Source organism: Gracilimonas qinghaiensis (assembly GCF_046602855.1).
Taxonomy (GTDB): Bacteria; Bacteroidota; Rhodothermia; order Balneolales; family Balneolaceae; genus Gracilimonas.
The window spans coordinates 1,898,375-1,956,045 of record NZ_JBKINJ010000001.1 but is presented as its reverse complement, the minus strand read 5'-3'; the positions used below and the strand labels follow the sequence as shown (position 1 = coordinate 1,956,045).

51 protein-coding genes (2 of these 51 running past the window's edge) are annotated in these 57,671 nt (G+C 41.1%); 17 read left to right on the top strand and 34 right to left on the bottom strand.

Annotation, left to right across the window (positions count from 1 at the left end; genetic code table 11):
* Nucleotides 1–632, bottom strand: the 5' portion of a protein-coding gene (locus tag ACKGJO_RS08710; protein WP_411323032.1) for an aminopeptidase. 469 nt of this gene lie to the left of the window's left edge; 632 of the gene's 1,101 nt are visible here — the first part of the coding sequence; its start codon is at nucleotides 630–632; the stop codon falls past the left edge of the window.
* 160 nt (nucleotides 633–792) lie between these two features.
* Entirely contained in the window at nucleotides 793–1,419 is a 627-nt protein-coding gene (locus ACKGJO_RS08705) for an ABC transporter ATP-binding protein (protein WP_411323031.1), read from the bottom strand.
* Nucleotides 1,420–1,560: 141 nt separating this feature from the next.
* Here ACKGJO_RS08705 and ACKGJO_RS08700 point away from each other — a divergent pair, with 141 nt between their 5' ends.
* Nucleotides 1,561–3,234 carry a hypothetical protein gene (locus ACKGJO_RS08700; protein ID WP_411323030.1) on the top strand — a complete coding sequence of 558 codons (1,674 nt, stop codon included), beginning with the start codon at nucleotides 1,561–1,563 and terminating at the stop codon, nucleotides 3,232–3,234.
* 6 nt (nucleotides 3,235–3,240) lie between these two features.
* The gene (locus ACKGJO_RS08695; protein WP_411323029.1) at nucleotides 3,241–4,791 is read left to right on the top strand and encodes an acyl-CoA carboxylase subunit beta; all 1,551 of its coding nucleotides are present in this window, start codon (nucleotides 3,241–3,243) and stop codon (nucleotides 4,789–4,791) included.
* A gap of 91 nt (nucleotides 4,792–4,882) precedes the next feature.
* Here ACKGJO_RS08695 and ACKGJO_RS08690 read toward each other — a convergent pair whose 3' ends face one another.
* The 11 genes from ACKGJO_RS08690 to ACKGJO_RS08640 all read right to left on the bottom strand — a co-directional run bounded on the left by ACKGJO_RS08690 (nucleotide 4,883) and on the right by ACKGJO_RS08640 (nucleotide 17,751).
* Nucleotides 4,883–5,716, bottom strand: coding sequence for a purine-nucleoside phosphorylase (locus ACKGJO_RS08690; RefSeq protein ID WP_411323028.1), 834 nt, complete (start codon nucleotides 5,714–5,716; stop codon nucleotides 4,883–4,885).
* A complete protein-coding gene (locus tag ACKGJO_RS08685; RefSeq protein ID WP_411323027.1) occupies nucleotides 5,661–6,461 on the bottom strand; it encodes an MBL fold metallo-hydrolase in 801 nt (266 codons plus the stop codon). The genes ACKGJO_RS08690 and ACKGJO_RS08685 overlap by 56 nt, the downstream gene beginning before the upstream one ends.
* Before the next feature lie 121 nt (nucleotides 6,462–6,582).
* Nucleotides 6,583–7,518: a PhoH family protein gene (locus tag ACKGJO_RS08680; RefSeq protein WP_411323026.1), complete on the bottom strand. Its 936-nt coding sequence runs from the start codon at nucleotides 7,516–7,518 to the stop codon at nucleotides 6,583–6,585.
* 156 nt (nucleotides 7,519–7,674) lie between these two features.
* Entirely contained in the window at nucleotides 7,675–8,343 is a 669-nt protein-coding gene (gene rpe, locus ACKGJO_RS08675; RefSeq protein WP_411323025.1) for a ribulose-phosphate 3-epimerase, read from the bottom strand.
* A 6-nt stretch (nucleotides 8,344–8,349) separates the two neighbouring features.
* On the bottom strand, nucleotides 8,350–9,192 hold the full coding sequence (locus ACKGJO_RS08670) for a PASTA domain-containing protein (protein ID WP_411323024.1): 843 nt from the start codon (nucleotides 9,190–9,192) through the stop codon (nucleotides 8,350–8,352).
* Nucleotides 9,193–9,221: 29 nt separating this feature from the next.
* Nucleotides 9,222–10,178 carry a DUF5683 domain-containing protein gene (locus ACKGJO_RS08665; RefSeq protein WP_411323023.1) on the bottom strand — a complete coding sequence of 319 codons (957 nt, stop codon included), beginning with the start codon at nucleotides 10,176–10,178 and terminating at the stop codon, nucleotides 9,222–9,224.
* A 755-nt stretch (nucleotides 10,179–10,933) separates the two neighbouring features.
* Nucleotides 10,934–12,070 (bottom strand): type IX secretion system outer membrane channel protein PorV, encoded by a 1,137-nt coding sequence (gene porV, locus ACKGJO_RS08660; RefSeq protein ID WP_411323022.1) that lies wholly within the window; start codon nucleotides 12,068–12,070, stop codon nucleotides 10,934–10,936.
* A gap of 749 nt (nucleotides 12,071–12,819) precedes the next feature.
* Nucleotides 12,820–13,998, bottom strand: a complete 1,179-nt coding sequence (locus tag ACKGJO_RS08655) for an acetyl-CoA C-acyltransferase (protein WP_411323021.1) — start codon at nucleotides 13,996–13,998, stop codon at nucleotides 12,820–12,822.
* 81 nt (nucleotides 13,999–14,079) lie between these two features.
* Nucleotides 14,080–15,216, bottom strand: a complete 1,137-nt coding sequence (locus ACKGJO_RS08650; RefSeq protein ID WP_411323020.1) for a cystathionine gamma-synthase — start codon at nucleotides 15,214–15,216, stop codon at nucleotides 14,080–14,082.
* 24 nt (nucleotides 15,217–15,240) lie between these two features.
* A complete protein-coding gene (locus ACKGJO_RS08645; RefSeq protein ID WP_411323019.1) occupies nucleotides 15,241–16,410 on the bottom strand; it encodes a tetratricopeptide repeat protein in 1,170 nt (389 codons plus the stop codon).
* A 24-nt stretch (nucleotides 16,411–16,434) separates the two neighbouring features.
* Complete coding sequence (locus ACKGJO_RS08640) at nucleotides 16,435–17,751, bottom strand: tetratricopeptide repeat protein (RefSeq protein WP_411323018.1); 1,317 nt, start codon at nucleotides 17,749–17,751, stop codon at nucleotides 16,435–16,437.
* A gap of 138 nt (nucleotides 17,752–17,889) precedes the next feature.
* On the opposite strand from ACKGJO_RS08640, the gene ACKGJO_RS08635 reads away from it, so the two are divergent.
* Nucleotides 17,890–18,267 (top strand): RidA family protein, encoded by a 378-nt coding sequence (locus tag ACKGJO_RS08635; RefSeq protein ID WP_411323017.1) that lies wholly within the window; start codon nucleotides 17,890–17,892, stop codon nucleotides 18,265–18,267.
* A gap of 9 nt (nucleotides 18,268–18,276) precedes the next feature.
* Here ACKGJO_RS08635 and ACKGJO_RS08630 read toward each other — a convergent pair whose 3' ends face one another.
* From ACKGJO_RS08630 to lexA, 5 genes are all read right to left on the bottom strand, one after another.
* Entirely contained in the window at nucleotides 18,277–20,109 is a 1,833-nt protein-coding gene (locus ACKGJO_RS08630) for a M23 family metallopeptidase (RefSeq protein ID WP_411323016.1), read from the bottom strand.
* A gap of 2 nt (nucleotides 20,110–20,111) precedes the next feature.
* On the bottom strand, nucleotides 20,112–20,765 hold the full coding sequence (locus tag ACKGJO_RS08625) for a fumarylacetoacetate hydrolase family protein (protein ID WP_411323015.1): 654 nt from the start codon (nucleotides 20,763–20,765) through the stop codon (nucleotides 20,112–20,114).
* 68 nt (nucleotides 20,766–20,833) lie between these two features.
* Nucleotides 20,834–21,091, bottom strand: coding sequence for a 50S ribosomal protein L27 (rpmA, locus tag ACKGJO_RS08620; protein WP_411323014.1), 258 nt, complete (start codon nucleotides 21,089–21,091; stop codon nucleotides 20,834–20,836).
* Between the two features lie 26 nt (nucleotides 21,092–21,117).
* Nucleotides 21,118–21,630: a 50S ribosomal protein L21 gene (gene rplU, locus ACKGJO_RS08615; protein ID WP_411323013.1), complete on the bottom strand. Its 513-nt coding sequence runs from the start codon at nucleotides 21,628–21,630 to the stop codon at nucleotides 21,118–21,120.
* A 198-nt stretch (nucleotides 21,631–21,828) separates the two neighbouring features.
* Nucleotides 21,829–22,485: a transcriptional repressor LexA gene (gene lexA / locus ACKGJO_RS08610; protein ID WP_411323012.1), complete on the bottom strand. Its 657-nt coding sequence runs from the start codon at nucleotides 22,483–22,485 to the stop codon at nucleotides 21,829–21,831.
* Between the two features lie 50 nt (nucleotides 22,486–22,535).
* Here lexA and ACKGJO_RS08605 point away from each other — a divergent pair, with 50 nt between their 5' ends.
* From ACKGJO_RS08605 to ACKGJO_RS08570, 8 genes are all read left to right on the top strand, one after another.
* Nucleotides 22,536–24,578, top strand: a complete 2,043-nt coding sequence (locus tag ACKGJO_RS08605) for a peptidylprolyl isomerase (RefSeq protein WP_411323011.1) — start codon at nucleotides 22,536–22,538, stop codon at nucleotides 24,576–24,578.
* A gap of 158 nt (nucleotides 24,579–24,736) precedes the next feature.
* A complete protein-coding gene (locus ACKGJO_RS08600; RefSeq protein ID WP_411323010.1) occupies nucleotides 24,737–25,909 on the top strand; it encodes an acyl-CoA dehydrogenase family protein in 1,173 nt (390 codons plus the stop codon).
* A gap of 180 nt (nucleotides 25,910–26,089) precedes the next feature.
* Nucleotides 26,090–27,298, top strand: a complete 1,209-nt coding sequence (locus ACKGJO_RS08595; RefSeq protein WP_411323009.1) for an acyl-CoA dehydrogenase — start codon at nucleotides 26,090–26,092, stop codon at nucleotides 27,296–27,298.
* Nucleotides 27,299–27,343: 45 nt separating this feature from the next.
* Nucleotides 27,344–27,841, top strand: a complete 498-nt coding sequence (locus ACKGJO_RS08590) for a DinB family protein (protein ID WP_411323008.1) — start codon at nucleotides 27,344–27,346, stop codon at nucleotides 27,839–27,841.
* A 47-nt stretch (nucleotides 27,842–27,888) separates the two neighbouring features.
* Nucleotides 27,889–28,848, top strand: coding sequence for an alpha/beta hydrolase family protein (locus tag ACKGJO_RS08585; protein WP_411323007.1), 960 nt, complete (start codon nucleotides 27,889–27,891; stop codon nucleotides 28,846–28,848).
* A 112-nt stretch (nucleotides 28,849–28,960) separates the two neighbouring features.
* The gene (locus tag ACKGJO_RS08580; RefSeq protein WP_411323006.1) at nucleotides 28,961–29,980 is read left to right on the top strand and encodes a VWA domain-containing protein; all 1,020 of its coding nucleotides are present in this window, start codon (nucleotides 28,961–28,963) and stop codon (nucleotides 29,978–29,980) included.
* 35 nt (nucleotides 29,981–30,015) lie between these two features.
* A complete protein-coding gene (locus ACKGJO_RS08575) occupies nucleotides 30,016–30,510 on the top strand; it encodes a cupin domain-containing protein (RefSeq protein WP_411323005.1) in 495 nt (164 codons plus the stop codon).
* A gap of 46 nt (nucleotides 30,511–30,556) precedes the next feature.
* Nucleotides 30,557–31,306 carry an HAD family hydrolase gene (locus ACKGJO_RS08570; protein ID WP_411323004.1) on the top strand — a complete coding sequence of 250 codons (750 nt, stop codon included), beginning with the start codon at nucleotides 30,557–30,559 and terminating at the stop codon, nucleotides 31,304–31,306.
* A gap of 11 nt (nucleotides 31,307–31,317) precedes the next feature.
* Here the strand turns inward: ACKGJO_RS08570 and ACKGJO_RS08565 are convergent, their stop codons facing one another.
* The 14 genes from ACKGJO_RS08565 to ACKGJO_RS08500 form a co-directional block, all read right to left on the bottom strand.
* Entirely contained in the window at nucleotides 31,318–34,680 is a 3,363-nt protein-coding gene (locus tag ACKGJO_RS08565) for a coiled-coil domain-containing protein (protein ID WP_411323003.1), read from the bottom strand.
* A 41-nt stretch (nucleotides 34,681–34,721) separates the two neighbouring features.
* Nucleotides 34,722–35,597: an MBL fold metallo-hydrolase gene (locus ACKGJO_RS08560; protein WP_411323002.1), complete on the bottom strand. Its 876-nt coding sequence runs from the start codon at nucleotides 35,595–35,597 to the stop codon at nucleotides 34,722–34,724.
* A gap of 145 nt (nucleotides 35,598–35,742) precedes the next feature.
* Nucleotides 35,743–36,060, bottom strand: a complete 318-nt coding sequence (locus tag ACKGJO_RS08555) for a cytochrome C oxidase subunit IV family protein (RefSeq protein ID WP_411323001.1) — start codon at nucleotides 36,058–36,060, stop codon at nucleotides 35,743–35,745.
* 26 nt (nucleotides 36,061–36,086) lie between these two features.
* Nucleotides 36,087–36,737: a cytochrome c oxidase subunit 3 family protein gene (locus tag ACKGJO_RS08550; RefSeq protein WP_411323000.1), complete on the bottom strand. Its 651-nt coding sequence runs from the start codon at nucleotides 36,735–36,737 to the stop codon at nucleotides 36,087–36,089.
* 62 nt (nucleotides 36,738–36,799) lie between these two features.
* Nucleotides 36,800–38,506, bottom strand: a complete 1,707-nt coding sequence (gene ctaD, locus ACKGJO_RS08545) for a cytochrome c oxidase subunit I (protein ID WP_411322999.1) — start codon at nucleotides 38,504–38,506, stop codon at nucleotides 36,800–36,802.
* 1 nt (nucleotide 38,507) lies between these two features.
* On the bottom strand, nucleotides 38,508–39,449 hold the full coding sequence (coxB, locus tag ACKGJO_RS08540) for a cytochrome c oxidase subunit II (protein ID WP_411322998.1): 942 nt from the start codon (nucleotides 39,447–39,449) through the stop codon (nucleotides 38,508–38,510).
* A gap of 9 nt (nucleotides 39,450–39,458) precedes the next feature.
* Nucleotides 39,459–40,283 (bottom strand): SCO family protein, encoded by an 825-nt coding sequence (locus ACKGJO_RS08535; protein ID WP_411322997.1) that lies wholly within the window; start codon nucleotides 40,281–40,283, stop codon nucleotides 39,459–39,461.
* A 10-nt stretch (nucleotides 40,284–40,293) separates the two neighbouring features.
* Nucleotides 40,294–40,827, bottom strand: a complete 534-nt coding sequence (locus tag ACKGJO_RS08530) for a hypothetical protein (protein ID WP_411322996.1) — start codon at nucleotides 40,825–40,827, stop codon at nucleotides 40,294–40,296.
* Between the two features lie 12 nt (nucleotides 40,828–40,839).
* Nucleotides 40,840–42,051, bottom strand: coding sequence for a hypothetical protein (locus ACKGJO_RS08525; RefSeq protein WP_411322995.1), 1,212 nt, complete (start codon nucleotides 42,049–42,051; stop codon nucleotides 40,840–40,842).
* Nucleotides 42,052–42,076: 25 nt separating this feature from the next.
* The gene (locus tag ACKGJO_RS08520; RefSeq protein WP_411322994.1) at nucleotides 42,077–43,111 is read right to left on the bottom strand and encodes a c-type cytochrome; all 1,035 of its coding nucleotides are present in this window, start codon (nucleotides 43,109–43,111) and stop codon (nucleotides 42,077–42,079) included.
* A complete protein-coding gene (locus ACKGJO_RS08515; protein ID WP_411322993.1) occupies nucleotides 43,104–43,649 on the bottom strand; it encodes a DUF3341 domain-containing protein in 546 nt (181 codons plus the stop codon). The genes ACKGJO_RS08520 and ACKGJO_RS08515 overlap by 8 nt, the downstream gene beginning before the upstream one ends.
* A 4-nt stretch (nucleotides 43,650–43,653) precedes the next feature.
* A complete protein-coding gene (nrfD, locus tag ACKGJO_RS08510; RefSeq protein WP_411322992.1) occupies nucleotides 43,654–45,081 on the bottom strand; it encodes an NrfD/PsrC family molybdoenzyme membrane anchor subunit in 1,428 nt (475 codons plus the stop codon).
* A 27-nt stretch (nucleotides 45,082–45,108) separates the two neighbouring features.
* On the bottom strand, nucleotides 45,109–48,231 hold the full coding sequence (locus ACKGJO_RS08505) for a TAT-variant-translocated molybdopterin oxidoreductase (RefSeq protein ID WP_411322991.1): 3,123 nt from the start codon (nucleotides 48,229–48,231) through the stop codon (nucleotides 45,109–45,111).
* Nucleotides 48,197–48,841, bottom strand: coding sequence for a cytochrome c3 family protein (locus ACKGJO_RS08500; protein ID WP_411322990.1), 645 nt, complete (start codon nucleotides 48,839–48,841; stop codon nucleotides 48,197–48,199). Before ACKGJO_RS08500 ends, ACKGJO_RS08505 begins: the two co-directional genes overlap by 35 nt.
* Before the next feature lie 284 nt (nucleotides 48,842–49,125).
* Between ACKGJO_RS08500 and ACKGJO_RS08495 the strand changes: the two genes are divergently transcribed.
* Nucleotides 49,126–49,695, top strand: a complete 570-nt coding sequence (locus ACKGJO_RS08495; RefSeq protein ID WP_411322989.1) for a DUF420 domain-containing protein — start codon at nucleotides 49,126–49,128, stop codon at nucleotides 49,693–49,695.
* A 47-nt stretch (nucleotides 49,696–49,742) separates the two neighbouring features.
* Here ACKGJO_RS08495 and ACKGJO_RS08490 read toward each other — a convergent pair whose 3' ends face one another.
* Both ACKGJO_RS08490 and ACKGJO_RS08485 read right to left on the bottom strand, forming a co-directional pair.
* On the bottom strand, nucleotides 49,743–50,531 hold the full coding sequence (locus ACKGJO_RS08490; RefSeq protein WP_411322988.1) for a sulfite exporter TauE/SafE family protein: 789 nt from the start codon (nucleotides 50,529–50,531) through the stop codon (nucleotides 49,743–49,745).
* A 159-nt stretch (nucleotides 50,532–50,690) separates the two neighbouring features.
* Nucleotides 50,691–51,938, bottom strand: a complete 1,248-nt coding sequence (locus tag ACKGJO_RS08485; RefSeq protein WP_411322987.1) for an Nramp family divalent metal transporter — start codon at nucleotides 51,936–51,938, stop codon at nucleotides 50,691–50,693.
* Between the two features lie 267 nt (nucleotides 51,939–52,205).
* Between ACKGJO_RS08485 and hemN the strand changes: the two genes are divergently transcribed.
* The 5 genes from hemN to ACKGJO_RS08460 all read left to right on the top strand — a co-directional run.
* Nucleotides 52,206–53,558, top strand: coding sequence for an oxygen-independent coproporphyrinogen III oxidase (gene hemN / locus ACKGJO_RS08480; protein WP_411322986.1), 1,353 nt, complete (start codon nucleotides 52,206–52,208; stop codon nucleotides 53,556–53,558).
* An 88-nt stretch (nucleotides 53,559–53,646) separates the two neighbouring features.
* Nucleotides 53,647–54,099 carry an RrF2 family transcriptional regulator gene (locus ACKGJO_RS08475; RefSeq protein WP_411322985.1) on the top strand — a complete coding sequence of 151 codons (453 nt, stop codon included), beginning with the start codon at nucleotides 53,647–53,649 and terminating at the stop codon, nucleotides 54,097–54,099.
* 61 nt (nucleotides 54,100–54,160) lie between these two features.
* A complete protein-coding gene (gene ric, locus ACKGJO_RS08470; protein ID WP_411322984.1) occupies nucleotides 54,161–54,853 on the top strand; it encodes an iron-sulfur cluster repair di-iron protein in 693 nt (230 codons plus the stop codon).
* 168 nt (nucleotides 54,854–55,021) lie between these two features.
* Nucleotides 55,022–56,839 (top strand): hypothetical protein, encoded by a 1,818-nt coding sequence (locus tag ACKGJO_RS08465; protein WP_411322983.1) that lies wholly within the window; start codon nucleotides 55,022–55,024, stop codon nucleotides 56,837–56,839.
* 68 nt (nucleotides 56,840–56,907) lie between these two features.
* A protein-coding gene (locus ACKGJO_RS08460) for a hypothetical protein (protein WP_411322982.1) crosses the window boundary here: on the top strand, nucleotides 56,908–57,671 show its 5' portion. The gene runs 457 nt beyond the window's last position; the window shows 764 of its 1,221 coding nt (coding positions 1–764); its start codon is at nucleotides 56,908–56,910; its stop codon lies beyond the right edge, outside the window.

Here is a 57,671-nt window from a genome sequence, read left to right as displayed (position 1 = left end):
CCAAAACAGGGAACCCAATTCTGATCCTTAACGGAAAAAGTGATATCGGTGCCTTCGCCCTTCAAGTGAATTTCATCAGTAGCTCTGAGTTTTTTCTCTAAAGGTTTCATAGCTTCTTCGAGAGCCGCGTAATCTACCAAACAAGCATCGTAATAAAACTCTGCAAATTTTCGGGTTGGCATTTTAGCATTCATAGCAAAAGCCGGTGAGGGGTATCTCATAATACACCAATTGGTATTGTTAACCCGCTCATCAAAATGGACAGGTTTCAGAAAATGCTCAGAATAGGCTTTGTTAGCCTCTTTACTGGTCAGGGCATTTTCATAAATATTTTGGGAAGCACGAATGCCAATAAAAGCATCCATTTGCTTCATAAGGGGTAACTGATCCACGTCTGCTTGATTTTTCCAGAAACTTTTATTGCCGTTCTCTATAAGAATGCGTCGAGTATCGGAATCTTCGATATTTATGAAAGGGTTGGCATCTTTAGCTCTGATCTGTTCAACCAAAGCCCGAAGCAGGTCAATACCATTCAGTCCGATAAGTTGGACCATAACATTTTGTCCTTTTTGAACCTCGGTACTGTGCTCAAGAATAAGTTGAGCTAGTTTTTGGTCTTGTTCTGAAATCATTAGTTAGTGTGTTTAAGATTAAATTTTGAGCTTTGTTCGAACATAATATAAGATACTGAAATGATGAGTAATAAAGTGGCCAGCAGCTTTTAAGAGTGATTACCGTAATTTTCAGCTACGGTATAGTTTAAATTCGAAATTTAAAAAAACTGTGAATGGCTCACTTTATCACCTTACCTACTGTCAACACATGATGGCAAAGTGAAATTTCATCAGGATCGTTGGACGCAATAATGACCAGCGTACCTTTACTTACCTCATTTTCAATTATTGAAGAAACCAAGGCATGTCCATCTTTATCGAGGTTAGAACCAGGCTCATCCAACATCAATGTGTCAGGGTCGTTAACAAGAGCAGCTGCAAGTTTAGTTCGCTGTTGCTGTCCGGTTGAAAGACTCCCGAATAGCTGATCCTTTAAATGCAGTATTTGACATCGTTTTAGAAGATTGAAGAGGTCTTTTTCGCTGGAAACATTACCGCGTGCTTCTTTCAGGAATTGTAGATTTTCAGCAACGGTCAGTTCTGCGTATAAATTTATGTAAGGTGCAGCATAACCTAATTGGGATTTCATTTCTTTCTGGGATAATAACTTTTCAGATTTTTTCCATTCAATGTTTCCTGAATTTGGACGAAGCAGGTAGGCCAGACATTTTAACAAGGTAGACTTACCGCTTCCATTATCCCCGGCAATCCCAAACACTCCGTTTCTGTGCTCAAAACTGAGCCCTTGAAAGATGATTTTGTTGTTAAATTTCTTAGTAAGGTCCGTAGCTTTAACAGATATCATGCACCAAAGGTAGTAAGATTATCATTAAGAAGAATGTTCAGCATATTTATAAAGTTTTATAACAAAGCCAGATTTACTAAATCCTTAATTGTATTGCGACTCGGTAGGCTTTATTTTCAATTTTAAGTTATATTTTAGGATATGCACGAATCGGTAGAACATATTATTGATAAGCTGATGGGGGCGGTTAAAGCCGATAAACCCTATTACGTGCTTAAAGACCTGCTTTCAGCCGGGTTTCCGTCGTTTATTGTTGAAAGAATCCGTATAGAGATCAATGAAAAGATAAAAAAAGAATATGAACTGAAAGATTCGGAATGGGTAAGTACCGATGAGGTCTTGGTTGAAGATGCCTGGGGTGACTTTCAGCATGCTTTGTTTGCCAATTCAAGAATTCCTAAAGACAAATTATATAAGATCACCGGAGAGGTGATCACAGATATTGTTAAGGTATATCTGGAGCCCCGTCACCATATGGCTGATTATATCTACAAGGGTGATGAGGAGCTTTCATTCCAGGAATTGGTGGACAGAACTGAGAAGCTCACGATCTATAAACACTTTGGTCGCGCTATTCCGCTATATATGCGCAAACGCGGACTCCAGACTCTTGAGAAAAAAAGATGTAAGCTTTTAATCCATAATCTGGATGCAAATCTTGTTGCTTCATACACAGCTAAGGAATGGGCTCAGGTGTTGGAGCTTTTGTTTACACTGTTTGGAGGAAAGATCGACGCGAAACTCATTCAGCTTTTCTTTGAAGACAAAGGTTTGTACTTGACTGCTAAAGCTTTCAATGAACTGGACGAACAGATTACCAAAGATCGTTTTATTGAGATACTTTCTTATCCCGACCTGTTGGATGTTAAGCTTCAGGAGAAATTCAGAGAGCAATTCCGGGAAGAATTGATCGCTCAGAAGAATCGATTCGATCAACCTGATGAAGAAGAAATGGAACAGATCGATGAAAAAGAACAACGATTACTGGATAGTTTTTTCGGTGATTACAACAGTGATGACCGACAACTCACGGATCAGGAATCATTCAACGAGCTTTTCAAAACAGAACAAACGGATAAATCGATCTTTGAGGAGTTCGAAGAAACACCCGACGCTGAAAAGATATCAAAATCTATTAAAGACAGTAAGTCGTCCGATGAGATCCAGAAATTTCGTAAGAACCTGGTGACCGTATTGGATCAGGCCGCTCATTCCTTTAAAAACCTTTCCAGAGAAGAAAGCGACCATGAAGATGATGAAAGTGAATTGATCGAAGACATAAATGAAGAAGAAACAGATCAGAATACAGAGCCTGAGACCAAAGATGAAGAAGAAAAAGAAAATGAATTTGATATTCTGAAACAGCTGTCTGACGCCGATCATGACAATGACAAAGATGAATCTACTGATGAGGGTGAGGAAGCGGATTCAGAGGAAGATCCAATGTGGAGGCAGTTTCTTCGTCCGGATCAAATGGATGTTCTCATGGGAGGGAGCCGGCAAGAATCAGATGAAGATCTTTTGATGGACGAGGATACGCTTTTTGAGGAAGAGGATGATGTTATAACACCGGAACTTTCAGAGTTTCTGGTTGGACAGGAAAAACTATTTATCAAAAAAATATTTGGGGGCAAAAAGAAGAAATATGCCTCAGCTATGAAATCAATTGAACAATTTAATAGCTGGGATGAAGTAGGAGACTATCTTCAGGAAGAGGTGTTTAGAAAGAATGATGTGGATATGCTTTCTGACCCGGCCGTTGACTTTACAGATAAACTGCAATCTTATTTTGACGAATATAAAACCAACAATTAAGTATTTATGGAATCCAACCCAAAAGTAGAACGACTCCAGAAATTAAGAGAAGAAGCATTAAAAGGTGGTGGTGAAGCCCGGATAAAAAAGCAACATGATAAGGGTAAACTCACTGCACGTGAGCGCATTGACCTGCTGGTTGATAAAGGCTCATTCGAAGAGATCGATAAGTTTGTAACTCACAGAAGTTCAGCTTTTGGGCTCGACAAACAACAGTTTTTAGGTGACGGTGTTGTGACCGGAATGGGTAAGATCCATGGCCGACCTGTTTATGTATTCAGTCAGGATTTTACGGTCTTTGGTGGCTCTCTTTCAGAAACTCATGCTGAAAAGATCTGCAAGATCATGGACCTCGCATTGAAGAATGGGGTGCCGATAATAGGGCTCAATGATTCCGGAGGGGCTCGTATTCAGGAAGGTGTATCATCTTTGGGGGGATATGCTGAAGTATTCTGGAGAAACAGTATGGCATCAGGCGTGATTCCTCAGATCTCTGCCGTGATGGGGCCTTGTGCAGGTGGCGCCGTTTACAGCCCGGCCCTTACCGACTTTATTTTTATGGTAGAAAATACCAGTTATATGTTTGTTACCGGTCCGAATGTGGTAAAAACGGTAACACATGAAGAAGTGACATCAGAAGAGCTTGGAGGTGCGTCTACACACAGCTCTAAATCCGGTGTTTCTCATTTTTCAAGTCCCAATGATGCTGTATGTATTAATGATATCCGTGATCTCATGAAGTACGTTCCTCAGAACTGTGAGGAAAAAGTGCCAATGATCGATCCAAAAGATCCTGATTCTGCTAAAGCCAAAGCTCTTGATGATCTGGTACCGCTGAATCCTAACAAACCGTATGATATTCACGATGTGATAAATGGTATCATGGATAAGGATACTTTCTACGAGGTTCACAAAGACTATGCGGACAATATTGTGGTTGGTTTCGCACGCCTGGGTGGGCGGAGTGTTGGTGTTGTAGCAAATCAACCGCTATCATTGGCCGGCGTATTGGATATTGATGCCTCTCTGAAAGGTGCTCGTTTTGTACGCTTTTGTGATGCGTTCAACATTCCATTGGTTGTGTTTGAAGATGTACCCGGCTTCTTGCCCGGAACGGATCAGGAATGGAACGGGATCATCAAACATGGTGCCAAGCTTCTATATTCGTTCTGCGAGGCTACCGTTCCTAAGATGACCGTTATCACCCGTAAAGCTTACGGAGGCGCTTACGATGTTATGAACTCTAAGCATATTCGTGCTGATTATAACGTGGCCTGGCCAACGTCTGAGATCGCTGTAATGGGGACGAAAGGAGCGGTTGAAATTATCTTCCGTCGAGAAATAGCCAAAGCTGATGATCCGGAAGCGAAACAAAAGGAATTGGAAGATGAGTATAGTGAGAACTTTGCCCATCCTTACCTTGCAGCAGGACGTGGCTTCATAGATGATGTCATCATGCCGTCTGAAACTCGCCAAAAGCTGATTAAGCAGCTTGAAGTGTGCGAGAACAAGGTAGATACCGTGCCTAAGAAAAAGCACGACAACCTACCTTTGTAACTAAGCGAAAGACATTTTAAAATCGTACACGTAGGGGTAATTCATAAAGTGCCCCTACGTATTTTGAAATGATAGTTCAATTAAATGAGCACTAAAATTCCCTGATCAATCCCTTTACGAGTTTTGCAAAAACCTCTTTTTTCTGATCGGCGGCTTCTTTCACTTCAGCATGATCGAGCTTTTGATCTACAACTCCTGCAGCGGCATTTGTGATAAGTGATACGGCTGCAGCTCTAAGCCCAAGTCTGCCCGCTTCAGCAAGCTCAGGTGCTGTACTCATACCAACGGCATCACCACCCATATATCTGAATGCCCTGATCTCTGCTTTGGATTCGTAGCTTGGCCCTTTGGCAAATAAGTAAGTTCCCATCTGTGTAACAATACCTAAATCCGAAGCTATCTCTTTGACTTTTGCTGCACTTTCTTCCATATCGTAACTCCAGTTTTTATCAGCCGGCTCAGAGATCATAAAAAATTGTTTGATGATGCTATCAATGATCATCAGGTCCCCAACCTTGTAGCGTAAATTGATACCACCGGCGGCATTGGAGATAATAAGTTTGTCAACCTCAAAAGCTTTTGAAAGCTGTATCGGTAGTACGGTTTTGGAAATAGGATGCCCTTCATAATGATGGAACCGGCCTGAAAAAGCTAGTACGGAACTTCTATCAACCGACCCAAAGATCAGTGATCCCGAATGTCCAATAACAGTAGAATCCGGAAAAGAAGGAATATCAGTATATGGAATACTGATCGGATCTTCGATGTGATCACCAAAACTTCCCAGTCCTGACCCCAGAATTACAGCAGAGTCTATTATATCAGGTAACCCCGCGTTCGTTAAAAAATCTTTGATCTCAGTAATGTGTTCAGGAAGGGACATGCGACTCGATGTTTTCTGTTGAGTATCCGGTTTTATCGTCATAGGATGTCAGTTTGTATAAAGGATGCTTGTCTTCATGATAGGACATTATCACATAACCTTCATCCAGGGCTAACTTTGACAATTCTTCCCGGCGCTGCTGACTGACTTTGGGTTCAAAGTCATATTTGGCAGCATACTTTCGGTTTACGGCTCCTTTGGTTCCAATCACATCTCCGGCTTGCAAATACTTTTGTTCGCCATCGTCAAAAAGCAGAACCTGATGAAATTCAGTGTGCCCGCCGATCTTTCGGACCGTGATGTCAGGATAAGGTTGATCTTCATCTTTCAGGAAGTGCAGGTCGGCCTTTGCATCCAGAAAGGAAATGAATTCCGTTTTTTCTTCATCATAGTATTCCTCTTTGTCCGTTACTTTTCTCCACCCCTTTTCTGAGACCCAGATCTTTGCTTTTGGAAAGGTCAGTTCCCAAAATCCATTTTCACGATGAGCCAATCCGCCAATATGGTCGTAATGGAGGTGACTCAAAAATATATCAGTGATGTCAAATTCGGTGAGGTTATGCTCCTCAAGGTTTTCTCTGAGGGTATCGGGACCGGTATCTTCTCCAAACTCACCTATACCGCAATCAAACATGTAGTTTCGATCGGGGGTATGAATCAGAAAGGGATTCAATGAAAGTTTAAGGGCTCCCTTAGCAGGAGGATCATTCCTGTCAATGCGTACAAATTTTTTATCGAGACCAACAGAAAAAGTGCCTTCGGGTAGTACTGCAGCGTATGTGTTCATGTTCGATTAAATATGTGTATTGAAATGAGTCAATATCTAAGCTGTCCGCGTTCAGTAAACAGCTCTCAGTTTTATTCAATTAAAACCTGTGAGCTGTAGCCTGATAGCTGAAGAGTGACAGCTATTTTTCCTTATCCTCAAATTTCTCATAAGCTTTAATGATATCACGAACAAGTTTATGGCGAACCACATCTTCCTCTCCCAGATACACAAAATCGATGCCTTCAATATCCTGAAGAATTTTTTGAATGGAGATCAGACCGGAGTGCTGCCTGCGTGGAAGATCAGTTTGGGTGATGTCGCCTGTAATAATAGCCCGGCTGTTAAATCCGATCCGTGTCAGGAACATCTTCATCTGAGTGTTTGTCGCATTCTGAGCTTCATCAAGGATCACAAATGCATTGTTCAGAGTTCTACCCCTCATATAGGCTAGTGGAGCTATCTCTATGACATTTTTAGTAAGATTCAGATCCAGTCTGTCGCGATCGATCATATCTTCAAGGGCATCGTACAAAGGACGTAAATACGGATCGATCTTTTCTTTGAGATCACCGGGAAGAAAACCAAGATTTTCACCGGCTTCAACGGCAGGGCGGGCAAGGATGATCTTTCTAACCTTTCGGTTCTTCAGTGCCCGAACAGCGAGAGCGACAGAAGTATAGGTTTTACCCGTACCGGCAGGACCTATAGCAAAGACGATATCATTTTTGATGGAGGATTGCACGATCTCTCTTTGACCGGGTGTCTTAGCAGATATTGCCTCTCCATTGTGGGTATGAATGATCGTATCACCGGTTTCGTCAAGGTCGCGATACTTTGGTCGGCTAGCGGTGCTTTCACCAGATTTTAAATTGACCAAGGTATTTACATCTCCCTCAGCTACTTTACTTTTACGATCAAGTAGTTCAAGCATACCTTCAATGACCAATGAAGCTGTTTCAACTTCTTCAGCGGGGCCAGTTAACTTAAGTCGGTTTCCGCGTGCATTGAATTTGGTTTCTGGAAATGCCTTGTCTAAAGCAATGAGATTATGATCGTGTAATCCAAAGAGAGCCATTGTGTCGGCTCCCTGAAGTTCTATAACTTTGTCGATAAGCGTTCTGTCGTCTTTTATAGCTGCAAAATTAAATTAATTATTAATCCTAAATATAAGGATTTAACAGAAGAAATGGGATGAGTACATCAATAACTAATCGATGCTTTTAGGGTAGATTTACTGAAATTTTTCTGTCAGTTCCTGAACCCGAGCACTAATGTTTTCAGCACTGAAAACGCTGCTGCCTGCTACAAGTACATCGGCTCCGGCTTTAGCTACTTTACTGATATTTTTTAAATTAACTCCGCCATCAACTTGGATTAGAAAGCTAAGTTCCCTGCTGTCCCTGATAGCAGCAAGTTCAGATAATCTCTCATAGCTGGATTCGATAAAACTTTGCCCGCCAAAGCCCGGGTTTACACTCATAATTAGCACCAAGTCTACATCCTGAAGGATCGGTTCAATAATGCTGACAGGGGTTGAGGGATTAATTACCACACCGGCCATTATACCGTACTTCTTTATATTCTGAATAGATCGGTGAAGATGTGGGCAGGTTTCGTAATGAACTGAGATAAGATCTGCACCTGCTTCCACAAAATTTTCAACGTACTTATCGGGTTCCTCGATCATTAAATGAACATCCAAAAAAGCTTCTGGAGCTGCTTTTTTTGCCGCTTTCACGATACTGGGACCGTAGCTTATGTTGGGTACAAAATGTCCATCCATGATATCACAGTGTATCCAGGAAGTGCCACCATTTAATGCATCCTGAATTTCTTCTCCCAATTTGGTAAAGTCTGCTGCAAGGATAGAAGGCGCAAGAATAGGTAGCTCGAAATTCATTTAATTTTACTTATTTAGATCTGATTGATTATTTAAAGAGTCGGGCGGTGTATTTGATGAAGTTCCGGTTGAATCGATGATAACCGCTCCGCCTTCACTTTCTTCTTTAACTTCAAAGCGTTCAGAGATGGTAAGATCAAGGGTTTCACCCTCTCTGAGTTCTGCCTGTTTAGGTTTGAAATCGAGAACTGTATTTGGTAGTATATCACGTGTTGGGCGAAATTGAACTTCACCAACATTCAAGCCCGCTTCTCTTAATTTTACCTGGGCTTCTGAAAGCCTGAGTCCCACAATTTCCGGTACAGTCACCATCCGGTCACCAAGTCCGTCACTGATCACGAGATCTACAACGGCACCTTTTTCGACCGTTGTTCCTGCCGGGATTGATTGTCTTAGCACTACATTTTTAAAACGATTTGACTCATAACTGCGGCTCCCCACTTTCAACCCATAATTTTGAAGCTGTATCTCAGCATTTCTAAGGGAAAAGTCTACCACTTTTGGTACCTCAACCTGAGGTTTTACTTCAGTATTTACTGTTAAATATATTTTTCGATTCGGTTTAACGATAATAGAAGCTGTAGGATTCTGATCGATCACATAATCGGCAGGGTAGGCTGCGTTTGCACGGCGTTCTGCGACTTCAAATCGAAGGCCATAATCCGTTAATAGCGTTTCGGCTTCTTCAAGAGAAACCTTGGTTACATCAGGTACTGTAATACCCTCGTTGTAATTTGTGTAGGACGGTAAGATCCATTTATCTGCAATAAATATCGAGGCGGCAATAAAAACTACCAAGCCTGCCAAGATAATATAGAAATATTTATTGGTGAAAATATATTTGAGCATATCCATAAAATACGGGAACTTTTGGCGGGTTAAAAGTGCCAGGTTACTGAAAATTGTTCAAGTCGCATCAAATTGGTTTGTGTTTCGATTCGACTGTTTTTCAACTGAACGGCAAAGAATGCATCGAATGCCGATACAATATGATTTACCACGATCAGTTTCAGTATGTTCCCTGCAACGCGGTAGTTGTCATTAAATTCTTCTGCCTGGTCACGACCTTCATAAAAAAGCGAGAACGGTTCGTCAGTTCCATTCCAGAAATAACGATACATGCTTTCATTTTGAGTAGGAGATGTGGTGACGCTATTATACCAGTCACGCCAGCCGGGTTGAAACTGATAATATTTACTGATGAGTTCGTAATATTGCTGGGAACCGTAATTAGGTAACAAATGAGAGAAGTTACTGCCCACCCGGTCTTTAAAATAAAATGGCGTGGATGCCTCCACGTTGTGCAAGATGTTTAGTGGAATTTGATCCCAGTCGTTCCGTGTGTCGCTCCAATCGGGAGCTCCTGAAAGCTGAGCTTCCAGTGACTGCCAGTTGTTATCGAGTCCATGGACCTGTGAATAATTGACAAGCCACTCTGCGTAAGCAACTACACTCCAGTTTTGATGAGTGAAGCGTTCATAAGCTTGTTCCTGCTTACGGGCTTTTGCATTTTTGTCCAAGTGATAGATCAGGCCGATTACCTCTGCTGTGAAATATAGTCCGGCTCGGCCCCATTTTTCATTTGCAGCCTGACCAACACCAGGAATGATAGCGGAAGCCAAAAAAGCAGCTCCGGGATTTTTTTTAGGGAGATCAAATACGGAAACCGATTTGATAAATGAATTTTTTGAAATAAAAGATGAACATTCAAATTTGGATTCTGTATTCGGTTCAACGAATATATCACTCGAAAAATCTGAAACATACTGCGCCTGACTGATTGAGGTCAGTAATAGAGAAAGAGCCAATAAAATAAATATTTTTACTGTTCTCACAGCAACTCAAAATCAAAAATTAGGCCAAAATGTAATAGTAGATTCTGACCATAGGTTACCTGATTTAATCTCGAATTGGTAATGAAATCATCGGGAAGTGTAAGACTGAATTGGTCGAGACTATAAGATCCACTAATAAAAAGTTTCATAGGGAATAAGTAATATCCATTCAAAAATATTCCGAGCTTGGCTTCCAAACCTGATATCAGCTTTCAAAAGAAATCTTCCATCCATTGCCGGTCTCAAAAAAGAATCTGGTGAAAATCTTTTCGATGGTAAAAAGGTCTTTATGGGCATGAATTCCAAATCTCCCCGACAGGCGAATATTCAAACATAAGATTTGGAAGGCGGTAAATATGAGGCAGCGCTTAATAGCTGATGGTAAGCCGTCCGTTTGAAGCTTTCTTAAAGTAATTTTTTGTGTGTTCAAGATGAGCTTCAAAATAAGATCGATCATGCGGCAAGGGTTCGATTCATATGTATTTAGCTCGTGGTAAAAAGGGTAGGCCTTACAAACCATTGGGTCCAAAGATGCCAGCACCTGGGTAAGGCGGTCTTAATCGGGTTGAAATTCAATTATGAAAGCAGTCACATTGAGAGTGCACAGGGCTTCAAATGAGTGAAGACCAAGAGAATAAGTAGAAACAGAAATCACATGGTTGCGAATTGCAGGTATAGTCTGTAATTGTGCAGGTGTAACCTGTTTATAAAACAAATAGCATACTCTTTATCAAAAACCTCAATTTACATATGGATTAAAAATCGATGAGTAAACTAAATCGCAAGGTGTTTGCCAGCGGATGATCTGTTTCAAGAGTTTTGATATAACTGAAATCAACTCCTATAATATTATACCGGATACCGGCACCGAATGTAATGTATTCACGATCCCCATTTTGCGGATCTTCAAAGTAATAACCTCCACGCAGTGCAAACTGATCAGCATACCAGTACTCAAGTCCCGCACCGATCATGAATTGTTGCATTAGTCCGACTTCAACAAGATTGTTCCCATCAAGTCGGTTATAGCTACCCCATGAGTTGAACAAAGCTTTAATTGGACCTGAAGCTACACTTGTAGTATCTCCACCACCGGTTTCCAGTTCGGTTCTTGCCATAACCTTGGAAATATCGTTTGCAAAAGTAATACGGTTTACGCCTTGATCATCCAGATTAAGATCGAAAGCCCATCCAAATCTCAGTAAAGTTGGTAGCGGATCTTTTTGTGCATTGTCAGTATACTGAATACCTGGACCAATGTTGGAGAGATTGGTACCAAAACTGAATCTGGCATCACGACCGCCAACCAGGAATGGATCTGTTTTATAAAGCAAGGCAAGGTCTAAAGCCACGCTGCTACCGGGATTTACTTTTTGAGCACTTATGGAAGTACCGCTGGCCAAACTGGAATAGATCAGTCTGAGGCTGGTCCCTCCGGCAAGTTTATCTGTAAATTTATAACCGTATGAAGCACCAAAAGCGACCTCGTAACTATTGAATCTGGAGATGGGCTCGGGACCGGTCTCATCCGTAACAACCTGTTCACCCATATTTAAATAAGTAAGATGAGTTCCGATATTACCAATACCGGGTATGTGAAATCTCCCAACAACATTGTCGTAAAACAGATCACTTACATTAAAGTTGGCAAGCCAGTTAGAGTGGGTGATACTTGCTTGATTATAATCTTCCTGAAAAGCCAATCCAGCAGGATTCCAAAAATAAGCGGCTGCATTGTCAGCAATAGCAACACCTGTATTGCCCATACCTGCTGCTCTGGAATCTGGCTCTATTTGCAGAAACGGTACAGCGGTAATGGCTACCTGCGCATTAACAACGGCTGGAACGGATAAAAATAACCCAACTAAAAATGATGATACTAGTTTTTTCATAACGCTAAATTTTTAGAGAAATATAAGTGTTTTAAAGCAAAATTATGGAATGCTCGCTCTTTTAATTCTGAGCATGGTATAATAGATTTAGTAATAGCTGAATCTCTCTTATGTTCTCTCAGCTTTAAATACTCATTTATAAGTAGTTCACAGTCATTACAACGTGTGACATCCATGCTGTTATATAAAAGGGTTATATCAGGCTCAACATCTCTTTTAGATCTTTCGGACAGGCAGGTATGAGTTCGCTTTAGGTTTGAAAGCAAAGTGTTCTTCATATAAATGAATATTTTAGCAGAAACAGCATTCTTGTCAAGGTTTTGATATCGTGAAAAGAGGGCGTAAAAAAATATTATGATTCTAATAGTGAGAATTATTTAATAACCCTTCTTTATAAAATTATGTCTGTAAAAGAATTTAATTTTGCTACTATTTTAAGTTGACGACACTGTATGGTTCCGACAAAAAAAGCAAACCACTTTAAAATAGCAGCTTGTTAAGCATATAAAATATTTATTATTGGGTGCGTTTAATAACATTTAAAGTTTTGTAGCTGTTTACCTATAAGAGCGTAGAACTTGGGATTATGATTACTTGGGGATGTGATGCAGATATGTGTCTGATAGAATTATATACCGTAACTGAATGATGTTAACGTTACGTGTTCTTTAATACTCTTGTATTATATATCTGTGTAATAATAATGTCAATAAAAAAGAGCCCGTTTTAAGCGGGCTCTGGGTCAAATATCAAAGCATTTCGATGACCATCGAGGAAGCGCCACCACCACCGTTGCAAATACCTGCACAACCGTATTTTCCTTTGGTTCTGCGCAATGCATGGATCAGTGTTACAAGAATTCGAGCGCCTGAGCAACCAAGCGGATGACCAATACTTACGGCGCCGCCGTGAATGTTAACTTTTTCAGGGTCAAGCTCAAGGATCTGATTATTAGCAAGAGCCACGACTGAAAATGCCTCGTTGATCTCGAAGAGATCAATATCATTTTTGGTCAATCCTGCTTTTTTCAGGGCAATAGGAATTGCGTCAGCTGGTGCAGTGGTAAACCATTCGGGTGCTTTTGCAGCACTGGCACTGCTTAAGATCTTAGCCAGAGGTTTAAGACCAAGTTTTTTTGCTTTATCGGCACTCATGACAAGTAGTGCTGCTGCTCCGTCATTGATTGAGGAGGCATTTGCGGCAGTTACCGTTCCCTCTTTGTCAAATACAGGGCGCAACTGAGGTATTTTGTCGAACCTTACTTTGCCAAGTTCCTCATCTTTTTCTACTTCGGTCACATTACCTTTGCGGTCCTTGACTTTCATTTTAATGATCTCATCCTTGAAGTAGCCTTTTTCAGTCGCCTCAATAGCTCGTTTATAGGAAGTAATAGCATATTCATCCTGATCTTCACGACTGATATTACACTCTCTTCCGCAAAGATCACCTGCATTACCCATCAAGTAATCGTTATAAACATCCCATAGACCGTCTTTAACAATACCGTCTTCAACTTTTGAATGGCCGTATTTGGCTCCAAAACGTTCTTTCGGAAGATAGTAGGGAACGTTACTCATGCTTTCCATGCCACCCGCAACAATAATATCAGCCTCGCCAAGACGAATCTGATCGGCAGCGATCATTACTGATTTCATTCCGGATGCGCAAACCTTATTAACTGTGGTTGATGGTGTGCGTTCAGATAAACCGGCCTTTAAGGCAGCTTGTCTTGCCGGAGCCTGACCAACGCCTGCTGATAGAACATTGCCCATTAATACTTCCTGAACGTCATCGGGCTTGATACCTCCTTCATTAACTGCTTCAAGGATAGCAGAAGCTCCTAATTCAGGGGCTGAAAATGAAGAAAGGCTTCCTCCAAATCCACCTAATGGTGTTCGTTTTGCTGATACTATTACTACTTCTCGCATAATCTAATAATTTTAATTGATTGTTCTGAAAGCGCTTTTTTAAGCAGTTATTATGTTATCTGCCTTACTGAATATTGTTGTTTAAAATGCCTGATCTAAATCAGCAATCAGGTCTTCCTCATCCTCAATTCCGACTGATATTCTGATCAGTGAGTCTTGTAGTCCGGCTTTTTCCCTGACATCTTTAGGAATGGAACCGTGTGTCATGGATGCCGGGTGACTAATAAGTGATTCAACTCCGCCCAAGCTTTCAGCCAATGTAAAAATTTTAGTGTTACTCATAAAGTTAACCGCAGCTTCAATAGAGTCATCTTTTAGCGTAAAAGAAAGCATGGCTCCAAAATCATCCATTTGTTTGGAAGCTAGTTCGTGCTGAGGATGTGATTTCAAACCGGGGTAATTTACGGATCCGACTTCAGCATGAGATTCAAGATACTCGGCGATCTGTTTCGCATTCTCAACGGACCGCTGAACCCGAACACTGAGTGTTTTAATACCTCTCAGAGTCAGATAACAGTCCATGGGACCGGGAACGGCTCCTGATGTTTTTGTCTGGAATCTTAAATTTTCCATGATCTCTTTATTGGAACTTGCAACTGCTCCGTGGATCACATCGGAGTGACCGGCTAAATATTTTGTAGCTGAATGCAGTGCAGCATCTGCTCCCAGTTCCAGCGGTCTCTGAAGATATGGGGAAGCAAAAGTGTTATCTACCACGGTCAGAATGTTATTTTCCTTTGCCAGATTTGAAAGGGCCTTAATATCAACAACACGAAGCAGTGGATTTGTGGGAGTCTCTATCCACATCAGCTTTGTCTTATCCGTGATGGCAGACTTTACCCTATCAATGTCAGTCATGTCTACAAAGGTGAAATCAATACCGTACGGTTCAAACACTTTGGTAAACAACCGATATGAACCGCCATAGAGATCATTTGTAGTTATCACATGATCTCCCGGTCGTAACATTTTCATAAGAGCATCCATAGCGGCTACGCCACTTGAAAAACAAGCGGCTTCATCGGCGCCTTCAAGACCTGCGATCATTTTTTCGAGGGCAGTTCTGGTTGGATTTCCTACCCTTGCATAATCATACCCTTTGTGATCGTTAGGCGCCTTCTGAGCATATGTAGACGTCTGAAAGATCGGAGGCATAACTGCTCCGGATGTTTCTTCAGGTTTTTGGCCTGCGTGAATGGTCTTGGTATTAAATTTCATAGTTTAGATTAAAGCTACAGTAATTTAATTATTCTTCAGTTTGTTCAGAGTTGTCAGTTTGCTGTTATAGCCACTGTTATTCGGGTGAATTTCATTCAGTCGACCATAATAATCAGTTGCAAAATTTATAAGTTTGTCAGCCCTGTTTCTCAATTCAGACTTATGATCTTCAAAAGCCACTTTAGCTATAGATAGATAATTGGCAGCAAGATTATTGTAAAAAACAGCAAGACTTTCGAGATATTCAATATTTGTAGTATCACGTTTGAATGCTTCGATTAACTGAGTTTCAGCCTCTTCACCCATTCCAACAGCTTCCATTTTTATCTGTTCGGCCAAAGAAGTATCATTTTCTTCATAGGCATCTTTTAGATCATCCATAATATTAGAGGTGATCTCGTATAGCTGAGTTCCGTATACATTTCTCAAGTTAGCGTTATCAGGATACTCTTCTACAAGTATTTCTAACATAGAAGCTGCAGCTTCATGATTTGAATTCGATATGTAGGCATTAATTAACCCATAAGCGAGATTAATATCTTCGGTCATATCCGTATTAGCCATCTCATAATAGTCTGCAGCCATTGCCGGATTCCCTTTTTCCAGATACAGATAACCTAGATTTTCATAAAGCTCAGCAGAAGGTTCATTGCTATGATCAAGTGCACTTTCAAGACTGCTTATTGCAGCATCGATGTTCCCCAGGTTGAATTCTGCCACAGCAAGGTTTTTGTATGAACTTACAGCATCAGGTCGAATGATGAGGGCATTTAAGAAATGGCTTTTTGCGGTTTCGTAAACATTAATTCCATCATTATTCTCAAAGATGCGCAATCCGGAGTTGTGTTCGGTTTTCCAATATTGCTGTTTCAGACTGTCAATTGTTGCCAAATGTGATTCATTAGCTCCCATTTCAGCAGATAGCTCAAAATCAGTAACAATTCGATTATAGTGGTCTTTTCTGAGTTCAGGATTTATATCCTGAGCCATTTCAGCTGTGATCTCAGCTCTTTTGATATAAAGACCAGGTTGCCCCGGATCTTCAGTAAGCCGGTTATTGATTTCTGTCAGAGCCTGATCATATTTATTGTCAGCCACTAATTGGTCGACGTTTACTTTTGATGATCCGCAAGAAATAAAAAACCCGGCCACAAGTAGTAAGCCTGTTAGCCGGGTAAAATTTGAAATTTTCATAAGGGTTTTTTTAGGTGTATGCAATTACATACCTGCTTTATCCATGGCTTCCTGAGCCTTTTCCTGCATATCTAAGGTAATGTAAACATTAGAAAGGCTTCTCCAGGCGGCTACGTTATCAGGATTGATCTCTACAGTTTTTTCGTAAGCTTCCATAGCTTTGGTAAGTTCTTCCTTAGCAGCGGTGTCGAATTTATCAACTTGGTCCAGATCGTCAGCATAGTTACGCTGACTAAATAGTACAGCTGCTTTATTTTGGTAAAGGATGCCAAGGGCATTGTAAGCTGTCGCTTCGTCTGGACGTAATTCAGTTGTTTTGATAAGTTCAGACTCTGCCAGATCATTGTACTCAGCAACGGTTTCAAGGTTCCTGTTGATCTCATTTTCCAGTTCAGTGATCTGCTCTTCTATCTGCTCAGCTTCGGTACCGGAAGCGTTTCTGAGTTCCCTCTGAAGATCGTAGATCTCTTCATAGATTTCAGTGATCCTGTTAGTAAATTGCTCAGTTTCCTGTAGCATTACAGTACCTAGTACTAAGTGATACTGAGGATTATCAGGATCGCTGGCAATAAGGTCTTCCAGCACATCAATGGCTTTGTCACGCTGACCTACTGTCATATAGTTATCAGCAAGTTTTTGAGTCAGACTTACAGTATCGGGGTAGATCTCAAGACCCTCTTCCAAGTACTCTATGGCTGTTTCAGGTCTTTCTGACTGCGCAAAAAATACTGCTACTCGATCATAGTCGCTTGCGGGAGGAGGATCTTTCATCTCCATTGACTGAGCAAGTGCATCAGCGGCTCCGGCAAAATTATTGTCCATGTAATGTATCTGAGAGAGCACATCATATGACAGGGTGCTGTCAGGATTTACAATGATAGCATTCTCGAGGTGAGCAATAGCGATCTGCAGAGGTTCTTCAACAGTGGCCATTACACTGTCATTAGTGGCGTAGTCCAAAGAAGAATTATGCTCGTAACCCCAGGTTGTGAGGATAAGATCAGTAACTCCATCGGCTTCTTGTGGAGCTTCTTCCATTCCATCGAAGAGTTCTCTTGAAGTTACTGCATTTTCGCGGAAATCACGGTACACAGGTTTTCTACTGCTAGGTGGTTGTATGGTCTTTGCCTCTTCTGCATTAGCGAGGGCTTTATAGTAATAACCTAGGCCGTTGTCAGGATTTTGAGATATAAATCTATCGAGACCTGCGTAAGCACTATCGAAATTCTGTGTGTAGATGTTTAGTTGGGCTTGGTCAATAACAGGATCGGTAGTTTCACAACCTGTAAGTAATCCCAAAAACAGGAAAACAGGAATAAGGTTACGTAATAGCTTTTTCATTTTATTTATAGATTGGATTTGGTTGTAATCAGTACAAATTAATATGTTGTTGAAAATAACCATATGTGTTGCTTTCTGCAATTTATTAGAGCACATGGTTTTGTTCATTATAAAAAACAACTTATTAAAATCGTTTTCATGAAAAAAATATATTCAACGGATAAAGCACCCGCCGCAATAGGCCCATATAGTCAGGCTACATCACATAATGGCATTTTATACTGTTCAGGACAAATTCCGCTGGATCCGCAAACAATGGGAATTGTGGGTAATAATGCTAAAGAACAGGCTGAACAGGTTATGAAAAATTTAGAAGCTGTTCTTACAGAAGCCGGAATTGACTTTTCTCATGTACTAAAGTGTACCATATTTTTGGCAAATATGGATGATTTTGCGACAGTGAATGAAGTGTATGGTGCGCGATTTGAGTCAGATCCGCCGGCAAGAGAAACAGTTGCAGTTAAGACCCTGCCCAAAAACGTCTTGGTTGAGGTTGGCTGTATTGCATATCTGTAAATAACATCTTTATCGGTCGGTTAATGTGATCGTATCAGTAATTTCGATCTCATTACCGGCCTTATCTTTTACTCTTATCTTTATAGTGTTTTCACTGTTCGGGGTGAAGTCAGGGTGATAATATCTCAGTAACTCTTCTTCGTAATCGTATTCAGCAATACCTTTCACTCCATTTACTTCGAAGATGGCGCTGGAAGAGTCTATACCGCTTAATTCATCCGATGCATTAATGGTGACAAACCATTTTCCATAATCTGTTCTGACCATCCTAAGATCAGTCAGGCTTGGTGGTATTTCATCAGCTACTATTTTGAAGGTGCCAAACTCGTTTGGAAAGCCCAATAAGGTTTTGCCTCTGAGTCTGGAATCGACATAACTGAGTTCATTATCCTGTGGGTCGATCCTATAGAACCCATACCTATTATGTGCTTGAAAATGATCGCCCATAAAATATTCCATCATAAAGTTATTTTTCAGGGGTGCATTTTCAGGTAGAATTGATATTTCAATTGAGTTATCAGCATCTTTAGACCTGTTTGTAGCTATCATGAGTGTATCAAAAAATGTGTTTGGCTTGAATCGAAGACGTAAATTGCGGTCTCCGGTATCTATCTTATGAGCAGAGTCGGGCAATAATCTCAGAAACTCAAAGACCTTTTGTCCATTCTGAAGCAAAACTAAGTTGTGATTCGGGGCGAGCTTGAGTCCCTTCAGGTCCTCAAAAATGTAGGTGTTTGTTTGATCCGGTGAAAACCAGTTTTCCGTCCAGTACCACTCTTCAGAAGCTAACCAGCTTGTCGGATACCGTTTTAAAGAGCCCGCAGAATCACTGACCAGAGCTATTTCTGCGGAAGAAGTATTTCCAAAATAATCTTGTGCGATAATTGTATAGGTAGTTGGATCAGAGGTGGCAGCTAACCGAGCCTTGTGCCGGTCAATGGTATAAAATGGATTGTTATGACCATCCTTGCCGTAAAGTCTTTGGTGACCTCGTTTATCTGAACCAAAGGGAGCAATGCGATCCAAGAACATTTCATTCTCCTGATCAAAGCTAAAGGAATCAAGTTCCTCATGAAAGAGTGTATCCGAATCATGCATCAATGTAAGTTGATGAACTGCGTAGGCGTTGTAGACATCGTTTGCCTGATCGTACACGTTTACCGCCAATCCCGCAGTTCCTTCTACTTTAACTATGCCAAAATTGTAGTTGTCATTAGATTTATTAGCTCTAATAAAATGCGAAACCGGCTTTCCATTTACCTTGCTATCATTTGTAAGAGGCTCTACGATCACAGAGCTAAAAACAGGGGGGATGTTATCCTTGATTGGGAAGTCCGCCTTTAAAGCATTGATAGGATTTTGCAATGAATCTCTGATCTCAAAATGCAGGTGTGGCGGTCCGATTCCGGTCGAACCAGTGAATCCGATAACATCTCCTTTTTTTACTGCTATTTCTTGAGACTCAAACTTCTCGTCCATTTCAAATGAGTAGTCTTGCATTCGAATGGAATCAGCCAGTGACTGAAAGGAAGAGTTAAATCTTTGTAAGTGAGCGTAGGTTGTGTAGGTATTGTTGGGATGTTTTAAGTAAATAGCGTTACCGTATCCTCTTTCAGTAATTAGTAATCGATATAAAATTCCATCCTTTGCGGCAAAAACCCTATAGCCTTCCCTGCCCCATGTTTTGATATCCAAACCCGCATGAAAATGAGCTGACCGGGTTTCCCCAAATGTCGCACTTAGATAGGTGCCGGAATCGGTAGGCCAAAGATACTCCTGAGCCTTGGCGGGAATGACGAATAGAGATAAGGAGAGCAGTAAAGTAAAAATGGGGGTTCTCAAGACTAGGCGATGGTTACTTTGAGTGATTGATCTCCATTATTCAATAGTACTTCAAGCTCATCACCCGAAGATACTTTTCCAACACCTTCAGGAGTACCTGTAAAGATAAGGTCTCCCGGGTGCAGGGTAAACAATTGTGACAAAAAGGTAATTAGATTAGGTATAGGAAATATCATTTCAGATGAATTGCCGTGCTGTTTTACAAAACCGTTTTGGAATAGTTTGATGTCAACCTCAGACAGATCCTGACGAGGATCAAGTTTAGTGAATGAGCTGATGGGTGCAAAACCGTCAAATCCTTTGGCAATGGTCCAGGGTTTACCCTGCTTTTTTGAAATTGCCTGTATGTCTCTGGCAGTAAAATCAATGCCAGCACCAACGCCGCCAATATGCTCATTTACTTTGGCAGGGGAGATATCTTTCCCGGATTTACTGATTGCTAAAACAATCTCAGCTTCAAAATGAACGTCATTTGATTGTTTTGGGAGTTCAATTTTTGAGCCGTCAAAACAAATGGTTCCTAGGGGCTTCAGAAACACCAGCGGGATTTTCGGCACCTTATTACCAAGTTCTTTAGCATGAGAGGCATAGTTTCTGCCAATACAATATATGTTACGAACCGGAAGATCTAAGCCGGGTATGATTGGTTGTTCCATAAAATAAAGATATAAAAAAAGCCTCGTACAAAATATGCACGAGGCTTTTAAATTTCATTTAATGCAGATCAGTTTACAGGATCTACATTTACGTGCTTACGGCCACCGGAACGAACAGAGAAATTTACTGTGCCGGTTTCAGTAGCGAAAAGAGTATCGTCTCCGCCTCGCTTAACATTTAAGCCGGGGTGAAATTTGGTGCCACGCTGACGAACAATAATTCCGCCTGCACGAACAAACTCTCCACCGAATTTTTTTACACCAAGTCTCTTGGAGTTTGAATCACGACCGTTTCTTGTTGAACCTTGACCTTTCTTATGAGCCATAACAGTAAGGGTTTTGTATTAAAAAATTATTTAAGTGCTTCTATGAGTTCCGCTTTTCTCAGGCTTGAATATCCTGTAAGGCCTTTATCTTTTGCTAGATCTTTTAATTCAGCAACAGTCATAGACTCGAGATCTGCGGTTTGCTCCTTTTTGACTTCTGCTTTTGGAGCTTTAGCTTTCTGGGCCGGAGCTTCTTCTTTTTTAGCAGCTTTCTTAGGAGAGGCACCTGAAGCAGTAATGCTCTCGATCTTGATCTGAGACATTACCTGACGGTGACCATTAAGTTTTTGATATCCTTTTCTGCGCTTTTTCTTAAAGACTAAAACTTTATCCGCTTTAACGGTGTCCAGAATTGTGGCAGAGATTTCAGCACCCTCTACAACAGGGGTGCCGACATTCACAGTTCCATTATCATCCTTTATCAGCAACACTTTATCAAATGTAAGCTTTTCATCTTCGGCGTTTTGTTTGTCAACAAACAATACGTCGTTTTCTGCTACTTTATATTGGTGCCCGCCGATTTCAACAATAGCGTACATATCTATCTAATTTCTTATTTGCATTTAATTGAGAGCTTGTAAAGATAAGGCATAGTTCTCAGAAAGCAAAGTCATTATACGTTGAATAATTCCTTTTGATGCATTAATTCAGCTTGGCTTAATCAAGATTAAAAACGGATAAGAAAGGGAGTATACACTACTGTCTGTTTAAATGCTTTAAAAGCAACAAAATAGCGTTCAAGCCACCTTTGGAATAGCTCTCTGAAATCCCTGACGGTTTACATGCCCTATATATTTCCCAATTACTTTTACTTCCTCAAACACGTCAGGTTCAATAATGATGTCATCATATTCAGGGTTGGCAGGTTCCAGCCGTAATCCGTTATCATCCCAGTATATCTTTTTCAAGCTCGTTTCTCCATCATAAAGCACGGCTCCGATATCTCCGTTCTTTACATCAGTATCCATTAAAAGCACAAAGTCTCCATCATATATACCGACATCTTTCATGCTGAAACCGGTAACGCGCAAGGCAAATAGGTCATCCAAGTCAGGAAATAGGGTCTCCATGGTGATGCTGCCAAGATTTGCCTCAACGGCTTCCTGTAGCGAACCTGCAGCGATCAGACCTCGAATCGGGATACCTTCTTGCTCATCGGTTTCACCCAATAGACTCTTTTTTTCTGAGGGAAGATCATATTCTTCATCATTTGTTTTAACTAGATAGCCTTTCTTAAGTAGTGCCTGTATATTTTGGGTTACGCTATTTGGTGAGGCGTAACCAAAATGGTCGGCGATCTCACGATAAGTAGGCCATACTTCATTATCTTTTTTATACTCAACTATGAAGGTGAAGAATTCGTGTTGCTTGCGAGTTAAATGTGCGTTGTCCATGATGATAAGTTTTCTATGTAAAATACATGTGTAATAAAAGGAGTTTAGGTATGAAGTTCAATAATGAATGTGTAAAAAATATGTGTAAGCTGATCTGGTTCTTTCCCTTATTGTTTCTTGTGTCGTGTGATAAAGAAAGTGCATACTCAAAACTTTTAACGAATGAGTATCCTGCACTTTATGAACATGTATACGAACGAAATGCAGATTCACTGCTGAATTTTGTGGACCATCCCAATGAATTTATTAGAACTCAAGCCTGGCGCAGTTTGATAAATACGCCTGTCTCTGATGTTGATGAATTTATTACAAGGGTCCAATACAGTAATTCGAGGGAAGCCTGGATGGCACTGAGTAATCAGGAGTTGGATGATGAGCATCTTTTCAGGCTGCACGATCTCTGGATCGAGCGAAGTTCACTGAGAAAAGGCATCAGTCTGGTTTTGGGTAAACAGGGAAATCAGAATTCGCTGGATATTCTGGTACAGAATTTTAATGATATCATTGGAGAGGAATCTGATTATGAATATGATGCTGCCCTTGCGATCGGCAGATTGATGATGGACTATGAGATCAATCCGGTAACCCGAAAAAGTCTTTTGCGATATGCCGCCGTTTTAAACAACGAAGATCTGTACAGGGCCTATTTCTACGGACTCTATCGTGATAATATAACAGTGGCTGATGAAGAACTGCAGAATAACATCTGGGATGCCTACACCTGGGTCCAAAGTCCTGAGATCAGGCAATACGTGCTTCGAATTTCTTTCAACAGTGCACCGGCGAAAACTCTTGAAAAGCTTCCTGTTTCCGATATCTCAGAAATGAATGTTCAGCTCGCCGTGGAGTTGGCTCAGCAGATCACTAAGGTAGAGTGGAATAATAAACTTGAAGAAGTTTATTCCCTGCTGCTGGGGCATGAAAATCCGGTTGTAAATATTACGGCACTGGAACAGATTGCTGCACATAACAATAGATCTAATTCTTTTGACGAGGTTATCACTGAAAAGATAGTCACCAATTCGGTTAAAGAAGCTGCGGTCAGACTATCAGGAATCGAGGCATTGACCGACCGGAGTGAATATCAGAACCTTGTTGACTCATTAGCTGATAAAAACTCGTATTTATTAATCAAGAAATTCAGGATCCTGCAAAAGTTGCTGGAACCGAATGATTATCTTGATTTGATGGAAAAATACGCTGAACATGAAAATCGTTTGGAAGCTTTGTTTGCGTCTCAATCATTGCAAAGTTGGTGGAGTGAGCTTAAAAGTGGTGATATAACATCGGCTTTAGAGCGGGATCTCAAAGAAATGCTGTTTGTCTTTCTGAACCGCCAGGATCGATCTGTCACATACAGCACTGTTTCATTTATGGAAGATGCAGGTATCATGAATGAGAATGACTTCACACAAATCGCGGATCTGTTAAGCGATTATAAAATGCCTGAAGACATAGAAGTTTTTCAGGCATTCGGTGGCTTTTTTAAAGAGCATTTTGAGGAACAGGCAGCTTCACTGATAAATGAATGGTCAGAATGGGGTAGTACCGCACTGAATAAATCGTTAGATGAACAAGGCTGGGAAGTTGATCCTACCTCCGCATCAAAGCCCGAATTCAGGAAGCCGGATTGGGAGAAACTTGCGGTCCTTGGGCCTGAACCGGTCTGGATATTGGAGACAGCTAAAGGTGATATCAAAATTAAAATGAATGTACTCTCAGCACCGGTTACGATCGCCGGCATGGATAGCCTTATTATGGAGGATGCATATGATAATGTGCCGTTTCACAGAGTAGTGCCAAATTTCGTGATCCAGGGAGGAGATATTGAGTCGCAGGATGGCTTTGGCGGCCCTGATTATGTGGTGCCTACCGAGGGTTCAGAAATGCAATATGACCGGGGAGTAGTTGGAATAGCCAGTGCAGGAACTGATACGGAAGGAAGTCAGTTTTTTATAATGCATCAGTGGAGTCCTCATCTAAATGGCAACTACACCGTGATCGGCGAAGTCCTTGAGGGGATTGAAGTTGTAGACCGCATCACAGTAGGAGACATGGTGATTGATTCGTACTGGCTAAGCACAGAGAACTAAACAAAGATGTATTAAAGTTTTTCAGTTATGATTTTCATTGATTTTATCTGAAGGGCACCAATACAACTTTTACACTTTCAAGAACGAAATTAAAGTATCAAACCGTTATCTTGGAAGCGTTTCCAACAAACAAATTTAATAAGATAGTATTACTAAATATGGATACCGATTTGGAGAAAGATTTATCATTCGAGCTAACTAACGATCAAAAAATGATTCGCGACAGCGTTAAGGAATTCGTTGAAAGGAAAGTTGCGCCTACAGTCATGGACAGAGATAATAGTAAAGAGTTTCCTCACGATATTGTAAAGGAGCTTGGGGAGTTAGGAATGCTTGGGATCTATCATGAAGAGCAGTATGGCGGTGGCGGATTTGATGTCGTTAGTTTCTGCCTGGTACTAGAAGAAATAGCAAGATGGGATGCTTCTTTGGCTTTGACAGTAGCCTCACATACGTCATTAGGAACCGGACATATTGCACTGGCAGGAAATCACGAACAAAAGATGAAATACATGCCGGATCTTACATCCGGTAAAAAACTGGCAGCCTGGTGCCTGACTGAGCCCGGATCTGGTAGTGATGCCTCAGGCATGAAAACAACAGCCATAAAAGAGGGTGATAAGTACATTCTGAACGGTTCCAAAATATTCATAACTCAGGGTTCTGTGGGAGATACTTATGTAGTGCTTGCGAAAACGGACCCTAATAAAGGGACAAAAGGTATTTCAGCATTTATAGTTGAAAGAGAATGGGATGGAGTGAAGCCCGGTTCAGGAATGCATAAACTTGGGATGAACTCATCTGATACAACTGAAGTGGTTTTTGAAAATGTAGAGGTGCCTGCTGATAATCTGCTAGGTGATGAAGGCATGGGCTTTGTTGACACTATGAAAGTACTGGATGGAGGCCGTGTTGGTATTGCTGCACTTTCTGTAGGCATTGCACGTGGTGCGCTGGAAGAATCCCTGCAATATTCCATGGAGCGTAAGCAATTTGGAACAGCTATCGGAAACTTCCAATATCTGGAAGGAAAAATGGTGGACATGGCCACTGAAACTGAAGCTGCCAGATTATTGACCTTGCGTGCTGCATGGCTTAAAGATAACGATAAATCGTTCTCAACAGAAGCTTCTATGGCAAAGCTTTTTGCCTCTGAACTTTCTGTACGCGCTTCTCTTGAGGCTGTGCAGATCCACGGTGGTTACGGTTATACCAAAGAATATCATGTGGAGCGATTCCTAAGAGATTCCAAACTGATGACGATTGGTGAAGGAACCTCAGAGGTGCAGCGCCTCATCATTGCCAGAGAGTTGAAAAAAACCCTGGCTTAAAAAATAAATGATTGTTGTTGGAGACCCCAAAAAGCCTGTACCCCATCTTGAGGGACAGGCTTTTATTTTTTTGACAACATATGTTATTGGAAATGAACAAATAATGAGCCCATATTTTTCAGCCTGAAGTATATTTTTCTTACTATCCACTAAACAAATAAACCAGAAAGTGATAAACCCATGTCAAAGAATCTATTCAATATTGACGACGCCTATTTGTTTGAATCTGAATTGAATGAGGAAGACCGTCTCATTATGGAGACGGCACGTGATTATGCTCAAAGCAAGTTGGAACCTCGCGCTCTTAAAGGCAATACGGAAGAATATTTTGATAAGGATATTGCTAAAGAAATGGGTGAAATGGGCTTGTTAGGTGTAACGATTCCGGAAGAATATGGTGGGTCAAATGCCAGCAATACAGCATATGGCTTGATTGCCCGCGAAGTAGAGCGTGTTGATTCAGGTTATCGTTCTTTTATGAGTGTTCAGTCGTCTTTGGTGATGTATCCGATCTCTGAATTCGGGACAGAAGAACAGAAACAGAGATATCTGCCAAAATTAGCCTCAGGTGAAATGATCGGCTGCTTTGGACTGACCGAGCCCGATCACGGTTCTGACCCCGGTTCTATGGTAACTACAGCTTTAAAAACAGAAGGTGGCTGGAAACTGAACGGAGCAAAGATGTGGATCACAAATTCCCCGATCGCTGATCTTGCTGTGGTTTGGGCTAAAGCTAAGGAAGACCCTAAGGACGAAGGTGTTATCAGAGGATTTTTGGTTGAAAAGGATATGAAAGGATATTCGGCTCCTCACACAAAATACAAAATGAGTTTACGGGCATCAGAAACTGGAGAGCTTGTATTTGATGATGTATTTGTTCCCGATGAAAATGCTTTTCCGGATATCAAAGGATTGAAAGGGCCATTTATGTGTTTGAATTCCGCACGTTATGGTATTGCCTGGGGCACGGTTGGTGCAGCCGAGTTTTGTTACCAGCGGGCACGGCAGTATGTGATGGAAAGGAAACAGTTTGGCAAACCACTGGCAGCGAATCAGCTTATTCAAACCAAATTGGCAAATATGATGACTGATATAACAGCTATGCAGATGCTGGTACTTCGCCTTGGTAAACTCAAGGATGAAGGACGTGATCATCCATCAATGACGTCGCTAGCCAAACGGCATAACTCTGGAAAAGCATTAGAGATCTCCCGGATATCACGTGACATGCACGGAGGTAATGGAATAGTTGGAGACTACCGCGTGATACACCACGTTATGAATCTTGAATCCGTTAATACTTACGAAGGGACCTATGATATTCATGGATTGATACTTGGCCGTGAGATCACTGGCATTCAGGCCTTTACGCCAAAAGGTAACGATTGAGAGTAGGTCACTTTGCTCACAATAAATTCATTAACTCAACAGGAAATGAGCCTTAAAGATAAGCTTGATCAAAATACTGAAGCGTTATTGAGTAAGATCGATAAGATCACAGATGATCAATTTCATTCAAATCCGGATGAAGTAACCTGGACGCCAGCACAGGTGTTGGAGCATCTGTACCGGTCGGAATTTGGTGTGCCTAAATTGTTTACAGGAGAGACCAAAGTTGAATCGGATCGGGATTCAGAAACGATCGTAGAAAAAATGAGAGTTCAATTTTTGGATATAAATAAAAGATTAAAGGCCAAAGGAGTAATACTTCCGGGAAATGAGAAAAGGTCAAAAGAAGAACTTACTTCAAACTTCCGGAGTCTACGGGAAAAGATCACTGCAATGGCAGATCAATATGAGGGCAGTGAAGTTTGCACATCATTCGAACATCCGATTTATGGTTACCTGACTCGCGAAGAGTGGATACATTTCAATATTTATCATACTGAAAGGCATATGAGCCAGATCGATCGTATCCTTGCAAGGCTATAGGCAATAATTAATTATCACAAAATTCAATAGACAGGCTATTTATCAGAATGACACGTACAGTTAAGTATTTAGCAGTTATTTTAATTGTTGCTTTTACCACCTCGGTTTCCATTGCCCAGGATATTCAAAGAGAAGAAGTTGTATTTAAAAGCGGTGATAATGTTCTTAATGGAACTTTGGTACTTCCGAACGGGCAGGAGAATGTTCCTGTGATTGTGTTCATGGGCGGGATTTATGAGTGGGGTGATTTTCATCCTCAAAGGGCTAGTTTCATTGAGGAAAATCTGGAAAGGGTTTTCCCTAAAATAGGCATCGCTGTTTTTTATTATGACCCAAGAGGCGTGGGAGAATCAGACGGTCGCTGGGGGAGAACAACCTTAAATGATTTTGCTGATGATGCTGTGGCGGCCATCGATTTTTTGAGTATGCGAAAAGAAGTGGATCCTTCAAGAATTGGAATAGTAGGCCATGGTGAAGACGCATGGGTTGCTCAAATAGTGGGAGCTACAGCATCTGATAAGGTCAAGTTTACTGCCTCTCTTGCCGGACCTACATTTGACCCAACCAGACAGCTGGTGAATGAATATCATAGTGAATATGTGTGTGAGGGTGAGGATGAAGACGTTGCTTACGAGAAAGCGATTCAAAAAGCACAGTCTCATCAGAATTGGGTGTCCATGATCGCTATCACAAAAAAATGGAGACACATGAAAATGAAGTTAGGGTTTGAACCGGCTGAATATCTCACCCAAATTGATATTCCGGCTCTATTTATATTTGCTGAAAATGATGGTCAGGTTTATCCTGAATGGGCTATCGACGAACTTAATACTGTTTTTTCGAACTCATTGCCTTCAAATTTTACAGTGTATGAAATTCCCAATGCGAATCACTTTTTTCATGTAGTACCACCCTGCTTTACATACGATGAAGAGATTAACATCAGAAAAAATTACTCTTTCCGGTTTCGGGAACTTTTCACTAAATGGGTCATTAGTAATATTTAGCCCGAACAGGCTGAGAAGAAATCTGGCTATTCAAAGATTGACTTAATTGCAGCATTTAATGTTCATATTAAATAATCGAAACTTTATCTTGTCAGCACCTTAAACGCATATTATGATCTGGGAAAACGCATTAAATCTTTGGTGGCTGTTAATAATACCTTTGGGTATTGCCTTACTGTGGTGGAAGTCTGCCCGGATTAAAAATCTGCAGAAAAGGTATTTTAGTGATGAGTTGTTCAATTCCCTTCGTGAAGGGTTTTGGCCTTTGGGTGAGAGACTAAAAAACATATCAATGTTTGCAGGAATTTTTTTCTTGATCATAGCACTGGCGGGACCAAAAATTGGAACTGAAGTAAGAGAGATCAAAAGACAGGGAATAGATATGCTGGTTGCCCTCGATCTATCTGCCAGTATGAATGCAGAGGATGTGCGCCCAAGCCGACTTGAAAAGGCTAAATTTGAGATCAACCGAATTATCGAAAGACTTAGAGGTGACCGTGTCGGGCTGATCGTGTTTACCGGAGAGTCTTATTTGCAAAGCCCCATGACAATGGATTATTCTGCATTACGGTTATTTCTGGATATTGCAGACACAGAACAAATGCCGAGTTCAGCAACCGCTTTCAAACCGGCGCTCGAAACAGCACTGGAGGCCTTTCAATCACTCGAAGAGAACGGTGCGGATGCCTCTAAGGTACTGCTTATAATATCTGACGGTGAGGATCACGGGCAGTCCTATGAAGAGGCTTTGAGATCTCTTACTAACGAAAATATTTTGGTATACACGGTAGGTATAGGAACGGCAGATGGCACTACCATTCCTTTGTATGAAGAGGGAACAGGTGATCTGATAGGTTATAAAAGAGATAATCAGGGACAGGTAGTTACAACTAAGTTGCAAAGTCAGATACTGCGAAATATTGCACAAAAGGGAAATGGAGAATATTATTCAATAGAACGGGGCAACGACGGAATTGATGCTTTTCTGGCAAGAATGGATGAACTCGAAAAGGGTGAGTTCGCAAGTCAGGAGTACGCAGATTATAAAAATCAGTATCAGTGGATGGGGGCAATGGCTTTTTTACTGCTACTTACATCTATGCTAATGCCGTCTTCCCGATCTGATAAGTAAGATCAACACAAAATTCACATCTATATTACGTAATAATGTCTGAGAAGAAAGAACGATTTGAGAGCATTGAAAAAATATTAAAAGATCAGGGTTTTAAGATACAAGCCCATGATTTTGATCGCCCTTGGGGTGGATTCTTTGTGATCGATGAACAACAGGCGAACCTATTCATTGAAACCTATTTCAATGATGTGGAGATGTCTGAAGCTAATATTTCCGGTAAGCTTAGTCCGAAGATATTATTGGTTGAACCGGGCAAGAGACTGTCTTGGCAATATCATCACCGCAGAGCTGAAATGTGGCAAATTGTAGAAGGACCGGTTGGGGTTATCCGAAGCCTGACTGACAACCAGAGGGAGCTCAAAAAGTATAACGAGGGAGATCGGGTTACGCTTCAGCAAGGTGAAAGACACCGGTTAGTTGGCTTGGATGATTGGGGTGTTGTTGCGGAGATCTGGCAGCATATTTATGCCGACCATCCATCCAATGAAAAAGATATCGTTCGAATTGAAGATGATTTTGGCCGGTAGCGTATAAATTACATTAATAATTTACTTGTAAATTTCCCATTGTAGAATGATCAAATTATTTATTACAGATCTTGATGGGTGTATGGCTCATCCTTTTATAACACCAAACTGGGAAGCTGTGACCCGGATCAAAGACCTGATCCTGAAAAGTAAAGATGATCAAACGGTTCCGCCGATGACTATTTGTTCCGGCAGGCCTTTTCCATATGTGGAGGCAGTTGGACAATGGCTGGGAATTGAAACCCCTATGCTTTTTGAAAGCGGGGCAGGGATCTATGACATTAAGGTCAATAAAATTACATGGAACCCGCATTTTGATGATGAAGCGAAAAACGCCGTGGAGGAAATAAAAGAGTGGTTGGTGAATACTCTGATCAAAAATTATGATGGCACTTATCCTGAGTTTGCAAAATACACCGATGCCGGCCTGGTAAACCCTGATTCATCAAAAATTGCGATGATGCATGAAGAAGTGCTGAATTATATGGAGGGGAAATATCCAATGTTTGAGGTTCATGCCACGGATGTTTCCGTTAATATTATTCTTAAAAAGGCCAATAAAGGGCATGGTATCAAATTATTATGTGATCAGCTTGGATTGGATCTGGATGAGATTGCCTATATTGGTGACAGCAGTGGTGATCTGCCGGGCCTTACTATAGTTGGCCGTTCGTATGCGCCTGTGAATGCCAGATCATTTGTGAAAGACAAAGTAGATATGATCACCAAAGAAACAACGGCTGGTGTTTTAGAAGCTTATCATGATATTATAAAGATCAACAAGGGAAAAGGGTAGAGTCGCAACACTTACTGTATTTCACGCTCCTGAAGTTCTTTCAATAATTCGAAATAATTTTGAATGAGTCTTTGATAATCGGGAGAAAACTTAGTGAAATTTGGATCGTTCAATCGGTTTCTGATCTGTTTTTCCAGTTCTTCGATCGTAAGGTCAGGCGGTGTTGTTCGTTCAAAATCTTCAGGACGCTGTCCCTCCCTTTTATCTTCCTCGTCTCTTTTCTGAATAGCTTCTTCAGCCTCAAGCATACGCGAAAGAATATTCTGCTGTCTTTCTATCATAACGGCATCAGTGCTTCCACCTCGAAGATCGTTGATGGTATTTTCCATCTCCTCGATCATTCTTTGAAGCTCACTTCCCAACCGGTCGCCATCAAACTCACCGCTTCTTTGCAATTGCTGCAATTGTCTGCGGATCATATTTTGCTGCTCGGCCAGTTGATTCAAACGCTCCATTTGATCCTGAGAAAGACGGTCACCCTGAATGTCATTGATAAGTTCCTGTAATCTTTGATTCAGTTGCTGTTGTTGCTGACCTGATTGTTGCAATTGTTCCATGATCTGCTGTGAAGAACCACTGCCGCCCCCCTGACCATTTCCATCCGAATTCTGCAGTTGTTCCAGAAGGTTGGCTAACATATATGCGATCTCATTGATACCTCCCAGAGTCTGGCGAGAGGCAATAGAAGCTTGACTTTGATCACGTTCAGTGAGCTGAGACATGGATCTGGTAAGTTGTTGTTCAACTTCCAGTTTCTTTTGGTTGATCCGGTTCGAAAATTGAGGGATCTGTGATGAAAGTTGAAACAGAGAATCAGAAAGGGTAGAAAAGATGCTTTCAATGTTTTGCTGATCCCGTGCGTAAATGACGTAGGCCTGACTTCGATTTTCCGTGGTGGCCACCAAAGTTGTAAGATCTTCCTGTTCCAGTGAAAGATTCAGCATAGAGTAAAGTACATATTGGAGACCGGCTATATTGATCTGCATCTGTTCCTGATTGATCTGATCCATCAGGTCTCTGGTATTATCAGACATATCTCTGTACTGATCGATCCGTTTTTGTCTGTTTTCCCGTTTAGTGGAATCAGGACTTTCGTCCTGTTCATTAGAAGTTTTAGGATCAGGCTGCTCAAGTTCCTTTTTGAGTTCTTCTGTTATCTCATTTATTCTTTCCTGAGTGCTCTTTCGATACTCTTCTACCTCTTTTCGGTTGCTGTCAGATGTATTCTCTGAAAGACCGTCTACCTGTTCGTTGATTTTTTTATGCTCCTCAATGGTTTCCTTCTTTTGGGCTTGCTGAGAAATACTTTCACTTTGTTTAGCTTCCTCTTCCTGTCTGGCCAGATCCTCAAAAGCTTTGGCAATCTTATCAAGATCTGAAGTCAGTTTTAGTTTTTTGAACAATTCTATAGTGCGTTCAAGTCTTTCCTGATATAACTCTTCATTGAATTCAAGATCTTCCATGGCCTGTCTGAGCTGCTCAGGACTCATATTATCTAATTGCTCCTGCATCTTCTCAAGTGCTTCACGGAATGCAGGATCATCGATCTCTTCCATCAGTTTCTGAAGTTCATCATAAGCCCTCTGGGTTTCCTCAGATAATATATTATCCCGACTCATTTCATCTTTGAGCTCCTCAAATTTTTCATTGAGTTCATCTATCTGCCGTTGTACCTCCTCTTGTTGCTCTTGGACCTGTTTTAATGCACTTTTTTCCTCATAACCTGCATTTTCTGGATTATTTTTGAGTTTTTCCTTGAAGCGCTCATATTGCTCCCTTGTTTGCTGAAACGTTTCGGAGATTTCTTTTAAATCGGAGGTTATATCGTCCTCTTTTTCACCCATATTATCTAAATAGTCGACCATGGATGGAATCTCCAGAGTGATGCGCTGAGAACTTGAGGTTTTTAATCCTTCATACCCGTCATTATCCTGTACGGTTATCCAAAAAGTGAGTACATCTTGTGGTTTAAGATTCAACTCTTCCAGTGGCCAAACGTAGGGAGTTATCGTATTTGAATTTGGGATATCCAGTTCTATAGAGCCGGTATTTTTTTCATTTGTATAAGCCCGATTCAACTCATAATTAAGTCCGGCAGATGTTAGCCCGAAATCATCTGATGCCCGATACAAAATATCAATGGTTTCAGGATTTATCTGTTTTAGGTTGCTCTCAGGTTCAATGATCTGTACCATTGGGTATTCATCCTCAAGAGGAGCAATGATCAGCTGAAATTTATTATCGTTGGTCAATCCGGTACTGTCTTCTATTTGAAATTGTAAAGTATCCGGTTTTGTGATTCTCAATGAATGTGTAAAGGTACTGTCAGATTGAACCTGTAGTGAGGTCGAATCAGTAAGTGAAGTGACAATCAGTGATCTTACGCCTTTATTCAGTTTGCCTGACAGATTTAGTTCTGACCCTTTATAGCCTCTTATCTGAGAGGAAGGATACACAAAATTATTGCTTCCTAGTTTGGTATAGGATGGAGGTGTGATCTGACCCGAAAGCTCAAGAAAACGTGGTCTTAACTGAACATCAATAGAATAGATATCACTTTGGTACTCATCCATACTGATGTAATACTGCAGATTGTTGTATACCTCAATCGGCATTGATGTAAATAAATTACTGTTTCTTTCCATTGGTCGGTCTCTGAAAGACTCTTCAATGGTAGTTTTGATATTTAGCGTTACATGCTCGGGAAAATCTGTGCCCAAAAAACTGACCTCTACTCTAACCGGCTCTCCTTGTTCCAATGTGACAGAACCCGGTGCTACATTAAATTCATAGGGATTTGGCTTTTGGTAGTTTTCCCAGAAAGTAAAAGTACGGGAGGCTGCATTGTCAAAATTTATGACAGTCGCAGAAAATACAAGAAAAGCAGCGGTCCCAATGATAAAAGAAGATTTAAAATTCTTATGTAGATTAGAATTATTACTATAATCACGTAGAATGTTGTCGAGTCTATCAGGCTCAACCTTGCTGAGACTTTGTAAGATCGCAGCGTTAACAAGGTCACTGTTTCCAACCTTTGAGTTTTGAAGATCCATTGCGTCCTTAAGTTCAGGCAGTTCGCTTGTACGGCTGAACTCTCTGTAATAAGTCTCAAAACTTATAAAATATTCGCTGTGCCTTTTGAAAAAAGCTACATAAACCGATAGGAGTATAATAGCCACAAGAATGGCGCTTTTGACAGAGACAGATAAATAGAGAGACTGTTCAGCTAACAAAAGCACAGTAGCTGTAGAAAACAATATGATCAGCGCTTGCAGGTATCGCCTGTTCTTAAAGACAGACATAGTTCGGTTGTAAGCAGAAAGTAGTTTCTCCCTGACTTCATCAACACTGCTATGATTTAGCTTCTGCTGCATCCAATATCTTAACTATGTCTATTCTAAGTGATATGAAAAGGTCAAAGTTCGTTCAAGGTAAAATGATCACTTACCTTAAATCTGCCATCATCTTCCTGAATACGGATCATTTCCTGTTCAGCGTCATGTTCCAGAAAGAGATTCCAATTTTCAGAAGCAGCCTGTTCTAGAAACTCCTTTTTCTCATTCAGCGTTTGAGCCGGATACATGTCATAGCCCATTACCCATGGCAAAGGGACATGAACATGCGTTGGTAAAAGGTCTGCCACAAAGATAATAGACTCATCATCGTGAGTTATCTTTGGCAATTGCTGTCCTTTTGTGTGTCCATTTACTGTGATAGTGGTTAAGCCGGGTTCATATTCGTGCTTATCACCAACTAAATTAAGTCTTCCTGAGTCTTTGATAGGACCGATATTTTCAGGCATAAAACTGGCTCTTTCGCGTGCATTTGGATCAGTTGCCGTTTCCCAATGAGAGTCAACTACATGATATATGGCATTGCTGAATGTGTGCTTTAATTCATTATTCTCATCATAATAGCTGGTTCCGCCGCAGTGATCAAAATGTAGATGTGTAAAAATGATGTCAGTTACATCATCAAAAGAAAAGCCATGTTCTTTGAATGAATTTTCAAGATTCTTATCTGAATGATCCAGCTGATAGATCTTCGTCATCTTATCATTGAACTTGGTACCGGCCCCGTTATCGATCAAATAAACCCTACCTGTATTTTTTGACTTGATGAGTAGACAACGCATAGTCATTGGAATACGGTTTTTATCATCTGCGGGTATATTTCTTTCCCATAGTGTTTTAGGTACTACCCCAAACATAGCACCTCCATCAAGGCGAAAGTCTCCTGTTTCAATGGCATAAAGTTCAAAAGGGCCGAACGTTGTTTTAGATAAGCTCATAGTCTGAATTCAGTTTATTTTAGATTGAATATAACAATCAGGGGAGAGGAATCAGAATGTCGGATAGTTAAATGATGGAAAGTAATGGGTATAAAAAAAGCCTCATTCTATATAAATGAGGCTTTAAAATAGTGATTATTCCTATCTAGAATGATGGAACCACGTCGGCTCGATATAATGTATCAAGTAATGTAATAGATATCATTAAAAGAAAGAATGCTACAGCCATGAATAATAACAAAGCGTGAAATTTCGTATCCCAGTAGAGATTCATGAAGAACGCAGCTACTAAAAATGCTTTCATTAATGCAATTGTGATCGCTGTTATTACATCAAATGGTGATGGTATGACAATAAACTTTGCTAGTACCACAGTTATGATGGTCAGAATTAACAAAGCTGTTCCAACAGCCCAAAGTTGGCCAGCTGATGAGATGTGATGTTCGTGATTATGTTCGCTCATAGTTTTGTTGTGTTAAATAATTTCTATCATTCAATGAGGTATAGGAGCGGAAATAAGAAGATCCAGATGAGGTCGACCAAGTGCCAGTACAAACCTGTGATCTCAACAGGGGTATAATACTCACTGCTGAATTCTCCTTTTTTAGCACGCAGGTAGATCCAATAGATCAATCCGATCCCGATAATTACGTGAAGTGCATGCACTCCGGTCAGCATGTAATAGATACTAAAGAAGATGGCTGCCTGCGGATGATCAATACCCTCATAGGTATAGAACTCGCCCGGAAATATTCCTAATTCAAACTTGTGAGCATATTCAAATCCCTTGATCACCATAAAAACAATTGCCAGTGCAATAGTAATAAGTAGATTGATCCTAAGCCCTTTCATTTGATTTTTTTGAGCAGAACGGATAGCCATGGCTACCGTCAAACTACTACCGATAAGAACCACCGTGTTGACGGCTCCCCAGAACGTGTTTAGTTCTAAAGCCGCCATTTGAAAGAGTTCCGGATACCAGGTTCTGTATACGATATAAGCACAGAACAGTCCGCCAAAGAATAGGATTTCGTTAACAAGAAACACCCACATACCCAATTTTGCGGTATCAAATTGTTGATCAGAATCAACAAAGTGATGTTGCACATGCGTAGGGTGTGAAGTCGAATGATTCGCCATTACTTCCCGAGTTGTGTTTTAATAGTTAGAATTAATTGTTGAATAAAATTATTGCTTATGAATCAGTGCTGGTCGTCATGAGAATTTGCGATCCCAAGCTGGAATTCTTCCATTGGTTTGTGGTAGTCATAAGGACCATTGATCACTACCGGTGTATGATCGAAATTGTGCAGATCAGGGGGTGAAGTTGACTGCCACTCCAAACCACGGCTTCCCCATGGATTAGACCCTGCTCGCTCACCGCTCATCAGAGATTTTGCTAGATAATATGCGATCAGCAGGAACCCGACACCAAGGATGTATGAACCGATGGTTGATGTTTGATGGAAAATCGTAAACTGATCGATGTAGTTGTAATAACGTCTAGGCATACCTTGTGATCCCATAATGAACTGTGGGAGGAAGGTCATATTGAAACCGACGAAGATCAGCGCAGCACCGATCTTAGCCTGAAATTCATTGTACATCTTGCCGGTCATTTTTGGCCACCAATAATGCAAACCTGCAAGTAATGCTATCAATGTTCCACCCATCATCACATAATGAAAGTGGGCCACAACGTAATAGGTATCGTGAAGGTGAATGTCTGCAGAAAGAGCACCTAGCATAATTCCTGTGAAACCGCCAATAGAGAAAAGGAACAGGAAGACGAAAACGTAAACCATTGGAGTCTTCATCTCAATAGAACCTTTGTAGAGCGTTGCCACCCAGTTCAGGATCTTGATGCCTGTTGGGATCCCTACCAGGAAGGTCAGGAATGAAAATACAGTAGTTGCTACAGCAGATTGACCTGAAGTAAACATATGGTGTCCCCAAACCAGAAATCCAATGAATGCAATGGCTAAAGATGACAATGCAATTGCCCAATAACCGAATATATGTTTCTTGGAAAACGTTGTGATTACCTCAGATATAATTCCAAAGCCGGGTACGATCATGATGTATACCGCCGGGTGAGAATAGAACCAGAAAAAATGCTGGAATAATACAGGGTCTCCTCCCATGGAAGGGTCGAATATGCCAATACCCAGGAAACGCTCCATTGTAAGCAGTAGCAGTGTAATGGCCAGAACCGGGGTTGCAAGTACCTGAATGATACTGGTTGCATACAGAGCCCAGATATTTAAGGGCAATTTACCCCACGTGATCCCCGGTGCTCTTAACTTGTGCACGGTTGCAATGAAGTTGGTTCCAGTAAGAATTGAAGAAAAACCTAAAATAAAGACGCCCATTGTTACCCAAATTACACTGGAAGTGGAATCCGTACTATAAGGGGTGTAAAAGGTCCAACCTGTATCTAAACCATTATTGGCTAAGGCGATAAATGTAAAGATTGCACCTATGATGTAGATGTATAAACTTGCAAGGTTCAAACGGGGGAAGGCTACATCCTTTGCGCCAAGCTGCATAGGTAAAACAAAGTTCCCAAGTGCTGCCGGTATCGAAGGCACCAACACAAAGAAGACCATAATGGCACCGTGCAGGGTAAAGAACTGATTGTAAGTATCAGCTTCAATAAAAGTTTGTGCAGGTGTAAGGAGTTCAGTTCTTAGAAGAAGGGCCAGAACACCTCCCAAAAGGAAGAAAAATGTTACTGAACCCAGATACATAAGCCCGATCTTTTTATGATCAACGGTAGTTAACCATGCCCAAAGTCCTCGTTCTTCAGTATAGAAGGTTTTCTTGGGGTTTTCGCTGGGAGTGTAGCGTTTAACCTTAATTGTTTTTTTAGTACCAGTAGATGCTGGTGATACTTCAGCTGTAGCCATGTTAATCTAAAGTTTTTAAGTATTCAATAATATCAGAAATATCGTCATCGCTTAAGCGACCTTCGTAACTAACCATTTGGTTTTGGTATCCTTGTACAATTTTTGCACCCGGATCTAAAATGGATTCACGAATGTAATTTTCATCAGCGGTAAGAGAAGAAGCATTTTCAAAGTTTCTTTCACTACCCCACAATCCCTGGAAGGAAGGGCCTATCTTTTCAGAACCGTCAACAGAGTGACAAGTGATACAACCTTGAAGAGTTAAAAGGCTTTCGCCTCTCTCAACCGGAGTTTCGCCGCCACCTGTGCTTTGTGAAGCCAGCCAATTATCAAAATCATCTTGTGAGTGTACTATCACCTTTGCAAGCATGTCTGAGTGAGAGGTGCCACAATATTCTGTGCAAAATACCTGAGATTCACCGGTTTCTTCAGCCTGAAACCATACATAGGTATATCGGTTAGGCAATACATCCTGTTTAATACGATAATCAGGTACGAAAAAGGAGTGAAGTACATCCTGAGATTTCATTACAAGTTTTACAGGCCGGCCGGCAGGTACGTGTACCTCGTTACCAACCTGAGCTCCATTTTCGTAACTGAATGTCCAGCCCCACTTGTAGGCAGATACCTGGATCTCATAAGCATTGTCAGGAACGGCTTGTAGATTTAGCCATCCGGAATATCCCCATCCAAATACGATAAAGACCAAGATAAGTGGAATTACCGACCAGGTAAGCTCTAAAGTATTATTGTGAGTAATAAGTGGTGTTTCATCGTCATCAGATTTGCGTTTGTACTTGATCGCAAAGTAGATCATTGCAATCGTTACACCGGCAAGAATGATGAAGCTTACAAGGTGGATGAAACCCATCAATGCATCGGTACTTGCCCCGGTTAAAGGAGATTTTAATTCCGGGAGCATGAAGTCGAATAAACTGCCCATTAGTTAAATTCAGATTTTAAGGTTGTTTTTTTTGCGTTTTTCGCGAAGCCAGAGTAGACCTAAGAATATACCGAGAAATATCAGTGTAGCCAAGCCTCCAAGCTTCATAATGTTGAATGCCATTGGTACGTAACTGCCGGAATCCGGATCGTATTGGTAGCAATACATAACTACTTTGTCAATTGTACTGCCAATTCTACCATCTGCAGATTCATACAGTGCATTACGGACGTCAAACTCATCATAGGAGATACCATATAAATACCTGGTGATCTTCCCATTAGGACTCAGTAAAATGATCGCTGCACTATGCGCATACTCACCGGTCTCTTCAATTTCTTTATATCTAAACCCTGCGGCTTCAACTACTTTATCGATTTCAGATTTATTTCCTGTAAGAAAATGCCAGCCACTTTTTGTGGTTGAATCCATCTGAGACAGATAATTTTGTTTAGTTCTTCTGGCCAGTTCTGCGTTTTCCTGAGGATCGATGCTGATAGAAATAACAATAAAGTCTTTACCGGGTTTCCATGCCAGATCTTCGATCACATTAATAGTTCCATCCAGAACCAGGCCGCACAGCATGGGGCATTCGTAGTAAAGAGGATTCAATAAAATCGGTTTACCCTCTACCAAAAGATCACCTATAGTAACACTGTCGCCGTTCGAGGCTGCAAATTTAGCATCTAAGGGGATATAATCGCCCAAATGCTCGTCAATGCTTAAATTTTGCAGCGCATCCGGTTCTTCACGATTTAGCTGCGCAAAAGCAGATAGTGAATTCAGAAACACTGCTAACAATATTAGAATTGCCGGCAGTGTAATACGTCTCATAGGTGAATTTTTAATCTATAGCAATTTTATTAATTGCACTGTCAATAGGAATTCGATAAATGCCGTCTTCAAGGTCGACGACTCCAAAACTGTTTAACTCTTGCTCTTGTTCCGCCCATAATTCACTGAAATCAGAATAAGTAACCCTTAATGAGGCCTCTTTTTGTGCCTCAAAAAGGCTGTATTGTGAAAAGAAGACGATTGCCACTACAAATATGACCACTAATGAAGTCCCCACTGTAGACCAAAAAATAAGTTTTCCGTAATTAAGATTATCACTCATTACTCCATGAGAGACACCGGAAGCTAATTCCTCATCTTCTGTAGATATATCTACATCTTCAACTGAACCTTCGTCAGAATCAGATTGTGATCCAGTTTGGGAGAGCCCTATGCCTTTATCGCTGTATTTTGAGGTCCATTTAATAACCTCTTCCTCAGATACTTCATATTTAGCTGCGATCTTTTGAATGACCTTTTGGCTTTCAGATGCAGCTTCCTGAGCAACTTTTGATTTAAATTCTGAACTTTGCTTATCTGACATCGTTAAAAATGATTATTGGTGATAGGATTTTGAGAGGCAGTCTTCAAGTTTGGGATCATTCTTCGGGATCATGTCGTTTTGCTTGAACTTATAGAAAAATAGACCAAAGAAAATTCCACCAAGACCAATAAAAGCTGTCACATCCATCCAGCTGAAGCTGAGACCGTGATCGTAAAGTGTTGGCATTGCTATCCAGTAGATCTCAGCAAAATGAACAATCAATACCATAATTGAAACTGCGCCTAAGATGGTCCTGTTCTTTTTTGCTTCTCGGTTTAAAAGTACCAAAAACGGAACGGCAAAGCGAAAGATCAGTGATCCGTAAAGTAAGTATTGCCAACCGCCTTCCATTCTATGATAATACCAGATGGTTTCTTCGGGAAGGTTAGCGTAATAGATCAATAAGAACTGTGAGAACGCGATATAGGCATAGAATACTGTGAATGCAAAGAACCACGCACCAAGATCATAAATGTGTACCTGGCGAATGGTGTTAGTTAGTAATCCTTGTTTGTGAAGGAAGAAAACCAGAAGGATCATTACCGGCCAAAAAGCCTGAAAATTGATAGAAAAAAAGTATACACCGAACATGGTTGAGAACCAATGCGGGTCAAGTGACATTAACCAGTCAAACCCGGCAAAAGCCACGGTAAAAGCAAACAACAATATTCCAGGGGCGCTGATATTCCTTAATAGTGAGGTTAATCCCCAATCATTTGTTTTATCCATTTGCACAGAAACTTTGTGCAGTTTATAACCAAGGAAACCCCAGATAGCAAAATAGATAACTTGACGAATGATAAAGAAGGTAGAGTTCAGGAATGGTGATTTACCGGCTACGATCTTATCGTATTCTTCTGTACCGTATTCTAATAATTCCGGGTGACTCCAATGGTAAAGATTATGAATTCCAAAAAGGATAGGAATAATAAATATGGCCCAGATCCAAATGTTGGCAGTAAAGGTTTCAGAAATTCGTCTGAAAACTACACCCCAGCTTGAATTGGTGATATGGTGCAACATTACCATGATCAAAGCTGAGAGGGCAATGCCTGAGAAGAAAGTGAAACTTACCAGATATGAAAAGAAAAATTGGTCAGCATCAAGGAAATATCCTATCGCAGTGGCAATTAATCCAATAGCACCAATACCCAATAGTGCACCTGGAACTTTGCTTTCGGCTGGAAATTGTAGAGAATCTGTTAAAGTAGGCTTATGACTCATTTTAAAAGTGTGTTAAGCAAAGTTCTTAGTTATCAAGATTTTTTATGTAAAGAACAATGGATTCGATCTCATGATCAGCTAAGTAGCTGTAAGAGGCCATAACTGCTTGTTCGTAGTCAACAGGCTTCTTGGCATCAGGTTCAACAATAGACTCTCGGATGTATTCTTCATCCTTAGTAACAGTGATAGTCTCACCTTCTGAGGTTACCACTTGGCCTTCACTGCCAAAAAGATTGGTCCATGTTGGTCCGATACCAGCTGATCCGTCTTCACTATGGCAGGTACCACAGGCATTCGCTGTGATAACTTCTTGTCCAAGTGAAACTGAAGGTTCAGGAGTTTCTTGTGGTTGACTTGCAGCTGCAATAGAATCCATCCTTGCTTGGTCTTCATTAGCTTTAGCCTGAAGTGCAGCAATATCTATATCAAATTGTTGTAATTCCTGTTCAGATACATTTTGGCTAGCCTGTAAAGCTCTGATATATCCCACAATTGCCCATCTGTCTTTAACAGGTATCTGAGTTGAATAGGATGGCATGGTTCTCACCCCATTATAAATGGCAGAGTACAAAGCACCGTCAGTAAGATCACGTACTCTTTGTTCATGATAAGATGGAGCAGGTACATAACCATATCCTCCTTCCATAATCACACCGTTACCGGCACCGGTTTGTCCATGACATGGGGCACAAAAAATGTTATACCGTTCTTTTCCGCGATAGAGGAATGATCTTGTCAAATCAACAGGTATGTAGTCAATAAACTCACCATTATCATCAACACCTTCATACAGAGCTTTATCAGTTTTGGCTAACCCCCTGGCAACAGTACCTTCAACTGGTTGACGCATGGACCTTCCGTCAGCAAAAAAGTTGTTAACTTCCTGTGCTTCTTTTCTGGGTTGTTGATCCATATTCATATTAGGATGAACAGGTGGTTTTTCACTGAGTTGACCCTGGCAGGCTGATAAAGAGATCCCCAGTGCAAAAATACCGGCTACCTTAAACATTCCTTTTACGTTCATGCCTGTAAATAGTGTATGTGTAGATTTTTTATTCATAGACTTCCTCAATGTGAGTAGCACCGGCTTCCTCAAAAAGTTCTTTTACTTTTTCTGCCTCAAACATATCATCATCCGCTTCAATGCAGGCAAAGAAACCATCGTCAGTTGCTTTTTTAAACCTTTCTGAATTGAAAAGAGGATTATGTAATTTTGGAAGTCCGTTAAGGAAGAACATCCCAAAAACAGCTCCAAAAGCGGATAAGAGCACCGTCAGTTCAAATATAATTGGTACCCAGGCAGGAGCATTAAAAAATGGTTTCCCACTGATATTAAGTGGATAGTCAATCACCGACATGTAATACATCATAGCAACAGCTAAGGTAAAACCAAGAACTCCGTGACCAAGAACGATCCAGCCTAATTTAGATTTTTTAAGATTCATTGCTTTATCCATTCCATGAATAGGAAAAGGGCTAAAAGTATCAAATCTGTTATATCCGGAATTAGCCATCTTTTTGGCTACATCTGTTAGTTCCTTAGGATTCCTAAATTCCGCAAGTATACTATGTAATTTTTGATCTTCTGTAGTACTCATATTCTTAAACCTTCTCAGATTGAGGTTCAGGGACTTCAACTTTAGGGGCAACGTATTCGTTAGTTTCCTCATCATAGTTGTGAGGATCTGCCAATGGCATAACAGCTTTTATCTCTGCAAGTGCGATCATCGGTAAGAAACGCAGGAACAGGAGGAACATAGTAAAGAATAATCCGAATGTTCCAACATAAGTCATTACGTCCCAAATAGTTGGGGAAAAATAATCCCAGCTGGAAGGAAGATAATCTGTTGCCAGTGATGTTACGGTAATTACAAATCGTTCGAACCACATTCCGATATTCACTACAATAGAAATAAAGAAAGTGAAACCTACACTGCGACGTAATTTTTTGGACCAAAAGAATTGAGGGGACAGCACGTTACAGATCATCATAGTCCAGTAAGCCCAAGCGTAGGGTCCGGTGGCACGTAGAAGGAATATAGCTTTTTCATATTCAACGCCGCTATACCAGGCTATAAAGAATTCCATAATGTAGGCAAAACCCACCATAGATCCGGTTACGAGGATCACAATATTCATTTTTTCCATGTGATCATCAGTCATGATGTCTTTCATCCCGTAGATCTTGCGGGCTATGATCATCAATGTAAGTACCATGGCAAAACCGGAGAATACGGCACCGGCCACAAAGTAGGGAGGAAAAATGGTTGTATGCCAACCCGGTATCATAGAAACGGCAAAGTCAAATGATACAATAGTGTGAACTGAAAGTACCAGGGGAGTAGCCAAACCGGCAAGTATCATGTAAGCTTTTTCATAATTCCACCAATGGCGGTTTGATCCGGTCCATCCAAGGGAAAAGATACCATAAGTAACTTTTCTGATCTTGTCAGTGGCGCGGTCTCGGATCGTTGCAAGATCAGGAACCAGCCCTACGTACCAGAAAAGGAAGGATACTGTGAAGTAAGTGGAAACAGCAAAAACATCCCATAAAAGAGGGGAATTGAAATTAGGCCACATTGCCATTTGATTGGGGATCGGAAAAACCCAATAGATGACCCAAATACGACCAACGTGAATGGCCGGAAATACCCCGGCACACATTACAGCAAAGATGGTCATCGCTTCAGCAAAACGGTTAATAGCGGTACGCCAATCCTGACGGAATAAGAATAAGATAGCCGAGATTAATGTTCCGGCATGGCCTATACCTACCCACCATACAAAGTTGATAATGGCCCAACCCCAACCAACAGGATTGTTAAGCCCCCAGATTCCGGTTCCTTCCCATATCAGATAACCAATGGCTACTACCATTACCATTAGAAGTGCGTTGGCTCCGAGCATGGCCAGATACCATAATTTCGGAGTGGGACGTAAATTAATATCAGTAACCAGTCGTGTAAGGCTCGAAAAGTCATGATCGCCTTTTACAAGAGCGGGTTCCGGTACGTATTGGTATTTACTCATGTTTTGGATGTATTCCTGATTAATATCTTAAGCCAAAGCTGGGTTTGGATTCGTAAGTTTAGCCATATAAGAGGTTCTTGGACGTGTATTCAGCTCTTCCAGCATCTGGAAGTTTCTTTCGTTGCGTTTCATTTGAGCAACAACGCTGTTATCGTCGGTCAGATCGCCAAAGTAGATCGCATCGGCAGGACAGGCCTGTTGACATGCAGTCTTGACAGTTCCGTCGGCCGGTTTAGGTGATCCTGTCTCAATCTTAGCGTCGATCTTGGCACGGTTAACACGTTGTACGCAATACGTACATTTTTCCATAACCCCACGGAAACGAACGGTAACTTCCGGATTCATAGCCATCTGAATGATATCCGGATCATCGCCCGTTGTTAAATATTCTTTTGGATAATTGAAGAAATTGAAGCGGCGTACCTTGTAAGGACAGTTATTAGCACAATAACGGGTACCAATACAACGGTTATACGTCATCTGGTTCATTCCATCATCGCTGTGGGTGGTAGCAGCAACCGGACAAACCTGCTCGCAAGGTGCTAATTCACAATGCATACAAGGGACAGGCTGGTGTACCGCCTGGGGTGAATCTGCATCATCGCCCACATAATAACGGTCATTACGGATCCAGTGCATTTCGCGACCCATTTTTACTTCTTTCTTACCGATCACTGGGATGTTGTTCTCACTCTGACAAGCTATCACACATACTCCGCAACCAAAACAGGAGTTCAAATCAATAGCCATTCCCCATTGAGGTTCGTAATCAGGGTAAGTTTGCTCATCAAACAGAGAGATTGGTCCGTCAGTATCTCCATTTTCTCTTGCTTCGGCCATCCCAGGAACAGGATAAGTATGAACTGACTCGAAGGAGGCAAAGTCAGGATTCTCTTTGTATTCGGAGAGGGAAGCCTGTCGGTACATATCACGACCTTCAAGGCTATAATGGTCCTGTACGCAAGCAATTTCGTATGTATCGCCGGTGTTAGATACGCTGGCAGAGGCAAAGAACATATTTTGAGTGCCTCTGATCGGATAAATATCCACACCACCCGCAGTATAATCCATGTAAGAGTTGGCAACTCGGCCAATACTTTCACGTCCATAACCGGCAGTTAGTGTAATAGAGTCATCAGCATGCCCCGGTTGGATCCAGGCTGCAATATTAATAGTCTTGCCGTTTATAGTTATTTCAACTACATCAGTTATATCTTTCCCGGCACTTTGTTCTTTGACGCCTAATTTTTCAGCCGTTGCCGGACTCATTAAAGCCACGTTGTCCCATGTGATCTTGGTCATTGGGTCAGGAAGTTCCTGAAGCCATCCAAGGTTGGCATAACGGCCATCATATAAAGTAGCATCCGGGCGGATAACAACTTCCATTCCGGAAGCGACCGAAATATTGGATGTAGCCTGATTCATTGCAGAGGCAAAGCCGTTGCTTAATCTTACGTTTACAGCTGTGTAATTATCAGAGGTATCAATTCCATCGTGTAGGATATTAGTCCAGCGATTGCTGAAACCTGATCTGTAAAACCCTCTAAAGGTATTTTGAACCAGATCATATCCGGATATCATTTCACCGTTCACGATCGTATTCAAAAATTCAATTTCACTCAGTCCATCGTGCAGAGGCTGAATTTGTGGTTGAATTATGGAACGGGCACCGCCATAAGAATAGCCATCACCCCATGCTTCCAAGAAGTGAGCACGATTTACATGCCATGTGGTCTTTTTGGCTGTCTCGTCTACGTAATCCGATAGATTAACTACGGTTTCAACGTTAGACAGTGCATTTTCAAAATCAAGATCAGCAGGGGCAGTGTAAACCGGGTTCACGCCAACCATTACAACCGTGTCGATATTGCCTGCTTTCATTTCAGCTGCAACATCAGCAAAAGCCTGATTGTTGTTCTGATCGTCGAAATGTGGTACTTCGAGATAGTTTACGGAATTCCCTGCATTTCCAAGAGCCTGATTGATGGCTGCCACTGCAGCATGAACTTCAGGTTTGTACTGAGATCCTACCGAAAGTGCTGAGGCACCTGCGTTTGCTGCTAATTCATCAGCAAGCACTGTGGTCCATTTATGGTCAGAGAACTCATTTGAATAACTGCTAAATGCGTTCAGTCCATTGATACGTGAAGAAAGTGCAGCAGCAAGCGCATACGTAAATGCTTCTATCTCACTCGCTTTAAGCTTTAATCTGTGATCAGCATAAGAACCGGTGAGTGTAAAGGAATCCTCAACAGCGTAGATTCGGTTCATTTCGCCGTTAGTGTCAGTTACCTTGCGTCGGGAAGACACCTGTTTTGCATATTCCACACTATTTGGATGTGTGGATGCCATGAAGTCATCATTTAAAGAAACGATAACATCAGCATTTGTATAATTATAATGTGTTCTTAAACGACGGCCAAAGGCAATTCGATTACCTTCAATTACATTATCTTCACCAAAAGGCTCATAGGTAACCCAGGTTGAGTTAGGGAATTTAGATTGAGCCTGTTCTTTCAGTCCATTAAAGGTAGGAGAGGAATTAGCTTCAGAAATAAAGGCAATTCGCTGACCGGTATTTGAAAAGTGTGATGCTGCGAACTCAGTAAAGTCTGCTTTGGTGGCTTTGTTTCCATTATTCAATGGAGAACGCGATCGGTCAGGGTCATAAAGGCCTAGAATAGCGGCCTGATTAAAAATACTTGTTCCACCCTTACTGGCAGGATGAAGGTCATTTCCTTCTAATTTTGTAGGTCTTCCCTCGTGATTTTCTGCTATCAATCCGACAAGGTTACCTTGAACCGGCATAGCGGTTGCATAATATAAAGGTACGCCGGGTACTACATCTTCCGGTTGCTTTGAATAGGGAAGGATCTTTTGAACCGGCCGTCGGCAGGCCGCTAACCCGGCAAGGGCTACTGAGGCTCCCATAACCCTAAGAAAGCCACGACGTGAAACACCATCGGTTAATTCAGTGGCATTTTCAGGGAACTCGCGCTCAGCAAACTTTTGATATTCCTTATTGTTTGCTAACTCTTTTAAGCTTTTCCAGTATGTGGTTTGTTTAACTTCTTCGCTCATCTGTTGATCTGTAATTTCTGAATCCTTCACATTATTAATAATGGCAACCCTGGCAGTAGGTCGGAGCATGAATATTCTTTTTGTCTACCAGTTCTTTTCCAAGTTCAAGCTGATTTTCAACCTGATAGCCCATGGTGGTTACTTCATCGACAGGGCGGATATATTTCTCAGGCTCCCGGTGGCAGTCGAGGCACCAAGCCATGCTAAGCGGCTCGGTTTGATAAACAACTTCCATTTTATCAATTCTTCCATGGCAGCTTTCACAGCCAACACCAACGTTAACGTGTGCTGAGTGATTGAAATAGGCATAATCAGCCAGGTTGTGAACTCTGACCCATTCTATGGCTTTACCTGATTGCCAGCTTTCCCGAACCAACTCAAGTTTTTCACTGTCTGTTTGAATTTGATTATGACAGTTCATACAGGTTTGAGTAGCCGGAATATTGGCTTGCTTAGAGTCAAATGTGCTGGTATGACAATATTGACAATCAAGTCCAAGCTGATCTACGTGAAGTTGGTGACTGTAGGGAACCGGCTGTTCCGGAGCATAGCCTACATCGGTGTATTCAGGTGAGAAGAAATACCAAACGCCAAAAATGATAGCATTGAGTAAGACAATTAAACCAATTAAGATTTTTCGGGGAACTTGATTTGTCCACTTGGGGAAAATCTGCGCCATAAAGATTGCTTATTTTATGTTTAGGTATAGAGCAGTAATGCTCCCATTAAGAAGCCGCGCAAATCTATCAATTTTTTCGTTCTAAATTGAACAAAAAGAAGTAACAGTCTATTATTTAAAACTGTTCTAAATAGAAATTTGCGAGACTTTCACAGCACATCCGACATGTGAGGCTGAAAATATAGTATACATTTGACAAAAATGCCTCAAAAGGAATTGAAAAACTCTGTATTTAGTTTTGTTTGCCTTAACTTTGTCCTACAACCGAATAGACGTTTATAAGCATGAATGAAAATGTAAAACTTCCTGAATCATCAAAGATCTTGGAACAGGTAAGTGCGAAAAAAGCCCTTTTCTTTATCATTGGATTGAGCATAATTGCGATCCTTTTTCTGTTTTGGCTTATATATTTTAATGAAGGAGCTGAAGCTCCGGTAACCTGGATAGGTAATTTATCAGCCGTTAATGCAGCACTCAATTCTTTGAGCACGGTGTTTCTTTTGTTGGCATTTTGGGAGATCAAAAAACGCGACTTCCAAAAGCATATGAGATTTAATCTCGCAGCTTTTTTTACCTCTGCGTTATTTCTGGTAAGCTATATTGTGTATCATCATTATGTAGGAGATACGAAGTTTCTGGGGGAGGGATTTGTCAGGCCTGTCTATTTCTTCGTATTGATCAGCCATATTATACTTTCTGTGTTTGTGGTTCCCCTGGTACTTGCGAGTTTCTACTTTGCATTTAGCGGGAAATTCAAGATCCATCGAAAAGTATCGCGGTGGACCTTCCCGATCTGGCTCTATGTATCAGTCACAGGCGTAGTTGTTTTCTTTATGTTGAAGATCTGGGGATAAGGAATAAGAAAAATTCAAAAGAGGAATACTAAATATCGGAATAATACTTATGCACTTCCGGGTGTGGTTCCGCCTGCTATTAAGTAGATACCGAGTAGGATAAGAACCAAAGCCAGTGAAATCTGAAGCTTGCTGGCTTTGATACGTTGAGCGATGTACCATCCGGAAATGGTACCTATCAGTAAAGGCACTGTCAGGAAAAAGGCAAGTTGCCAATCCACAGCATCATGTATCATATATCCGAAGGTGGCCATGCCTGATATGAAAATGGATTGAACCTGAGCCAAGGCTACTGATAAAAGCATGGGGACGCCAAGTACTACCATCAGCGGAACTGCAAGTACAGGTCCGCCTACACCCAACAGTCCACCGGGGAGTCCAACAGCTAGCCCAACTCCGGCAAGCCAGGATAAACCTCTGAGAGTATCGATCTGTAGTCGACTGTCAGGTTTAAGTTGTTTCTTTTGACGATAAAGGATCAGTATGCCCGTGAAAAGAACGAATAAGCCCAGAAGTATAGCAAAGGTTGAAGCATTTAATAATGTGTTGATCTGTGCTCCGGCAAATGCACCAATTACAGATGCCAGACTCAATACACCTGCAGCCTTACCGGCCACTATCCCTTTTAGTTCACCTGACTTTAAGTACCCAAGACTCCCTACAATACCTGTTGCAATGAAGGTTGCACTGGCCGTACCGGCCACTGTGCTTGGGTCAAGAGGGAGAAGGGCAAAAAGTGCTATGGTAACAAAAATACCTCCGGGGCCAATAGTGGTTATGCAAATTCCCCCCACCAAAGCAATGATGAGTAATAAGATCATGATCTCAGTACTCATGGCAGTCATCGCGGAAAACAAGAGACTGATAAACAGGATCATGAAGAAGGTTTTTAAAATTATGTATAAATGGTTTTCAAGGCTAAGACCACTAATGTACAAATCGTGATCATAAGCTATGAAGCAGATTATTAGAATTGCCGGTCATGAGGTGGCTGCTTATAGAAACATTCCGCCGAAAATAGCTGACATTACACCCTGAGCAGAATTTATAGCAATGTAGGTTGAAAATAATACCAACATGAAATTAGCGATGTTCAATTTCCACGAATTCGTATTTACACCCATTAGTTTTTTGTCGTTCATAGCCCAGAATAAAAGGGCAGCCGTTATGGGTAACCCAAATACACCATTATAGGCAGGGAACAGGGTGATCATTTCAACAACACTTAATCCGGTTATTTTTGCAACCAGCGGAGAGAACATTCCGATGAGGATTCCGCCTGCAAAAATCATCTTGAATTTACTGCTGGTTCCTTCTTCATGATCGATATCTAAAGCCTCGAGTACCATGTAGGGTACTGTCCACATTATGGGTACAATACTGTTAAAGGCAGCTGCGATCACACCGACCAAAAATACGATCATAGCCCAGCGTCCCAAAATGATCTCTAGGGCCTCTCCCGGAGCTACAAATGATGATAATTCAGTATAACCTGCCGGCCTGAGTACTGCTGCCGATACAATAATGATAGCCACTGTGATCAAACCTCCTACGGTGTATCCCATGGTGAGATCGGTGCGCATACTTTTTACGTGTTTGTCACTGTTCCATCCTTTTCGTTTCACCAGAATTGATTCCAGGAAAAAGTTTGGCCATAGTGCTGTCGTACCAAGGATAGCCGCACCCAGCATCATTGCGCCTGTATCGGGGATAGAAGGGATAAATCCTTTTGCAACTTCAACCATATCAGGACCGCTTGCTCCTGCTACAACTAAATACAGGATAAGTAGTAGAAACATCATGCCGGTCATTACTTTTTCCACGTAACCATAATGCAAGGTGCCTACAATGATTGCTACAATTCCGGTAACAACTGCAAGAGGTTGCCATGTAATTGCACCGCCTGTTAATACTTCAAAACTCATTCCCACAGCGGCCGTCAGTGCGAGTGTCCATGCAATACAACCCAGCGAAAGAAATAAGGCCAGGATCAACGCACCGTTTTTTCCCAGCTTTTTACGTATAAAGGTCATTAGTGTGTCACCGTATATTCCAAGCCGGGCACTCATATCCTGAGCCATAAAACCCAGCATTACAGCACCTATTACTGCCCAGATCAAGACGTAACCGTATTCTACACCGGCCTGACTTGCGATGAAAATTGAGCCACTGCCAAAGTAGCTGGCAACCATAATGAATGAAAGTCCATATTTATCAAAGAAGTTTGCAAAAAATTCTTTCATGTATCAGTTTCTAAGTTTAGTGTTGTAGTATTTACTTTTAGATAGCTTTTAAGAATAGACAGGCAGTATTAATAATGTTGAATAGGTAGAAGTTAATATCATACCGTGCAAAGCCGCGTCAATGGTAAGAAATTCACTTGTAAGTTCGAAATGTGGATAATTGATAACTTCATTTAATGAAGAGTTTTACATTTCTCGGTTTAAAGGAATGATTCACTAAATCTTAATAAATCAAGATTATGTTTAGCATTAAAGCTATGAGGAAAGATGGATATTGATCTGATACGAAAATATAACGTACCGGGACCAAGGTATACTTCCTATCCCACAGTTCCGTTTTGGGAAGAGGAGAGCTTTACTGCTGAGAAGTGGAAGTCTACATTACTAAAGTCCTTTGATAAATGGAAAGACGAAGGAATCTCTCTGTATATTCATCTACCTTTCTGCGAAAGCTTGTGTACGTTTTGTGGGTGTCATAAAAAGATCACAAAACGGCATGAAGTTGAGGATCCTTATATAAAGACCGTTCTAAAGGAATGGCGATTATATCTGAAATTGCTGCCGGATCGTCCTGTTATCAAAGAGATCCATCTGGGAGGAGGAACGCCAACCTTTTTCAGTACAGAAAATCTTAAACAGTTAATGGACGGATTATTAGAAGGTGCCGATCTGAAAAAGGATCATGAATTCAGCTTTGAAGGCCATCCTAATAATACCTCGAAAGAACATTTACGAACTTTGTATGATCTGGGATTCAGACGCGTGTCTTACGGTGTTCAGGATTATGATCCTCAGGTTCAGCTGGCAATTAACCGCATACAGCCGTTTGAGAATGTTAAAAAGGTTCATGATTGGTCTAAAGAGGTAGGATACACCTCGATCAATCATGATCTCGTTTTCGGATTGCCTCATCAGACTTTAAAAGGGATAGAAGAGACTATAAACAAGACCAATGAGCTAAGGCCTGATCGCATTGCATTTTACAGTTATGCACATGTACCCTGGATAAAAGGAAACGGTCAGCGCGGTTTCGATGAAAAGGACCTGCCTAAAGATGACGAAAAGCGAGCGCTTTATGAACTGGGCAAACAGATGTTCTATGAAAACGGATACGTTGAGATAGGTATGGACCATTTTGCGTTAAAATCTGACAGCCTATATAAAGCTATGCAGGATGGCAGCCTGCATAGAAATTTCATGGGATATACAGCCGGGGCAACCAAAGTGATGATCGGGCTGGGAATGTCTGCTATCAGTGACAGCTGGTTCAGTTTTGCTCAAAACGAAAAAAAACTGAGTGATTATGAGAAAAGAGTGGAAAGGGGAGAGATCCCTGTATTTCGCGGGCATGTATTAAATGAAAAAGATCTGCAGATCCGTGAACAGATCCTGAATGTGATGTGTAATTTTAAGACCGAGTTTGAGGGCGAACAAAGTCAGTTCGAATTGATCAAACAACGCTTGGTTGAATTGGAGGCAGACGGGTTAGTTACTATTGATGGAAGACATGTTGTTGTAACAGAAAAAGGAATTCCGTTCGTTAGAAACATTTGCATGGCCTTTGACTTAAAAATGGATTTGCAACAGCCAAAAGAACGAATGTTCTCAAAAACGGTTTAAACTTGTAAAATTAGCTGAAATAAAAATGTTACCATGTTATTTTGAGTAATTATACGTATTTTCAGACAAAGTTGTCTTAAATAGACTTATGCTATTATCTAAATCTTGCGTTTATGGTTTGAGAGCCTCCTTGTATCTGTCCTCAAAAAAGGATCAGGAGTTTCACTCATTGAAAGAGATCAGTGATGAGTTAGGGATTTCCTTCCATTTTTTGACTAAGATCCTTCAACAACTTACGGCGGAAGGTTACGTTGAATCTTACAAAGGGCCTAACGGTGGTGTAAGATTATCGACTAAAGGAAAAGAGGCAACATTATATGACCTGGTTGTAGCAATTGATGGCCCCGGACTGTTTACACAGTGTGCTTTGGGGTTGCCCGGTTGTGGGTTGCAAGAGCCTTGTCCTTTGCATGACAGCTGGGTGGGAGCCAGAGGCAGAATCGAAGAAATGCTTAAGAGAATGACACTGAACGAGATTGCAGAAGAAGGAAAAGAAAAGCACTTTAGATTAACTGCTGAGGGAGAATTTTCCTGGCAGTGAGAAACTAAGAAATAAAAAATTTAAATCTAATTAAGATAAAATACTCTTAAAACTAATAATTATGAAAAAATTATCACAAAAACCGGTTGGAGAAATTGTAGCCGAAGATTACAGAACAGCACAGGTACTTAGGTCTTACGGACTTGACTTTTGCTGTGGGGGAGGAAGAACGCTGGAGAAGGCCTGTACTTCTAAGAAGGTCGAAATCGATACTGTTATAGGTGAATTGGAATCACTGAAGAAAGCAGATGGATCAGAGCATAACTACAATGATTGGTCACTTGATTTTCTGGCTGATTATATTGTAAACAATCATCACAGCTTCGTACGTAAAATGTTACCTGAACTTGCATTCTATGCAGAAAAAGTATCACGGGTTCACGGAGATAGAGATCCGGAACTTAAAGAAATACGGGAGTTGGTCTATGTATTGCAAGCTGAAATGATGGCTCATTTGAAAAAAGAGGAAGAAGATCTTTTCCCGCAGATCAGGCAGTTGGTTCGCGATAATAAAACGGGTTCCGTTAAAGAAGCCATTGTTGATGCGCTTGAAGATGAGCACGACAGTGCCGGTGAGATCATGGCTAACATTGAAGCATTAACTAATGGATTTACTCCGCCATCACACGCCTGTTCATCCTATAAAGTATTATTCCAAAACCTGCAGGGATTTCAGGAAGATCTTCATAAGCATGTGCATTTAGAGAATAATATACTCTTTCCCAAAGCACTCAAGCTTGAGAAAACCTTTTAGTAAGCAGTCAGTTTAGTAAGCAGTCAGTTGAATTCGGTCACTTATACTATGTTTTGGAGTTAATGGCCGGTTTCATCTATTTGCTTTACTTCATCATTCCTTCACATCTAAAGTATATAATAGATTGGGTTATGGCGTTTCATAATCCGTAATTATACCTATGATTTTATGCAAAAAGCACTTCACACATTTTCAATTCCTGTAATGGGAACCGGACATTCAATTGATTCACCAATACGTGTTGCACCTTATGGTATCAATTCGGTCATTTCAATTGTAGATGATCTCCTGGTTGAACGTATCCGGAAACATTACTCAAAAATATTTGACCTGCCATACACAAATATTCCGCGTACTGCAGTGGATGGAAGAGCCATGCGAATCACAGCTTATCTCGATTTGGTCCAGGACCTCGTGCAAAAAAAGTTTAGTGAGATCAAGAATCAGCCCTTTTTTGAAGACAATGAGAAGGCTAAGTATTTTGAAATGCTTCCAACTTCCTCAGAACTTCGAAACATGTATTTAAAGCTGGTCGGTTCCCCCAATTCAGGAGATACTGACGAGCTATCCCAAAAGTTAACTGAAAGCATGAAAGCCGGTTCCATAGATGTGAACATTATGGCCAAGGTGGATGGATTCAGTTACACGAATAACGGTCAACCTATGACCTCAGAATTTAGTGATGGCAATGCTGCTTTACGGGGTTTCGCAAACAGTAAGGTATCATCAAGTTTGATCCTTTCGGCGGGATTTAATCCAAGATTATATAATTACCTGGCCGAATTTGAAGATTTTTACCGGGATATGAAAGGTAACATCAAGAAAAAGATCATACTAAAGGTCAGTGACTTTAGATCCGCGTTGATTCAGGGAAAATACCTGGCGAAAAAAGGACTCGAAGTATTTGAATACCGCATAGAATCTGGTCTTAATTGTGGAGGTCATGCCTTCGCTTCAGACGGATATCTGCTTCCGGCACTACTAAAGGAGTTCAAAGAAAAAAGGGAAATGCTGAGCTCGGCTATCGAACCCCTTATAAAAAGTTATTATGAAGATAATCGTGAAGGAGGTTTTGCAGCGGATTGGGAATTAAGTGACCCGCGTTTAACCGTACAGGGAGGAATAGGAAATAATGGTGAAGCCAAAAGATTGCTGCAAGATTTTGAAATGGATGCCACAGGATGGGGTAGCCCGTTTTTGATGGTTCCGGAGGCTACAACAGTTGATGAACCAACCATGACATTGCTTCAAAATGCTAAAGAAGAAGACCTTTACCTAAGTGGAGTATCACCCCTTGGTGTTCCATTCAATAATGTAAAGAACACCGGTTCCGAAAAATGGCATAAAGAACGCATTAAAAAAGGCAAACCGGGTTCACCGTGCCCTAAAGGTTTTCTGGAATCCAATACAGAGTTCACCGAGAATCCGATCTGTACGGCCTCTACTCATTATCAGTTGCTTAAGATCAATCAGATCAATGAAAGTGATGTAACGAAAGATGAAAAGGAAAAAGCTTTAAGCAAAGTTCTTGAAAAAGCTTGCCTATGTGAACATCTTGGAAATGGAGCGTTGATCACCCTGGGAATATTGAAAGAAAACAGGGCGCCTCAAGCCATTTGTCCGGGGCCAAATATTGCCTGGTTTGACCGGCAGTATTCCCTGAAAGAAATGACGGATCATATCTACGGCAGATCAAATGTAGTGCCTGATGAGAGGCCTCACATGTTTGCCAAGGAAATGATTATGTACGTAGATTATCTGGAAGAGCTTATTGAACAAAGCGACGATCCTTCTGCAGATATAAGAAGCCTGACGAAATTTAAGAACAATCTTATAAAGGGAATGGAATATTGCGAAGAGATTGCAACTTCAAAACCATTTGAGACTGAGAACCTCAACTCAATATTGGAAACGGTAGAGGAACAGAGGCATCGTCTGAATTCGATATTTGAAAAATTTGAAGAGAAAGTATTGGTAGCTGAGTGAATCTTCATTCATCCTTAATGTAATAAGGGTAGGTTTTTTGAGGAATTTAAACCATACAATTAACCAAGATGAATTCGCTGGCAAAAGACTCGAAGATCTGGCAGTGGGCAATATTCAGTTTTATTCTTGCCGGCTTTACAGGTTTTATATACAGACTGGGGTTTGTCACCTCCTTGCCATTTGATCTCAATCTTGAAAATGTCAGGCATGCCCATTCTCACCTTATGTTTTTTGGCTGGGCATCTCTGTTGCCGCTTTATCTTATAAAAGTGAAACTGGTTCCGGGATATCATGCCGCCTTAGGTGTCAAATTCATGAAAGGCGCCCTTTGGGGCGTATTGGTTTTCGGAATCTTATCTTATCCATTCTTTTTGATTTGGGGGTATCGTTCTGTTCCTGTCAATGGTTCATTTTTACCCCTTTCGACGATTCTTTCCGGTTTAGTTATGGTAGGGTGGTATGTATTTATGATCGGCTATATAATGACAAGGTTTCGAAAAAAAGATCATACTCCCAACGTTTGGCTTGAGGGTGCTTTGGTTATGCTTTTAATCAGCTCTTTGGGTGCTTGGGGTGTTGGGGCTGTGGAAATGTTCAATTTTGGCGGACCTTTGCTGGGAAAGGCGCTGACTCATTTCTTTTTGGCAACGTTTGTTGAGGGATGGGTGGTATTGGTCCTGCTTGGTTTGATTTCAGAATCATTAGGTATGAAAGAAAACGATTATGTGATATCACCTAATATTCTTGTGGGCCTGATAGCCTGTGGTGCCCCATTGACTTTTCCATACGGAATTTCAGAATCCATGTTAGATCTGAATTTATCAGTTACTGC

Coding starts and splice junctions, on each gene's coding strand:
- ACKGJO_RS08705 (WP_411323031.1), bottom strand. CDS start 1,419: ATGATATCTGTTAAAGCTACGGACCTTACTAAGAAATTTAACAACAAA.
- ACKGJO_RS08700 (WP_411323030.1), top strand. CDS start 1,561: ATGCACGAATCGGTAGAACATATTATTGATAAGCTGATGGGGGCGGTT.
- ACKGJO_RS08695 (WP_411323029.1), top strand. CDS start 3,241: ATGGAATCCAACCCAAAAGTAGAACGACTCCAGAAATTAAGAGAAGAA.
- ACKGJO_RS08690 (WP_411323028.1), bottom strand. CDS start 5,716: ATGACGATAAAACCGGATACTCAACAGAAAACATCGAGTCGCATGTCC.
- ACKGJO_RS08685 (WP_411323027.1), bottom strand. CDS start 6,461: ATGAACACATACGCTGCAGTACTACCCGAAGGCACTTTTTCTGTTGGT.
- ACKGJO_RS08680 (WP_411323026.1), bottom strand. CDS start 7,518: ATGGCTCTCTTTGGATTACACGATCATAATCTCATTGCTTTAGACAAG.
- rpe (WP_411323025.1), bottom strand. CDS start 8,343: ATGAATTTCGAGCTACCTATTCTTGCGCCTTCTATCCTTGCAGCAGAC.
- ACKGJO_RS08670 (WP_411323024.1), bottom strand. CDS start 9,192: ATGCTCAAATATATTTTCACCAATAAATATTTCTATATTATCTTGGCA.
- porV (WP_411323022.1), bottom strand. CDS start 12,070: ATGAAAAAACTAGTATCATCATTTTTAGTTGGGTTATTTTTATCCGTT.
- ACKGJO_RS08655 (WP_411323021.1), bottom strand. CDS start 13,998: ATGCGAGAAGTAGTAATAGTATCAGCAAAACGAACACCATTAGGTGGA.
- ACKGJO_RS08650 (WP_411323020.1), bottom strand. CDS start 15,216: ATGAAATTTAATACCAAGACCATTCACGCAGGCCAAAAACCTGAAGAA.
- ACKGJO_RS08645 (WP_411323019.1), bottom strand. CDS start 16,410: ATGAAAATTTCAAATTTTACCCGGCTAACAGGCTTACTACTTGTGGCC.
- ACKGJO_RS08640 (WP_411323018.1), bottom strand. CDS start 17,751: ATGAAAAAGCTATTACGTAACCTTATTCCTGTTTTCCTGTTTTTGGGA.
- ACKGJO_RS08635 (WP_411323017.1), top strand. CDS start 17,890: ATGAAAAAAATATATTCAACGGATAAAGCACCCGCCGCAATAGGCCCA.
- ACKGJO_RS08625 (WP_411323015.1), bottom strand. CDS start 20,765: ATGGAACAACCAATCATACCCGGCTTAGATCTTCCGGTTCGTAACATA.
- rpmA (WP_411323014.1), bottom strand. CDS start 21,091: ATGGCTCATAAGAAAGGTCAAGGTTCAACAAGAAACGGTCGTGATTCA.
- rplU (WP_411323013.1), bottom strand. CDS start 21,630: ATGTACGCTATTGTTGAAATCGGCGGGCACCAATATAAAGTAGCAGAA.
- lexA (WP_411323012.1), bottom strand. CDS start 22,485: ATGGACAACGCACATTTAACTCGCAAGCAACACGAATTCTTCACCTTC.
- ACKGJO_RS08605 (WP_411323011.1), top strand. CDS start 22,536: ATGAAGTTCAATAATGAATGTGTAAAAAATATGTGTAAGCTGATCTGG.
- ACKGJO_RS08600 (WP_411323010.1), top strand. CDS start 24,737: ATGGATACCGATTTGGAGAAAGATTTATCATTCGAGCTAACTAACGAT.
- ACKGJO_RS08595 (WP_411323009.1), top strand. CDS start 26,090: ATGTCAAAGAATCTATTCAATATTGACGACGCCTATTTGTTTGAATCT.
- ACKGJO_RS08590 (WP_411323008.1), top strand. CDS start 27,344: ATGAGCCTTAAAGATAAGCTTGATCAAAATACTGAAGCGTTATTGAGT.
- ACKGJO_RS08585 (WP_411323007.1), top strand. CDS start 27,889: ATGACACGTACAGTTAAGTATTTAGCAGTTATTTTAATTGTTGCTTTT.
- ACKGJO_RS08580 (WP_411323006.1), top strand. CDS start 28,961: ATGATCTGGGAAAACGCATTAAATCTTTGGTGGCTGTTAATAATACCT.
- ACKGJO_RS08575 (WP_411323005.1), top strand. CDS start 30,016: ATGTCTGAGAAGAAAGAACGATTTGAGAGCATTGAAAAAATATTAAAA.
- ACKGJO_RS08570 (WP_411323004.1), top strand. CDS start 30,557: ATGATCAAATTATTTATTACAGATCTTGATGGGTGTATGGCTCATCCT.
- ACKGJO_RS08565 (WP_411323003.1), bottom strand. CDS start 34,680: ATGCAGCAGAAGCTAAATCATAGCAGTGTTGATGAAGTCAGGGAGAAA.
- ACKGJO_RS08560 (WP_411323002.1), bottom strand. CDS start 35,597: ATGAGCTTATCTAAAACAACGTTCGGCCCTTTTGAACTTTATGCCATT.
- ACKGJO_RS08555 (WP_411323001.1), bottom strand. CDS start 36,060: ATGAGCGAACATAATCACGAACATCACATCTCATCAGCTGGCCAACTT.
- ACKGJO_RS08550 (WP_411323000.1), bottom strand. CDS start 36,737: ATGGCGAATCATTCGACTTCACACCCTACGCATGTGCAACATCACTTT.
- ctaD (WP_411322999.1), bottom strand. CDS start 38,506: ATGGCTACAGCTGAAGTATCACCAGCATCTACTGGTACTAAAAAAACA.
- coxB (WP_411322998.1), bottom strand. CDS start 39,449: ATGGGCAGTTTATTCGACTTCATGCTCCCGGAATTAAAATCTCCTTTA.
- ACKGJO_RS08535 (WP_411322997.1), bottom strand. CDS start 40,283: ATGAGACGTATTACACTGCCGGCAATTCTAATATTGTTAGCAGTGTTT.
- ACKGJO_RS08530 (WP_411322996.1), bottom strand. CDS start 40,827: ATGTCAGATAAGCAAAGTTCAGAATTTAAATCAAAAGTTGCTCAGGAA.
- ACKGJO_RS08525 (WP_411322995.1), bottom strand. CDS start 42,051: ATGAGTCATAAGCCTACTTTAACAGATTCTCTACAATTTCCAGCCGAA.
- ACKGJO_RS08520 (WP_411322994.1), bottom strand. CDS start 43,111: ATGAATAAAAAATCTACACATACACTATTTACAGGCATGAACGTAAAA.
- ACKGJO_RS08515 (WP_411322993.1), bottom strand. CDS start 43,649: ATGAGTACTACAGAAGATCAAAAATTACATAGTATACTTGCGGAATTT.
- nrfD (WP_411322992.1), bottom strand. CDS start 45,081: ATGAGTAAATACCAATACGTACCGGAACCCGCTCTTGTAAAAGGCGAT.
- ACKGJO_RS08505 (WP_411322991.1), bottom strand. CDS start 48,231: ATGCTCCGACCTACTGCCAGGGTTGCCATTATTAATAATGTGAAGGAT.
- ACKGJO_RS08500 (WP_411322990.1), bottom strand. CDS start 48,841: ATGGCGCAGATTTTCCCCAAGTGGACAAATCAAGTTCCCCGAAAAATC.
- ACKGJO_RS08495 (WP_411322989.1), top strand. CDS start 49,126: ATGAATGAAAATGTAAAACTTCCTGAATCATCAAAGATCTTGGAACAG.
- ACKGJO_RS08490 (WP_411322988.1), bottom strand. CDS start 50,531: ATGAGTACTGAGATCATGATCTTATTACTCATCATTGCTTTGGTGGGG.
- ACKGJO_RS08485 (WP_411322987.1), bottom strand. CDS start 51,938: ATGAAAGAATTTTTTGCAAACTTCTTTGATAAATATGGACTTTCATTC.
- hemN (WP_411322986.1), top strand. CDS start 52,206: ATGGATATTGATCTGATACGAAAATATAACGTACCGGGACCAAGGTAT.
- ACKGJO_RS08475 (WP_411322985.1), top strand. CDS start 53,647: ATGCTATTATCTAAATCTTGCGTTTATGGTTTGAGAGCCTCCTTGTAT.
- ric (WP_411322984.1), top strand. CDS start 54,161: ATGAAAAAATTATCACAAAAACCGGTTGGAGAAATTGTAGCCGAAGAT.
- ACKGJO_RS08465 (WP_411322983.1), top strand. CDS start 55,022: ATGCAAAAAGCACTTCACACATTTTCAATTCCTGTAATGGGAACCGGA.